General features: G+C 62.0%; 55 protein-coding genes (1 of these 55 only partly in view). 37 read left to right on the top strand and 18 right to left on the bottom strand.

The features are described from left to right. The 3 genes from NMA58_RS00275 to NMA58_RS00265 form a co-directional block, all read left to right on the top strand. A protein-coding gene (locus NMA58_RS00275) for a DNA recombination protein RmuC (RefSeq protein WP_434711937.1) crosses the window boundary here: on the top strand, nucleotides 1-69 show its end. The gene continues 1,155 nt to the left of window position 1, outside the view; the window shows 69 of its 1,224 coding nt (coding positions 1,156-1,224); the start codon falls outside the window, past its left edge; its stop codon occupies nucleotides 67-69. A 79-nt stretch (nucleotides 70-148) separates the two neighbouring features. Continuing rightward, entirely contained in the window at nucleotides 149-1,048 is a 900-nt protein-coding gene (locus NMA58_RS00270) for a ribokinase (protein ID WP_434711936.1), read from the top strand. Between the two features lie 240 nt (nucleotides 1,049-1,288). Continuing rightward, nucleotides 1,289-3,643, top strand: a complete 2,355-nt coding sequence (locus NMA58_RS00265) for a methyl-accepting chemotaxis protein (protein ID WP_434711935.1) — start codon at nucleotides 1,289-1,291, stop codon at nucleotides 3,641-3,643. 71 nt (nucleotides 3,644-3,714) lie between these two features. On the opposite strand, the gene ptsN is transcribed toward NMA58_RS00265, so the two are convergent. The 7 genes from ptsN to lptC form a co-directional block, all read right to left on the bottom strand. Beyond that, the gene (gene ptsN, locus NMA58_RS00260; RefSeq protein WP_011423788.1) at nucleotides 3,715-4,179 is read right to left on the bottom strand and encodes a PTS IIA-like nitrogen regulatory protein PtsN; all 465 of its coding nucleotides are present in this window, start codon (nucleotides 4,177-4,179) and stop codon (nucleotides 3,715-3,717) included. Nucleotides 4,180-4,252: 73 nt separating this feature from the next. Continuing rightward, nucleotides 4,253-4,828: a ribosome hibernation-promoting factor, HPF/YfiA family gene (gene hpf / locus NMA58_RS00255; protein WP_085776747.1), complete on the bottom strand. Its 576-nt coding sequence runs from the start codon at nucleotides 4,826-4,828 to the stop codon at nucleotides 4,253-4,255. Between the two features lie 251 nt (nucleotides 4,829-5,079). After that, nucleotides 5,080-6,024, bottom strand: coding sequence for a DMT family transporter (locus NMA58_RS00250; RefSeq protein ID WP_434711934.1), 945 nt, complete (start codon nucleotides 6,022-6,024; stop codon nucleotides 5,080-5,082). Nucleotides 6,025-6,111: 87 nt separating this feature from the next. Beyond that, complete coding sequence (gene rpoN, locus NMA58_RS00245; protein ID WP_434711933.1) at nucleotides 6,112-7,671, bottom strand: RNA polymerase factor sigma-54; 1,560 nt, start codon at nucleotides 7,669-7,671, stop codon at nucleotides 6,112-6,114. A gap of 141 nt (nucleotides 7,672-7,812) precedes the next feature. After that, the gene (gene lptB, locus NMA58_RS00240; RefSeq protein WP_085776744.1) at nucleotides 7,813-8,589 is read right to left on the bottom strand and encodes an LPS export ABC transporter ATP-binding protein; all 777 of its coding nucleotides are present in this window, start codon (nucleotides 8,587-8,589) and stop codon (nucleotides 7,813-7,815) included. A 37-nt stretch (nucleotides 8,590-8,626) separates the two neighbouring features. Next, nucleotides 8,627-9,259, bottom strand: a complete 633-nt coding sequence (locus NMA58_RS00235) for an LptA/OstA family protein (RefSeq protein WP_085776743.1) — start codon at nucleotides 9,257-9,259, stop codon at nucleotides 8,627-8,629. Between the two features lie 15 nt (nucleotides 9,260-9,274). Beyond that, nucleotides 9,275-9,940, bottom strand: a complete 666-nt coding sequence (lptC, locus tag NMA58_RS00230; protein ID WP_434711932.1) for an LPS export ABC transporter periplasmic protein LptC — start codon at nucleotides 9,938-9,940, stop codon at nucleotides 9,275-9,277. Between the two features lie 223 nt (nucleotides 9,941-10,163). On the opposite strand from lptC, the gene sppA reads away from it, so the two are divergent. The 3 genes from sppA (at nucleotide 10,164) to NMA58_RS00215 (ending at nucleotide 11,905) form a co-directional block, all read left to right on the top strand. Further along, the gene (sppA, locus tag NMA58_RS00225; protein WP_097599437.1) at nucleotides 10,164-11,114 is read left to right on the top strand and encodes a signal peptide peptidase SppA; all 951 of its coding nucleotides are present in this window, start codon (nucleotides 10,164-10,166) and stop codon (nucleotides 11,112-11,114) included. A 29-nt stretch (nucleotides 11,115-11,143) separates the two neighbouring features. Next, entirely contained in the window at nucleotides 11,144-11,443 is a 300-nt protein-coding gene (locus tag NMA58_RS00220) for an integration host factor subunit beta (RefSeq protein WP_003544934.1), read from the top strand. A 129-nt stretch (nucleotides 11,444-11,572) separates the two neighbouring features. Further along, nucleotides 11,573-11,905: a LapA family protein gene (locus NMA58_RS00215; RefSeq protein WP_184458126.1), complete on the top strand. Its 333-nt coding sequence runs from the start codon at nucleotides 11,573-11,575 to the stop codon at nucleotides 11,903-11,905. 19 nt (nucleotides 11,906-11,924) lie between these two features. Here NMA58_RS00215 and NMA58_RS00210 read toward each other — a convergent pair whose 3' ends face one another. Both NMA58_RS00210 and NMA58_RS00205 read right to left on the bottom strand, forming a co-directional pair. Next, nucleotides 11,925-12,359: a GNAT family N-acetyltransferase gene (locus tag NMA58_RS00210; RefSeq protein WP_434713467.1), complete on the bottom strand. Its 435-nt coding sequence runs from the start codon at nucleotides 12,357-12,359 to the stop codon at nucleotides 11,925-11,927. 58 nt (nucleotides 12,360-12,417) lie between these two features. Beyond that, nucleotides 12,418-12,873 carry an SRPBCC family protein gene (locus NMA58_RS00205; RefSeq protein ID WP_434711931.1) on the bottom strand — a complete coding sequence of 152 codons (456 nt, stop codon included), beginning with the start codon at nucleotides 12,871-12,873 and terminating at the stop codon, nucleotides 12,418-12,420. A gap of 455 nt (nucleotides 12,874-13,328) precedes the next feature. On the opposite strand from NMA58_RS00205, the gene NMA58_RS00200 reads away from it, so the two are divergent. The 5 genes from NMA58_RS00200 to NMA58_RS00180 all read left to right on the top strand — a co-directional run bounded on the left by NMA58_RS00200 (nucleotide 13,329) and on the right by NMA58_RS00180 (nucleotide 19,104). Beyond that, entirely contained in the window at nucleotides 13,329-14,423 is a 1,095-nt protein-coding gene (locus tag NMA58_RS00200) for a class I SAM-dependent methyltransferase (protein ID WP_434711930.1), read from the top strand. After that, on the top strand, nucleotides 14,420-15,280 hold the full coding sequence (locus tag NMA58_RS00195; RefSeq protein ID WP_434711929.1) for a TrmH family RNA methyltransferase: 861 nt from the start codon (nucleotides 14,420-14,422) through the stop codon (nucleotides 15,278-15,280). Before NMA58_RS00200 ends, NMA58_RS00195 begins: the two co-directional genes overlap by 4 nt. Beyond that, on the top strand, nucleotides 15,277-15,780 hold the full coding sequence (gene lspA / locus NMA58_RS00190) for a signal peptidase II (RefSeq protein WP_064800454.1): 504 nt from the start codon (nucleotides 15,277-15,279) through the stop codon (nucleotides 15,778-15,780). The genes NMA58_RS00195 and lspA overlap by 4 nt, the downstream gene beginning before the upstream one ends. 55 nt (nucleotides 15,781-15,835) lie before the next feature. After that, nucleotides 15,836-18,118, top strand: coding sequence for an ATP-binding response regulator (locus NMA58_RS00185; protein ID WP_434711928.1), 2,283 nt, complete (start codon nucleotides 15,836-15,838; stop codon nucleotides 18,116-18,118). Between the two features lie 110 nt (nucleotides 18,119-18,228). Next, nucleotides 18,229-19,104 carry a GNAT family N-acetyltransferase gene (locus NMA58_RS00180; RefSeq protein WP_434711927.1) on the top strand — a complete coding sequence of 292 codons (876 nt, stop codon included), beginning with the start codon at nucleotides 18,229-18,231 and terminating at the stop codon, nucleotides 19,102-19,104. Nucleotides 19,105-19,327: 223 nt separating this feature from the next. Here NMA58_RS00180 and NMA58_RS00175 read toward each other — a convergent pair whose 3' ends face one another. Beyond that, a complete protein-coding gene (locus tag NMA58_RS00175; RefSeq protein ID WP_434711926.1) occupies nucleotides 19,328-21,610 on the bottom strand; it encodes an NADP-dependent malic enzyme in 2,283 nt (760 codons plus the stop codon). Nucleotides 21,611-21,722: 112 nt separating this feature from the next. Between NMA58_RS00175 and mutS the strand changes: the two genes are divergently transcribed. The 4 genes from mutS (at nucleotide 21,723) to murJ (ending at nucleotide 29,367) form a co-directional block, all read left to right on the top strand. Then, nucleotides 21,723-24,449, top strand: a complete 2,727-nt coding sequence (mutS, locus tag NMA58_RS00170) for a DNA mismatch repair protein MutS (RefSeq protein ID WP_434711925.1) — start codon at nucleotides 21,723-21,725, stop codon at nucleotides 24,447-24,449. Between the two features lie 11 nt (nucleotides 24,450-24,460). Then, on the top strand, nucleotides 24,461-24,736 hold the full coding sequence (locus NMA58_RS00165; RefSeq protein WP_064800449.1) for a hypothetical protein: 276 nt from the start codon (nucleotides 24,461-24,463) through the stop codon (nucleotides 24,734-24,736). Between the two features lie 130 nt (nucleotides 24,737-24,866). Next, the gene (locus NMA58_RS00160; RefSeq protein ID WP_434711924.1) at nucleotides 24,867-27,770 is read left to right on the top strand and encodes a [protein-PII] uridylyltransferase; all 2,904 of its coding nucleotides are present in this window, start codon (nucleotides 24,867-24,869) and stop codon (nucleotides 27,768-27,770) included. 10 nt (nucleotides 27,771-27,780) lie between these two features. Beyond that, nucleotides 27,781-29,367, top strand: a complete 1,587-nt coding sequence (gene murJ / locus NMA58_RS00155) for a murein biosynthesis integral membrane protein MurJ (RefSeq protein WP_434711923.1) — start codon at nucleotides 27,781-27,783, stop codon at nucleotides 29,365-29,367. A 213-nt stretch (nucleotides 29,368-29,580) separates the two neighbouring features. Here the strand turns inward: murJ and NMA58_RS00150 are convergent, their stop codons facing one another. Continuing rightward, nucleotides 29,581-30,009 carry a YcbK family protein gene (locus NMA58_RS00150; protein WP_085776727.1) on the bottom strand — a complete coding sequence of 143 codons (429 nt, stop codon included), beginning with the start codon at nucleotides 30,007-30,009 and terminating at the stop codon, nucleotides 29,581-29,583. Nucleotides 30,010-30,196: 187 nt separating this feature from the next. Here NMA58_RS00150 and NMA58_RS00145 point away from each other — a divergent pair, with 187 nt between their 5' ends. From NMA58_RS00145 to trmB, 16 genes are all read left to right on the top strand, one after another. Next, a complete protein-coding gene (locus tag NMA58_RS00145; protein WP_434711922.1) occupies nucleotides 30,197-30,604 on the top strand; it encodes a VOC family protein in 408 nt (135 codons plus the stop codon). Nucleotides 30,605-30,691: 87 nt separating this feature from the next. Beyond that, on the top strand, nucleotides 30,692-31,756 hold the full coding sequence (gene trpS, locus NMA58_RS00140) for a tryptophan--tRNA ligase (protein WP_097599448.1): 1,065 nt from the start codon (nucleotides 30,692-30,694) through the stop codon (nucleotides 31,754-31,756). 101 nt (nucleotides 31,757-31,857) lie between these two features. Further along, the gene (locus tag NMA58_RS00135) at nucleotides 31,858-32,349 is read left to right on the top strand and encodes a universal stress protein (RefSeq protein WP_011423764.1); all 492 of its coding nucleotides are present in this window, start codon (nucleotides 31,858-31,860) and stop codon (nucleotides 32,347-32,349) included. 109 nt (nucleotides 32,350-32,458) lie between these two features. Further along, the gene (locus NMA58_RS00130; protein WP_064693562.1) at nucleotides 32,459-33,025 is read left to right on the top strand and encodes a NifU family protein; all 567 of its coding nucleotides are present in this window, start codon (nucleotides 32,459-32,461) and stop codon (nucleotides 33,023-33,025) included. An 89-nt stretch (nucleotides 33,026-33,114) separates the two neighbouring features. Further along, nucleotides 33,115-33,777, top strand: coding sequence for a tRNA (adenosine(37)-N6)-threonylcarbamoyltransferase complex dimerization subunit type 1 TsaB (tsaB, locus tag NMA58_RS00125; protein WP_434711921.1), 663 nt, complete (start codon nucleotides 33,115-33,117; stop codon nucleotides 33,775-33,777). A 1-nt stretch (nucleotide 33,778) separates the two neighbouring features. Then, nucleotides 33,779-34,273, top strand: a complete 495-nt coding sequence (locus NMA58_RS00120; RefSeq protein ID WP_434711920.1) for a GNAT family N-acetyltransferase — start codon at nucleotides 33,779-33,781, stop codon at nucleotides 34,271-34,273. A gap of 82 nt (nucleotides 34,274-34,355) precedes the next feature. Then, the gene (locus NMA58_RS00115; protein ID WP_085776722.1) at nucleotides 34,356-34,784 is read left to right on the top strand and encodes a Fur family transcriptional regulator; all 429 of its coding nucleotides are present in this window, start codon (nucleotides 34,356-34,358) and stop codon (nucleotides 34,782-34,784) included. A gap of 27 nt (nucleotides 34,785-34,811) precedes the next feature. Continuing rightward, nucleotides 34,812-35,609, top strand: a complete 798-nt coding sequence (locus NMA58_RS00110) for a lysophospholipid acyltransferase family protein (protein ID WP_434711919.1) — start codon at nucleotides 34,812-34,814, stop codon at nucleotides 35,607-35,609. Nucleotides 35,610-35,657: 48 nt separating this feature from the next. Continuing rightward, nucleotides 35,658-37,067 carry a tRNA (N6-isopentenyl adenosine(37)-C2)-methylthiotransferase MiaB gene (gene miaB, locus NMA58_RS00105; RefSeq protein WP_183700525.1) on the top strand — a complete coding sequence of 470 codons (1,410 nt, stop codon included), beginning with the start codon at nucleotides 35,658-35,660 and terminating at the stop codon, nucleotides 37,065-37,067. A gap of 18 nt (nucleotides 37,068-37,085) precedes the next feature. Then, nucleotides 37,086-38,138: a PhoH family protein gene (locus tag NMA58_RS00100; protein WP_085776720.1), complete on the top strand. Its 1,053-nt coding sequence runs from the start codon at nucleotides 37,086-37,088 to the stop codon at nucleotides 38,136-38,138. Further along, nucleotides 38,138-38,653 (top strand): rRNA maturation RNase YbeY, encoded by a 516-nt coding sequence (ybeY, locus tag NMA58_RS00095; RefSeq protein ID WP_097599452.1) that lies wholly within the window; start codon nucleotides 38,138-38,140, stop codon nucleotides 38,651-38,653. Before NMA58_RS00100 ends, ybeY begins: the two co-directional genes overlap by 1 nt. Further along, nucleotides 38,650-39,795: a hemolysin family protein gene (locus NMA58_RS00090; RefSeq protein ID WP_085776718.1), complete on the top strand. Its 1,146-nt coding sequence runs from the start codon at nucleotides 38,650-38,652 to the stop codon at nucleotides 39,793-39,795. The genes ybeY and NMA58_RS00090 overlap by 4 nt, the downstream gene beginning before the upstream one ends. Nucleotides 39,796-39,906: 111 nt before the next feature. Next, entirely contained in the window at nucleotides 39,907-41,511 is a 1,605-nt protein-coding gene (lnt, locus tag NMA58_RS00085; protein ID WP_434711918.1) for an apolipoprotein N-acyltransferase, read from the top strand. 147 nt (nucleotides 41,512-41,658) lie between these two features. Next, the gene (locus tag NMA58_RS00080; RefSeq protein WP_064707753.1) at nucleotides 41,659-42,078 is read left to right on the top strand and encodes a helix-turn-helix domain-containing protein; all 420 of its coding nucleotides are present in this window, start codon (nucleotides 41,659-41,661) and stop codon (nucleotides 42,076-42,078) included. A 179-nt stretch (nucleotides 42,079-42,257) separates the two neighbouring features. Next, entirely contained in the window at nucleotides 42,258-43,511 is a 1,254-nt protein-coding gene (gene metK, locus NMA58_RS00075; protein ID WP_085776717.1) for a methionine adenosyltransferase, read from the top strand. Next, the gene (trmB, locus tag NMA58_RS00070; protein WP_183700531.1) at nucleotides 43,508-44,209 is read left to right on the top strand and encodes a tRNA (guanine(46)-N(7))-methyltransferase TrmB; all 702 of its coding nucleotides are present in this window, start codon (nucleotides 43,508-43,510) and stop codon (nucleotides 44,207-44,209) included. The genes metK and trmB overlap by 4 nt, the downstream gene beginning before the upstream one ends. Before the next feature lie 209 nt (nucleotides 44,210-44,418). Here trmB and NMA58_RS00065 read toward each other — a convergent pair whose 3' ends face one another. Then, entirely contained in the window at nucleotides 44,419-45,297 is an 879-nt protein-coding gene (locus NMA58_RS00065; protein ID WP_434711917.1) for an alpha/beta fold hydrolase, read from the bottom strand. Between the two features lie 213 nt (nucleotides 45,298-45,510). Here NMA58_RS00065 and NMA58_RS00060 point away from each other — a divergent pair, with 213 nt between their 5' ends. Beyond that, nucleotides 45,511-46,065 carry a methyltransferase family protein gene (locus NMA58_RS00060; RefSeq protein ID WP_434711916.1) on the top strand — a complete coding sequence of 185 codons (555 nt, stop codon included), beginning with the start codon at nucleotides 45,511-45,513 and terminating at the stop codon, nucleotides 46,063-46,065. An 87-nt stretch (nucleotides 46,066-46,152) separates the two neighbouring features. On the opposite strand, the gene NMA58_RS00055 is transcribed toward NMA58_RS00060, so the two are convergent. Further along, nucleotides 46,153-46,410, bottom strand: coding sequence for a DUF1150 family protein (locus NMA58_RS00055; RefSeq protein ID WP_008524631.1), 258 nt, complete (start codon nucleotides 46,408-46,410; stop codon nucleotides 46,153-46,155). Between the two features lie 47 nt (nucleotides 46,411-46,457). After that, nucleotides 46,458-46,883, bottom strand: coding sequence for an Hsp20 family protein (locus NMA58_RS00050; RefSeq protein WP_010032703.1), 426 nt, complete (start codon nucleotides 46,881-46,883; stop codon nucleotides 46,458-46,460). Nucleotides 46,884-47,165: 282 nt separating this feature from the next. Between NMA58_RS00050 and NMA58_RS00045 the strand changes: the two genes are divergently transcribed. Continuing rightward, nucleotides 47,166-48,110, top strand: a complete 945-nt coding sequence (locus NMA58_RS00045) for a nucleoside hydrolase (RefSeq protein WP_434711915.1) — start codon at nucleotides 47,166-47,168, stop codon at nucleotides 48,108-48,110. A 33-nt stretch (nucleotides 48,111-48,143) separates the two neighbouring features. Here the strand turns inward: NMA58_RS00045 and grpE are convergent, their stop codons facing one another. Both grpE and hrcA read right to left on the bottom strand, forming a co-directional pair. Continuing rightward, complete coding sequence (gene grpE, locus NMA58_RS00040) at nucleotides 48,144-48,779, bottom strand: nucleotide exchange factor GrpE (RefSeq protein WP_085776712.1); 636 nt, start codon at nucleotides 48,777-48,779, stop codon at nucleotides 48,144-48,146. A gap of 110 nt (nucleotides 48,780-48,889) precedes the next feature. After that, a complete protein-coding gene (gene hrcA / locus NMA58_RS00035; protein ID WP_434711914.1) occupies nucleotides 48,890-49,978 on the bottom strand; it encodes a heat-inducible transcriptional repressor HrcA in 1,089 nt (362 codons plus the stop codon). A 125-nt stretch (nucleotides 49,979-50,103) separates the two neighbouring features. Here hrcA and rph point away from each other — a divergent pair, with 125 nt between their 5' ends. The 4 genes from rph to hemW are packed head-to-tail and all read left to right on the top strand — an operon-like array spanning nucleotide 50,104 to nucleotide 53,102. After that, nucleotides 50,104-50,823, top strand: a complete 720-nt coding sequence (gene rph, locus NMA58_RS00030) for a ribonuclease PH (protein ID WP_085776710.1) — start codon at nucleotides 50,104-50,106, stop codon at nucleotides 50,821-50,823. After that, the gene (locus NMA58_RS00025; RefSeq protein WP_085776709.1) at nucleotides 50,820-51,245 is read left to right on the top strand and encodes a VOC family protein; all 426 of its coding nucleotides are present in this window, start codon (nucleotides 50,820-50,822) and stop codon (nucleotides 51,243-51,245) included. Before rph ends, NMA58_RS00025 begins: the two co-directional genes overlap by 4 nt. After that, on the top strand, nucleotides 51,246-51,890 hold the full coding sequence (rdgB, locus tag NMA58_RS00020; RefSeq protein ID WP_085776708.1) for an RdgB/HAM1 family non-canonical purine NTP pyrophosphatase: 645 nt from the start codon (nucleotides 51,246-51,248) through the stop codon (nucleotides 51,888-51,890). Between the two features lie 9 nt (nucleotides 51,891-51,899). Then, nucleotides 51,900-53,102: a radical SAM family heme chaperone HemW gene (gene hemW, locus NMA58_RS00015; RefSeq protein ID WP_430958221.1), complete on the top strand. Its 1,203-nt coding sequence runs from the start codon at nucleotides 51,900-51,902 to the stop codon at nucleotides 53,100-53,102. 56 nt (nucleotides 53,103-53,158) lie between these two features. On the opposite strand, the gene NMA58_RS00010 is transcribed toward hemW, so the two are convergent. Further along, nucleotides 53,159-54,241, bottom strand: a complete 1,083-nt coding sequence (locus NMA58_RS00010; RefSeq protein WP_430958220.1) for a saccharopine dehydrogenase C-terminal domain-containing protein — start codon at nucleotides 54,239-54,241, stop codon at nucleotides 53,159-53,161. A 122-nt stretch (nucleotides 54,242-54,363) separates the two neighbouring features. After that, on the bottom strand, nucleotides 54,364-55,914 hold the full coding sequence (dnaA, locus tag NMA58_RS00005; protein ID WP_085779934.1) for a chromosomal replication initiator protein DnaA: 1,551 nt from the start codon (nucleotides 55,912-55,914) through the stop codon (nucleotides 54,364-54,366). Between the last annotated feature and the right edge of the window lie 21 nt (nucleotides 55,915-55,935).

The raw sequence follows: 55,935 nt of genomic DNA, 5'->3' as shown, positions 1-55,935 counted from the left end.
GAGGTCCCGGCCAAATCCGTGGAAAGCCGTACCGGCCTTCTCAAGCTTCGGGTGGTTGACGAGGAGTGATCGCTTCGGGCAGTGTCTCGCCCCATGAAATAGCAGGAGCATGATGTCATTGGCATGCTCCAAAAGACGGGACAGCCTGATGATCACAGTTTTCGGATCCATCAACATGGATCTCATCGCCACGACCGAGCGCCTGCCGAAGCCCGGCGAAACAGTGGCCGGCAACGGTTTTGCCACGGCCGCCGGCGGCAAGGGCGCCAACCAGGCGCTGGCAGCCCGCCGCGCCGGTCGCTATGTGCATATGGCCGGCGCTGTCGGCAAGGATGCTTTTGCTGTCGATGCTCTTTCTCTGCTCGATGAGGCAGGAACCGATCTCTCCCTCGTCAAGCATATCGACGGTCCCACAGGAACGGCGCTGATCCTGGTCGGCGGCGACGGCGAGAACATGATTGCCGTGGTGCCGGGCGCCAACGGCCTGGTCGCGCCCGCCGATGCGGAAACCGCGATCGGCCGCATGCACGAAGGCGACATACTGATGTTGCAGCTTGAGGTGCCGGTCGCGGCCGTCGAACGCGCGCTCTCGGCCGCACGCGCCAAGGGCATCACCAGCATCCTCAACCTCGCCCCATTGATTCCCGATGCGCCGCGTCTCGGACGCCTCGCCGATATCGTCATTGCCAATGAGACTGAGTTCGAGCGGCTTGCCGGACAGGACGGCATGGACGCAGGAGCGCGCGAGGCAGCGCTTGTCCGCCTGCATCACGAAACCGGCCAGACGCTGATCGTGACGCTCGGCGGCGATGGCGTCATCGCCATTCGTGACGGGGTCCTCTCAAGAGCGCAGGGGCTGGCGATCGATCCTGTCGATACGGTCGGAGCGGGAGACACCTTCTGCGGCTATTTCGCCGCCAGCCTCGATGACGGGCTTGATTTTCCGACAGCGTTGCGCCGCGCGGCAGTCGCCGGTTCGCTCGCATGTCTCAAATCAGGAGCGCAACCGTCGATTCCTTTTAGTGGGGAAGTCGCAGACAGAATATAGCCTGGCCTGCCTGCGAAACGCCGGCAGATGTCCTTCAATTTTAAAGGAGATTTCTGCGGTTTTGCTCATATAACCACTTAAGTTTCATTTAAATTTAACAGGTCTCCGGCGATCTTCCCAGCGATCGCCGGATCGTCGCACATGCGGATCCGCGGCTGATGCGGCTGCTCCATGACGGAGCCATGCCTTCGCTCCTGCGCCGAAGAATGCCCGTTCGGCGCATCCTTGCCTGAGGAACCCATGTTCATTTTTCGCATGAAATCGCTTGCGGCGAAACTTATCGCCATCACCGGCATCGCCATAGCACTTGTTCTCATCGCTTCGAACTTTTTCCTCATCGGCCAGACCCGGGATCGCGTTCAGACGCTGACGATGGATCAAGCCAATCTCGAGGCAAAGTCGATCGCCAATGAGATCGCCGCCAATGTCGGCGAACTCGCCAGCGCTGCCCGCAGCATGTCAGGCGTTATCGGCCGAGCCCACGATGGAAAGTCGCTCGATCGCAAGGGCATGATCAACGTGCTGAAAGCCAACCTGGAACAGAATGCCTTCGCCTTCGGCAGCTGGTTCTGCGAGCAGCTTGGTGCGCTGGACGGAAAGACGACCGAGATCGCCAACAACAATGACGAAGGCACCAACAAGAACGGCGCCTTCACGCCCTATTGGTCGAAAACCAAGGATGGAGGCGTCCAGTATTCGACCTTCGACAATGATTATACAGCTGAGTGGTGGAAGCTTGCTGCCGACAGCGGCAAGGGCGCGATCACCACGCCCTACATGGCCGAGGGAACCGACGTACCGACGCTGCTGACTTCCATTGCCTATCCCGTCATGTCGGGCGGCAAGATGATCGGCGTCGGCGGCGTCGACATCTCGCTGAAGTCGCTGACCGATAAGCTGCAGGCTCTGCACCCCTTCGGCTCCGGCCGCGTGACGCTGCTGTCGCAGGCAGGCAACTGGATCGTCGCGCCGGTCCCCGATCTGATGACCAAGCAATATGACGGCGAAGGCGCCGACGTCGTCAAGGCGGCGCTGTCGAACAAGCAGCCCGGCCTCGTCCGAAACCTCACCTATGACGGCCTCGATCCTTTCGACCGCGTCGTCTATCCATTCGAAGTCCCCGGCGTCAACGCCACCTGGGTCGTGCTTGTCGACGTCCCGCACACCGCGATCACCGCGCCGGTGCAGGATCAGACCTACATGATGGTCGCCACCGGCCTGATCGTGCTCGGCGCGGTGATGCTGGCGCTCTATTTCGCCGTCCGCTCGCTCGTGCAGAGGCCGCTCGGCAGCCTTGTCGCCAGCGTCAAAACGCTCAGCGACGGCGAATATGCCGAACCCGTCGCGGCCCAGGACCGTACCGACGAAGTCGGTTCGGTCGCAAAGGCCCTCGAAGGCTTCCGCTTCAAGCTCGCCGACTCCAGGCGCCTCGAAGACGAGGCCACCCACCAGCGACAGGCCGCAGAGGCCGAGCGCGGCCGTTCGGAATCGGAACGGCAGCAATCGGTGTCGCTGCAGCGTCGCATCGTCTCGGTCGTCGGCGCCGGCCTCTCGGAATTGTCTCAGGGCAATCTGGGTTACCGCATCACCGAAGATTTCCCCGGCGAATACGGCAAACTGAAGCAGGATTTCAATGCCGCGCTTGCAAGCCTCGAAGAGACCATCAACACGATGAATCTCAGCGTCGTCAATATCGGCGCCGGCACCGGCGAGATCAGCAACAGCGCTTCCGATCTCGCCAAACGTACCGAGCAGCAGGCAGCAAGCCTGGAAGAGACGGCGGCAGCCCTCAATGAGCTCACCGCCCAGGTCGATTCCAGTGCCGAGAATGCCCGCACGGCTGCCGACAACGTCAATCTCGCCTGCCAGGATGCCGAGAAATCAGGCGAAGTGGTGCAGAAGGCCATCGCCTCCATGCAAGGGATCGAGCAGTCTTCGACGGAGGTATCGCGGATCATCGGCGTCATCGATGAGATCGCCTTCCAGACGAACCTGCTGGCGCTGAACGCCGGCGTCGAAGCGGCCCGCGCCGGCGAAGCCGGCAAGGGTTTTGCCGTCGTCGCCCAGGAAGTGCGTGAACTCGCGCAGCGTTCGGCCACTGCCGCCAAGGAGATCAAGACGCTGATCAACACCTCGGCCGTCCAGGTCAAGGAAGGCGTCGATCTCGTCGGGCGCGCCGGCGGGACGCTGCACAAGATCGCCGAACAGGTGATGGGCATCAACAGCCTGATCCGGCAGATCTCAGCATCGGCCAGCGAACAGGCGGTGGGGCTGAAGGAAATCAACCAGGCCATGAACCAGATGGATCAGGTGACGCAGCAAAATGCGGCGATGGTGGAGGAAGCGACCGCCGCCAGCGTGGCGCTCAACGACGAGGCGCAGACGCTGAAGACGCTCGCCACGCGCTTCAGGGTGTCCGGCTCCGCCAACGCGACCGCGCTCGCCTCCGTGGCGAGGCAGATGCGTGCGCCGGCTGCGGCCCCCTCGCACTTGGCAACCGCTCCTATGGTCCGCCACGCGCCGGCGACCCGCCGCACCACACCTCAATCGCATGGCTCGGCCGCCGTGGCTGGGGATAACTGGGAAGAGTTCTGACCGTTCAGCCCTGGGTAAATAAAAAATGCGCCTGCGAAATCAGGCGCCTTTTCATTTAGGGATTATGTAGCTCAAGCAGCGTTCGACGTCTGCTCTTCGTTGAGGAAGGCGTAGATCGCCGAGGCGGAATCGGTGGCCCGCAGCTTTGCAACCAGGTCTTGATCGCGGAGGACGCGGGCGATGCGCGACAGGGCTTTGAGATGGTCGGCGCCGGCGCCCTCCGGCGCAAGCAGCAGGAAAACGAGGTCGACGGGCTGGTCGTCCAGCGCTTCAAAATCGACAGGCTGCTCCAGCCGGGCAAAGATGCCGACGATGGAATGAATGTTCACCAGCTTGCCGTGGGGAATGGCGATACCGTTGCCGACGCCGGTCGAACCCAGGCGTTCGCGCTGCAGGATGACGTCGAAGATCTCCCGTTCGGAGAGCCCGGTGATCCTCGCGGCTCTTGCCGCCAATTCCTGAAGCAACTGTTTCTTGGAATTTACTCTGAGGGCGGGAATGATCGCATCCTGATGGAGCAAATCTGCCAATGCCATTTCTTTTTCCTTCTGTCGCCGGGATCAGTTGATGCGAGGAGCGGCGGCGATACCGCCGCTCACCACTCTGATCTCAGCCTTTGATATTGGCCGAATCGATCCAGCCAATATTTCCGTCGTGCCGACGATAAACGATGTTCAGATGTTCCTTGCCGGGACTGCGGAACAGGAGAAGCGGCTCGTCGGTCATGTCGAGCGCCATCACGGCGGTGGCGACGGACATGGTCTTCAACTGCTTCGTGCTTTCAGCGACGATTGCCGGGGCGAAATCGTCGGGAATTTCATCCTCGTGATCAGGAACGGAGTCCATGACCGTATAGGAGACTTCTGCAAAGCCATTCAGGTGGTTTCCGGCATGGTGATCCTTCAGCTTGCGCTTGTAGCGACGCAGGCGTTTCTCGATGCGTTCGGAAGCGGCGTCGAAAGCAAGCTGCGGATCCGTCGCTTCGCCGGCGGCATGAAGCACCACCCCGCTGTCGAGATGAAGCTTGCAGTCTGCCGAGAAACGAGAACTCGCCTTTTCGACGGTCACCTGGCCGGAATACCCCCCATCGAAGTATTTCGTGATGGCCGTTCCAATTTGGTCCTCGATCTTTTGGCGGAAGGATTCACCAATTTCCATATGTTTCCCGGATACACGCACACTCATGGAGTTTCCCTTCTTATGGTCGTTTGCGGGTATCAGTTTACGCCAAGCCTCGGGTTCATCCAAGCACTTCGCGCAATCTCAAGCAAGATCGGCGTAGGCCTGCTGTCCTCGGTGCCCTTGGGATGATGGGGATAACTTCAAAACGCCGTTCACGGCGACGATTGCGGCGGGCTTCTAGCCAGAGGTTGCCGGAAAGTCAATAGGGCGCCGAATCAGCTCCGGGCGCGCTCGCAGAAGGTGTAGCAAATCTCCTACGGAAGGAGCCTTCCGGCGACTTTCCCTTCATCAGCTCCCGCGCTTCGTGCCTGCGTTGCGCGCGGCATCGTCATGGCGATGACACCGAGAATGACGCAGACCAGTCCGATCCACGCCGTCGGGCTCAGCCTCTCGCCGAGAAAGACGATACCGATCGCCACACCGATCGGCACACGGAGATAGGCTTGCGACGTGGTTCCGACCGAACCCAGCGTCTGAACGAGGCGGAAATAGATCGTAAAGGCAAGCGCCGTCGAAAAGGCGGAAAGGGCAAGCAGCGCCAGCACCGATGCGGCCGAGGGATCGAGCCCCCAGGACCGGTCGACGAGCAGGCTCACAGGCATCAGAATGACCGCGCCCGAGATCAGCGAACCGGCCGCCGGCACGGCAGGATCGAGGCCTCTAAAGTTCTTGCTGAAAATCGCTGCCCCTGCGTAACAGATGGTTGCCAGGATGATGGCGAGCTGCGCCATCAGGCTTTCGCCAAGACCGCCGAGCGCTTCGACGCCGATGACGAGGCAGATGCCGGCAAGCCCGGAGACGACGCCGAAAAGCTTTCGCGCCGTCGCCGGCTCATGGCGGGTTATCGACACGGTCAGCAGGAAGGTGAAAATCGGCGTCGCCGAATTCAGGATCACCGCCAGTCCGGCATCGACGGACTGCTCCGCCCAGGCGATCAGCGTAAAAGGAAAGACGCTGTTCAGGCAGGCCTGAACGACGAACAGGCGCCATGTCGCGCGATCGCGCGGCAGGCGGACATGCCGATGGCGAAGCACGGCCAGCAGAATGGCGCCGGCGATCAGTGTGCGCACCGCGATCAAGGTCACCGGCGGGATCGTTTCGACCCCGATCTTGATAAAGGTGTAGGAAGAACCCCAGAGGGTCGCAAGCACCAGAAGCAGGACAAGTTCTCTGGTAAGGTTCGGCTTTTGCGGCGTCATAGGCACATCGATCTTCGTTCGGGACACCGGAGAAATAGGCCAATTGCGAAGTAGATGCTTCGATAAAGGTCGAAGCATCCTGCTGCCTCAGAAGCCCGCCACCTTGGCGAGCGCCCGCTTCTCGCGGCGGCGCTGGACCGAGGAAGCGATGTTCATCGCTTCCCGGTATTTCGCGACCGTGCGGCGGGCGAGATCGACGCCGCCCTTCTTCAGCATGTCGACGATATCGTCATCGGAGAGCACCGCGTCGGGACTCTCCTGCATGATCAGCGCGCGGATTTTGTGGCGCACGGCCTCGGCCGAATGGCTGTCGCCGCCCTCGACCGCGCCGATCGATACGGTGAAGAAATATTTGAGTTCGAAGAGGCCGCGCGGCGTCAGCATATATTTGTTCGAGGTGACGCGGCTGACGGTAGACTCATGCATCTTGATCGCCTCGGCCACCGTCTTCAGGTTCAGCGGCCGCAAGTGGTCGACACCGTGCAGCAGGAAGGCGTCCTGCTGGCGGACGATCTCGCTTGCCACCTTCATGATGGTTTTTGCCCGCTGGTCGAGGCTGCGGGTCAGCCAGTTGGCGCTCTGCAGGCACTCGGAAAGGAAGGCATGATCTTCGCCGTTCCGGGTCACGCGGGAAAAATAGGACTGATTGACGAGCACGCGCGGCAGCGTATCCGGGTTGAGCTCGACCAGCCATCCACCCTCAGCGGAGGGCCTGACGACGACATCGGGCATGATCGCTTCGGAAACGCCCGTCTCGAAACCGCTGCCGGGCTTCGGATTGAGCTGGCGAATCTCGCCGAGCATGTCGAGAAGATCTTCCTCATCGACGCCGCAGAGCCGCTTCAGCGTGGCGAAGTCGCGCCGCGCCAGGAGTTCGAGATTTTCGACCAGCGCCTGCATGGCTGGGTCGTAACGGTCTTTATGCCGGAGCTGGATCGCCAGGCATTCGGCGAGGCTGCGGGCGAAAACACCCGGAGGATCGAGCGTCTGCAGGGCGGCGAGCACGTGTTCGACCTGGGTGAGGTTCGTGCCGAGCCGCTCGCCGGTTTCGACGAGATCGACCTGGATGTAACCGGCATCGTCGAGTTGATCGATGAAATTCTGCGCGATCAGCCGGTCGCTCATATCGGGCAGGACGAAGGGGATCTGCTGCGCGAGATGATCGCGCAGGGACACCTGACCGGCGACAAAATCGTCGAGATCGTAATCGGCGCCGTCGGCGCTGCCCGGCATCGACTTCCACTGACCGACGAGTTCCGGTGCGTCGAGGCGCTGGGGACCACCATCATCGGGAAAGACATTGGTGTAATTGGCGTCGAGCTCGTCGTTCAGCCGGCTGCTGCTTTCGCTGCCGCCATTGTCGTACCAGTCGCTCGACAGCGCCTCGGCGCGATTGTCGGCGCCATCGTCCGCGCCGGCGTCCTCCGGCGAATGAGCGAACTGCTCGTCCTCGCCTGCCGCCCGTTCGTCGCCCGCCTCGCCGTCATTCGACGGAAATTCGAGCAGCGGGTTCTTCTCCACTTCCTGAGCGATGAACTGGGTGAGCTCAAAATGGGTCATCTGCAGCAACTGGATGGATTGCATCAGTTGCGGCGTCATGACCAGGGACTGGCTCTGGCGCAGAAATAGATTGGCGGACAGTGCCATGACGGACGCGAAACTCCCTCGACTCCAGGAAACCGCGCCCGATCCACGCTTCAGGCCACGGAAATCCGAGTTGGCCCAAAAATTGCTTTTTTATCTCATTTGGTCAAGCGGAACTACGCGGCAAGGTGAATCAGCGCGTGATCAGAGGCTGAAATTGTCGCCGAGATAGAGCCGGCGCACTTCCGGATTGTTGACGATGTCGTTCGCCCGGCCGTGGGTCAGCACCTCACCGGCATGGATGATATAGGCGCGGTCGATGAGGCCGAGCGTCTCACGCACATTGTGGTCGGTAATGAGAACGCCGATGCCGCGGGCCGTCAGATGGTGGACGAGGTTCTGGATGTCGGCGACCGAGATCGGGTCGACACCGGCGAAGGGCTCGTCGAGCAGCATGAAGGTCGGGTCGGTTGCAAGCGCTCGGGCGATTTCGAGACGGCGGCGTTCGCCGCCGGAAAGGGCGACGGCGGCACTCTTACGCAGCTTCTGGATATGAAATTCCTCCAGCAGCTCGTTCAGCTTCTGCTCGCGCTCGGCCTTGTCCTTCACATGCACTTCGAGGACGGCACGGATATTTTCTTCCACCGTCAGTCCGCGAAAGATCGAGGCTTCCTGCGGCAGGTAACCGACGCCGAGGCGCGAGCGGCGGTACATCGGCATGGTCGTGACATCGTTTCCATCGATCTCGATCGTGCCTTCATCGACCGGCACCAGACCGGTGATCATGTAAAAGCAGGTCGTCTTGCCGGCGCCGTTCGGACCGAGCAAGCCGACGGCTTCGCCGCGACGCACCACAAGGGAGACGCCGTTGACGACACGCCGCGTCGCATAGGTCTTCGTCAGACCACGGGCGATCAGCGTTCCCTGATAGCGGCTCTTGTCGGCGGCACCTGCAGCTTGCGGCTCAGGCCGGCCGAACATGGTGGATAACGATGATAATTTCACGGGGGAGGCCGGTTCAGTTCTGCTTCTGCGCGTTCGGCTGCGATTTCGGATCGAGCTGAATCTGGACACGACCGCCGCAGCTTTCAAGCTCCGCCTGGCCGGTTTGCATGTGAACGGTCAGCTTGCAGCCGGTAAAGACGTTCGGACCGTCCGATAGAATGACCTTGTTTCCCTGATCCGCGGTCAGGATGAATGTCTGCGATGCCATGTCGAAATTGCCGTCGTCGGCTGTCGCCGTCTGCGTGCCCGACACCAGGTAGACCTTGTCCGTCACCAGGATCTTGTCGATATCCGCACTTCCCGATGCCAGCGAGGCCGACTGCTCGGGCTTCGCCTCCGGTTGAGCCGGCGCGCCGGCGCCCGGCTTTGCCGCCTTGTCCTTGTAATAGACGGTCATCTTGCCGGACTGCATCGTCGTCGTGCCCTGGACGACCTTGACGTTGCCGGTGAAGAGCGCCGTGTGCTCCTGATCATGGATCTCCAGCTTGTCGCTTTCGATTTGGATCGGCTGATCGTTGGAAAGCTTCATGCCCGACATGGTGGTCGACTGCGCCCCCGCGCCCGAGACCGTCAGAATAAGGGCAAATGCGCCGGCAACGAATGCGATGCCCGTCTTGCAAGCTGAAATGCGACAATCTTTTGTCATGGTTGACCCGGCTGGTTAAGTGCCCTGTTTATGAATGGTGGATGGATCGACATTCATGCGAACATTCCCCTCGAATGTGATCACGCGCCCCTTATCGGTTATCTCCAGCGTCTTCGCAACAATGGAAGCATTGTCCTTTGTGATGGTGACGGGATCGTCGCTGCGCATGTTGCCGCCCTTGATGTCGAGCCGGGCGGACTGGAATTGCGCGTTGAGGCCGCTGCTCAGCACCAGGGTGAAGGGAGCCGTCATATGCAGGTTGTCGGTGGCGCGATTATAATCCGCAGTCGAAGCGATGACGCGGGCAATCAGCCCGTCATTCATCGGCACGGCGGCCTTGATGGTCTCGAGGGTGATGAGATCAGGATTGCGGATATCCTGCAGCGCCCTTTCCGCAAGCATGGAATAATTGACACCGTCGGAGTTGCGTCCGGCAATTGCCGGCTTTTCCATCACGACCTTGCCGTTCTCGATCTTGGCGCCTTCCATCTTGATATTCTCGGGCAGATATATCTTGACCAGTGCAACCGCCGTGAGGCCGGCCGCGATGACGATGGCGGCCAACGGCAGCAGGATCTTCAGCCGCCGCACGCGGGCGGAATGGAACAACGCATCGCCATAGGGGCTCCGACCGGAGCCCGCATAAGCGGCATTTCCGTTGTTCTTCAGGGTATCGAGCATAGGTCTCGTTCCATGTGCGATGATTGCCCCGCCTGCGTAACAAAGCGGCCGGCAATCACAGTTCGTTTCGCATTATTACATTGGCTTGCCAATATGGAATTTTTTCTGCAACAAGCAACAAAACGGAAAAACATACAAAAGTGGCATTCGTACGCGCCGCTGCGATCAATTTCACCGGACCCATCGGCGCCATGCCGACCCCGGGCCAGCGCTGGAGGTTTCTATGGACAGTTCGATCATCGCGGATCGCCGGCGGCTGCGCCGCAAACTCGGCTTCTGGCGCATCGTCGCGGTCGCCCTCATCGTGGCGCTTGGTTTTGCCTTTTACCGCTTCGCCCTCGGCGGAGCCGGCACGGCAAGCCCGCATATCGCCCATGTGACGATATCGGGGCTGATCGTCGATGACGACGAGTTGCTTGAGCGGCTGAAGAAGGTCGAGACCAGCGATCAGGTGAAGGCCGCGGTGATTTCGATCTCCTCGCCCGGCGGCACGACCTATGGCGGCGAGAAAATCTTCAATGCGATCCGGGCGATATCAGCCAAGAAGCCTGTTGTCTCGGACGTGCGCACGCTGGCCGCCTCCGCCGGCTATATGATCGCCACCGCGGGCGACACGATCATTGCCGGCGACAGCTCGATCACCGGCTCGATCGGCGTCATCTTCCAGTATCCGCAGATCCAGCCGCTGCTCGACAAGATCGGCGTATCGCTGCAGGAGATCAAATCCTCGCCCCTGAAGGCCGAGCCCTCGCCCTTCCACGAGGCGAGCGAGGAAGCCAAGGCGATGATCCGCAACATGGTGGTCGACAGCTATAACTGGTTCGTCGACCTGGTCGCCGACCGGCGCAAGCTGCCGCGCGACGAGGTGCTGAAACTCGCCGACGGCACGATCTATACCGGCCGGCAGGCGCTGAAGGCGAAGCTCGTCGATACGATCGGCGGCGAGGCGGAAATCCGCGCCTATCTCAAGTCGCGCGGCGTCGACACCGATCTGCCGATGGTCGATTGGGACAAGAAGAGCAACACGCCTTTTCTGCTCGCAGGAGCTGTTTCGCGGCTAGTTACTATCTTGGGTTATGATGATCTGGTCAAAGGCCAGGATATTAATGGAATCCTGCCCCCAAAGTTGCTTCTTGACGGGCTGCTTTCAGTTTGGCAGGTTGGCCGGGATTGATAAGAAATCAATAATTTAAGGGGGCGACTGTGATCAAGTCCGAATTGGTGCAGATTGTTGCGGCACGCAACCCGCATCTCTATCATCGCGACGTCGAAAATATCGTCAACGCGGTTCTCGACGAGATCACCGATGCACTGGCTGCGGGCAACCGTGTCGAATTGCGCGGCTTCGGCGCGTTTTCGGTCAAGAACCGCCCTTCCCGCTCCGGCCGTAACCCGCGCACCGGCGATACCGTCTTCGTCGAGGAGAAGTGGGTTCCCTTCTTCAAGACGGGCAAGGAACTGCGCGAGCGGCTCAATCCCGGCCAGGCCGACGAAGAGGATTGAGCGGCGCGAGCCGCCTGCGGCGAAACCGCACTTGAACTTGAACACCGTTTTCCTATTCTGCTAGCGCATCGGCCCGAAAGTCGGAATCGATTTTCGGGCCGATGTATATGAGACGCATGGAGAGCTTAAATGGCCAAGAAGATCGTCAACCTGTTGATTCTGCTGCCGCTCGGAGTCATCCTCATCGTCTTCTGCGTCGCCAACCGGCAGAGCGTCACGCTCGCCTTCAATCCCTTCAAGCCCGAAGACCAGGTGCTTGCGGTTTCCGCACCCTTCTTCGTCTTCCTGTTCATCGCATTGATAGCAGGCATGCTGATCGGATCGGCCGCCACCTGGTTCAGCCAGGGCAAACACCGCAAGCGCGCCCGCACCGAGGCCAAGGAAGCCATTCGCTGGCAGGGCGAGGCCGATCGTCACAGGTCCCGCGCGGAGGAGATCGCCGGCCAGCTGCCGTCGCGATAAGATCGGCTCTCGCCCCGAGTCAAACCGGAGAAAAGCTCAGCTCCTCATAATCGCCTTCCGGCGACGCGCCATTGCCGGTCACCGCGAAACCGTGGGAAAGGTAGAAGGCCTTCGCCCGCCGGTTGTTCACCAGGCATTTCAGCCGGTACTTATGTCGCGGCCATGCCGGCAGCGCCCTGAGCAGCGCCGTGCCGGCGCCGAGCCCCTGGAACTCGGGCCTTATATAAAGCATGTGAATGAAATCGTCCTCTGGCCAGAGCGACAGAAAGCCGGCGACGCTCCGATCGGCATGCTCGCAGACGAAGATCGTCTCGCCATTGGTGTGGGCAGAGAAATCCTCACGGTGAAACTTGCCGGGATCGACCCAGACGAATGTCTGGCGGCGCACGGAAAGATAGATGTCCGCGAGCATTTCCTGGTCTTCCGCCCGTGGCGGCCTGATGGTCCATGTCATCATGTCGGAATAGCTCAGGCGCAGGTCCGCGCCAAGCCGCAGCGAAAGCCTTCGGCGCTCAATCCGCAGCCATTTTTGCAACGATCGCAGCATTGAAATCCGAGAAGAAACCTTCGGCCAGCCGCTGCGAGGTCGAATCGAGCAGACGTGCGCCGAGCTGGGCGAGCCTGCCGCCGAGTTCGGCTCTTGCCCGGTAGTGCAGGATCGTCTCCTCGCCCCTCGCCTCGAGCACGACATCGGCGCTGCCCCTGGCGAAGCCGGCAAGGCCGCCCTTGCCTTCGGCCGACAACGTATAGCTTCTCGGCGCATCGATATTGGAAAGCGTCAGCAACCCGTGGAAGGTGGCGGAGAACAGGCTGAACTTCACCTTGATCGTCGCCTCGAAAGCGCTTGGCGACAGCCGCTCGATGTTCTGACACCCCGGAATGCAGCCGCGCATGATCTCCGGATCGTTGAGCGCTGCCCAGACCATGTCCCGCGGCGCGGCGATGCGTTCTTCGCCGGTGAAATCCATTCGACAGCCCCATCTCCGATTCGCCTGATTTATCCCAGCGGGAAGGCCTTTTGCCAAGGTGCGGAGGAATGTTATCTGGCGGGCTTTCGATCCGAGCGAGCGAGGAATTGACCGTGCGGCAGTCTCCAACGGCCCTCATCCTGCGCAGCCCATAGGGCGAAGCCTCGAACGTCACGCCGCAGCGCTGCGCCTTGCATTCATCCGGCGTCTGCGCGCCCGCCTCGCCCTTCGAGGCCCCTTGGGGGCACCTCATGAGGCTCTCTTGAGCCGCGGTCCGTATTCGCTGCGCTTCCATACCTCGCCGTCAGTCACAGTTATGTGGTGATAATCGGCTGCATGCGCAGGCGTCCGAGAAGTTGAAATAACGCCCGCGCCGGCGCGCAGTTGATCCGGGCTGGTTTTCTGGGCTACTGCATAATTCAAACATATCCACGACAGAGACGCGGAAGAGCACGTTGAAACAAAGAGAGCGCCGGCCGGGCCAGAAGAAAACATCAGGTCCCGCCGGTGAAAGCCGCAGAGACAATCGGGCCGGCCGAGCACCGAAGCCCGTGGCACGTCCCGCGGCCACACGCGATACGGTTCGCGACACTGCGCCGGCCGCGGTTTCGCGCCCGCTTATGACGCGCAGCGGCGATCGGCCGGCGGAGCGCGTGCCGGTCATTCTCGAATCGCTCGGCGCCGGCGATTTCCACCTGATCGACAGCGGCGACGGCCAGAAGCTGGAGCAATATGGCCCCTACCGCATCATCCGCCCGGAAGCTCAGGCGCTGTGGCGGCCTTCGCTGGCGCCGCAGATCTGGGAGAAGGTGGATGCCGTGTTCACCGGCGATACCGACGAGGAAGGCACCGGCCGCTGGCGCTTCCCGAGGGAGGCGCTCGGCGAAACCTGGCCGCTCAACCTGCTCGGCGTCGATTTCCTCGGCCGCTTCACCTCGTTCCGTCACGTCGGTGTCTTTCCCGAGCAGATCGTCCATTGGAGCTGGATGAAGGAGGCTGTCGAAAAGGCCGGCCGACCGCTGAAAGTGCTGAACCTCTTCGGTTATACCGGTGTCGCGTCGCTGGTCGCCGCCGCTGCCGGCGCCGAGGTCACCCATGTCGACGCGTCGAAGAAGGCGATCGGCTGGGCGCGCGAGAACCAGGCGCTCGGGCGCATGGAGAAGCTGCCGATCCGCTGGATCTGCGAGGATGCGATGAAATTCATCCTGCGCGAGGAACGCCGCGGCAGCCAATACGACATCATCCTGACGGACCCGCCGAAATTCGGCCGCGGCCCCAACGGCGAAGTCTGGCATCTCTTCGAGCATCTGCCGCTGATGCTCGATGTCTGCCGCGAAATCCTCTCCCCGAGGGCAGTCGGCCTGGTGCTGACGGCCTATTCGATCCGCGCCAGCTTCTATTCGATCCACGAACTGATGCGCGAAACGATGCGCGGCGCCGGCGGCGCGGTCGAATCCGGCGAGCTGGTAATCCGCGAGGCAGGTCTCGACGGCAAAACGCCAGGCCGCGCGCTTTCCACATCCCTCTTTTCCCGCTGGGTGCCGCAATGAGCAAGGACTTCCACGATCAGGGGCCGCGCAGGGTCGGGCAGGTGAAGGAAGTCACCTCGCTGGCCAATCCGATCATCAAGGATATCAAGGCGCTGACGAACAAGAAGTCGCGGGAGGAAAGCGGGACTTTCCTCGCCGAAGGGCTGAAGCTCGTTATCGATGCGATCGAGCTCGGCTGGACGATCCGCACGCTGGTCTATGCGAAGGCCGCCAAGGGTAAGCCGCTGGTCGAGCAGATGGCGGCAAGGACCGTCGCCTCGGGCGGGCTGGTGCTCGAAGTCAGCGAAAAGGTCATTGCCTCGATCACCCGGCGCGACAACCCGCAAATGGTCGTCGGCATCTTCGAGCAGCGCTGGACGCCGCTCAAGGGCATCCGGCCGCAGGAGGGTGAGACGTGGGTGGCGCTGGACCGCGTGCGCGATCCGGGCAATCTCGGCACCATCATCCGCACCGCCGATGCCGCGGGCGCGGCCGGCATCATTCTCATCGGCGAGACGACCGATCCCTTCTCGCTGGAGACCGTGCGGGCAACCATGGGCTCGGTCTTCGCCGTTCCGGTCGCGCGAACGACGCCGGAGGAGTTCCTGGCCTGGCGGAAGTCGGCCGGCGTTTCCATCGTCGCCACCCATCTGGCCGGCGCGGTCGATTATCGCACGATCGACTACCGGAAAAAGCCCACGGTCCTCCTGATGGGCAACGAACAATCCGGCCTGCCGGACCAGCTCGCCCGGGAAGCCGATGCGCTTGTCCGCATTCCGCAGCAGGGCCGCGCCGACTCTCTCAACCTCGCCGTTGCCACCGCCGTCATGCTTTTCGAGGCGCGCCGCCATCTCCTCTCACTTACCGAGGGCAAATGACCGAACCGACGCATGCACGCCCCGCGCTGTTTTCGCGGCCGGCGCCGATCCTCTTCTTCATCCTCTTCGCCGTTCTGATCGACCAAGTCGTCAAGGTCGCCGTCGATCATTACCTGCCGCTGCAGGAAGCCGTGCCCGTCATTCCGATGCTGGCGCTCTACCGCACCTATAATCTCGGCGTCGCCTTTTCGATGCTGGAGGGTATGGACGGCTGGTTCATCGTCGGCATGCGGCTCGTTATCGTCGCCTTCGTGATCTGGCTGTGGTACCGCACGGCAAAAGACCGCTGGCTCGCGCATCTCGGCTACGCGCTGATCATTGCAGGCGCGATCGGCAATCTTGTGGATCGCTTCGCCTACGGACATGTGATCGACTACATCCTCTTCTACACCGAAAGCTGGTCTTTCGCCGTGTTCAATCTCGCCGACAGTTTCATCACCATCGGCGCCGGATGCGTGATCCTCGAGGAACTGCTGCTGCCGAAAAAGGCCGGCCGCTAAAATCTTATCGAATTCCTGAAGGCATTCGGAACAAGCCTCATGTTATCCAGATACCATGCAGAGCCTGGGACAGTTGCAGGAAAGATTGTCCGCCGCCTTCGGCGGAACCGCCGTCAAGCCGCATCAGGAGCGGACGGAGGAACCCTCTCCGCGTGCCGGCGCATCGACAGCGCGCACGGGGGCTGCTCCCCTATCAGGGCCTGCGGCGACGCGGCGCCTGCTGTTTTACTGGCTGAGCGGCGCCGGCTTTCTGGCCGCCATGATCCTGACGCTGCTCGCCCATGCCGGCGAGCCGCTGCTCCTTTCGGGCGGTCTCGTTGCTCTCGGCCTTGCCGTCATCGCCTGTTACGCCGTGCTGATGGTACGCCGGCAGAGAAGCAGGCAGCCCGCCGGTCGATCCGCTCCGAACGGCGATGATGGCGCGAAGCTCTTCGCCGAGGTGCATGACGTGCTCGGCGACATCACCCTCACCCGCGCCATGGATCGTCGCATCATCTCGGCCAACGACACCTTTCGCCGTCTGACCGGCCGGCTGCACCCGGAAGGGCGGACCTGCGAAGAGATCGGGATTGCCTTCCGCCCCGGCCCGATCCCGCACTGCTACGACGTCGAGATATCGACGCCGGAAGGCCAGCGTATTTTCCTGTGGCGCGACGTGGTCACCCGCGATCCGGGCAGCGGCCACCTGCTGCTGCAGAGTGTTGCCCGTGATGTGACGGAGGAGCGGCTCGTCGCGCAGAGCCGCGAGTCGGCCCGCCAGAAAGCCGAGTATAACAGCGCCGCGAAATCCCGATTGCTTGCAACCGTAAGCCACGAGGTGCGCACGCCGCTTTCCGGCATTCTCGGCATGACGCACCTGCTTGCGGAAACGCGGCTGACGCAGGAACAGCAGAATTATCTCGCCAACATCCGCCAATCCGGCCACGCCTTGACGCAGCTTGTCGAGGATCTGCTCGATTTTTCCACCATCGAAGTCGGCCGTTTCGAGCTTCACCCGCGCTCGGAATCGCTGCGGAAGCTTCTGGAAAGCGTCGTCGAAATGCTCGCCCACCGGGCGCATGAAAAGGGGATCGAGATCGGCGCCACCGTGTCGTCAGACGTTCCGGAGAAAATGAGCTTCGATGCGGCGCGGCTGCGCCAGGTTCTGTTCAACGTAATCGGCAATGCTGTCAAATTCACGCAGGCCGGCGGCGTTTTCATCCGCGTATCGCTCGATGCCGGCAACCTGCTGATTACCGTCACCGACACGGGTCCGGGCATGACGGCGGAGGAGCTGGCGCGCGTCTTCGGCGAGTTCGAACAAGGTGGAAACGTTGCCGACAAGAGCGGCGGCACCGGGCTCGGCCTTGCCATCTCCGCCCGCATCATGCGCGAATTCGACGGCGCCTTGACGGTCACCAGCGAAAAGGGCAAAGGCAGCACATTCACCATACGCTTCCCGATTGAACTCGACAGCGAGCGCTCCGAACGGCGAAACACGCTGCTTGCCGGCAACAGCGTCGTGCTGCTGGCGCCGGCAGGGGCGGCCCGCTCCGCCATTGCCGAAACGATCACCGTGCTCGGCGGCACCTGCCATCTTGTCGACAGCGGCGAGGCTGCGCGCGCGAAGCTGCTCGGAATGGCAAGCGGCAGCCGCCGGCCGACCGATATTATCGTCGATCATCGCATGTCGGCGGAATTTTCAGCGCATCTCGCCGATCGCGCCGAAATCGCTGCCCTTGGCCTGCGCAAGGTCCTGCTCGTCAATCCCGAAGAGCGCAGCGCCCATCCGCTTGACCTGTTCGATGCCTGGCTCATCCGGCCGCTGCGCGAACAGTCGCTGATCGATGTGCTGCGCGGGCGCATGCGCGGCATGGAGAAGCGCGACGCGCTGAACGACAACCAACCGGGTTTCGGCCTGCCGATGACCGAGACCGTGGTTGCCGCACACGGGCTGCGCATCCTGCTCGGAGAGGACGATCCGATCAATGCGATGCTGGTGCGCGTCATGCTCGAAAAGGGCGGACACAAGGTGCACCATGTCCAGGATTTCGAGACACTCCTCGATTGCGCCCTCGGCGAGGCGAACGCCCGGCCCGAGATCATCATCAGCGATCTGTCGATGCCCGGCGGCAACGGCATCGACATGCTGGGGCGGCTGCGCGGCCACGAAAGGCGGCTCGATCTTGACCCGGTGCCGGTGATCGTGCTCACCGCCGACAAGAGCGACGAGTCGCGCCGCCAAGTCTTGCTCAATGGCGCCAACCGCGTCATGGTAAAGCCGGTCGACCCGGTGCGGCTGCTGACGGAAGTTCAGGCGGTCGCCGCGCTTTCCGCCCGCCGGGCAGAGGCGCGGTAGGTCGCTGGATTGACTGCGCAGGCTGCTTGCGCCGGGAAATTCAATATGTCACTTTCCTGTCGCACAGAAGTGTTTTATGGCGTCGATAAGCCGGCAACGGGAGAATCGCCATGTCCTCCATCGACATCCTGAATCGTGACGTCACCGCGGAGGCTGCACGGCCGTCGACGGCTGCGCAGCAAGACGGCGACATCCTCGGCCGGATCGGTAATCTCGAAACCCGCCTTGCCCGCACGGCACGCGAGATCGATGCGGCCCAGGCCGTGCGCTACCGCGTCTTCGTCGAAGAAATGAAGGCGCAACTGCCGCCGGAAGCCATGCGGCGCGAACGCGATTTCGATGCCTATGACGCTTTCTGCGACCATCTTCTCGTTCTCGACCGCTCGCTCGAGGGTGATGCGGAAGACCAGATAGTCGGCACCTACCGGCTGCTGCGCCAGGATGTCGCGATCGCCAATGGCGGTTTTTACTCGGCTTCCGAATTCGAAATCGAGAGCCTCCTCGCCAGGCATCCGGACAAGCGTTTCATGGAACTCGGACGCTCCTGTGTGCTGCCGGAATACCGAACCAAACGCACCGTCGAGCTTCTGTGGCAGGGCAATTGGGCTTATGCATTGAAGCACGGCATGAGCGCCATGTTCGGCTGCGCCTCGTTCCCCGGCGTCTATCTCGAAAGCCACGCACTGGCGCTGTCCTTCCTCTACCACAATGTGCTGGCGAAGGACGAATGGGCCATCGGCGCACTGCCGCACCTCGCCCGCAACATGGATCTGATGCCGGCCGAGGCCGTCAACCCGAAGCGGGCGCTGATGGCCTTGCCGCCGCTGATCAAGGGCTACCTCAGACTCGGCGCGATGGTCGGCTCCAGCGCCGTCATCGATCATGCCTTCAACACGACCGACGTGCTGATCGTGCTGCCGATCTCCAGCATTTCCGACCGCTACCTGAACTACTACGGCGCCGACGCCGGTCGCTTCGCAAGCTGATTGCAGTCAGGCGAAGCAGAGATTGCCAGTGCTGCCCCTCACCCTAACCCTCTCCCCGTTCTGACGGGGAGAGGGGACTTGCCGCACGAGCCGTGGATGAGGCGGAGAGGTCGCGGCATATCCCTTCGCCCCGCAAGCGGGGAGAAGGAGCCGGCAGGCGGATGAGGGGCTGACTCGCCGATCTCCCTGATCACTGAATATCTCGCTGTGCAGGCAGATGGCCTTATGACCCGCCATAGGCGGCGATCGCCGCCATGTTGACGATGTCGCTGTCCTTGGCGCCCATCGAGGTGATCTGCACCGGCTTGTCGAGGCCGACGAGGATCGGGCCGATGACCGTGGAGCCACCGAGTTCCTGCAGCATCTTGGTCGAGATCGAGGCCGAGTGGAAGGCCGGCATGACGAGGACGTTGGCGGGACCGGAGAGCCGGCAGAAGGGATATTGCTCCATCACCTTGCGGTTCAGCGCCACATCGGCCGCCATCTCGCCGTCATATTCGAAATCGACACGGCGCCGGTCGAGGATCTTGACCGCTTCGCGCACCCGCTCGGAGCGCTCACCGGAGGGATGGCCGAAGGTGGAATAGGCCAGCATGGCGACGCGCGGCTGATACCCCATGCGCCGTGCGAGACCGGCAGCTTCTTCGGCGATATCGGCAAGTTCTTCGGCCGTCGGCATGTCATGCACCGCCGTATCGGCGACGAAGACCGTGCGGCCGCGGCAGAGCGCCAGCGACACGCCGATGACGCGGTGGCCGGGCTTCTCGTCGATGCAGCGGCGCACATCTTCGAGCGCGGTGGAATAGTTGCGGGTGATGCCCGTCACCATGCCGTCGGCGTCGCCGAGCGCCACCATGGTGGCAGCGAAGTGGTTACGGTCGTTGTGGATCAGGCGCTGGGCATCGCGGTGGAGGTAACCGCTCCGCTGCAGCCGGGCATAGAGGTAATCGATATAGGCTTCGACCCGGGTGGAGATGCGGGCATTGACGATTTCGAAGCCGGGCCGGTTGAGGTCGATGCCGGCGCGCTCCGCCGTCGCCCGGATCAGATCCTCGCGGCCGAGCAGGATGGCGGTGCCGAGCTGCTGGTTGGCGTAGGACATGGCGGCGCGCAGCACCTGTTCTTCCTCGGCCTCGGCAAAGACGATCCGCTTCGGGCGGCGGCGGACACGTTCGTAGAGGCTGGCAAGCGTCGAGGCGATCGGATCGCGGCGCGCCGAAAGCTCCCGAGCGTAACCCGCCATGTCGGTGATGATTTTGCGGGCGACGCCGCTTTCGATCGCGGCCTCCGCGACCGCCACCGGAATTGCCGAGATCAGGCGCGGGTCGAAGGGAACGGGAATAATATATTGGGGCCCGAAACGCGGCCGGTTGCCCTGGTAGGCGGCGACCACGTCATCCGGCACGTCCTCACGGGCAAGGTTTGCCAGCGCCTTGACGGCGGCGATCTTCATCGCGTCGTTGATCGTGGAGGCGCGCACATCGAGGGCGCCGCGGAAGATATAGGGAAAGCCGAGAACGTTGTTGACCTGGTTGGGGTAGTCCGAGCGGCCCGTTGCCATGATGGCGTCGTCGCGGATGCGGGCGACCTCCTCGGGGGTTATCTCGGGATCGGGATTGGCCATGGCGAAGATGATCGGCCGGTCGGCCATCGAACGGATCATCGCGGCCGAGAAGGCGCCTTTCTGCGACAGGCCGAAAATCACATCGGCGCCGTTCATCGCCTCTTCGAGCGTGCGCGCGTCGGTTTTTGCCGCATGCGCGGATTTCCACTGATTCATGCCCTCGGTGCGGCCCTGGTAGATGACGCCCTTGGTATCGCAGAGGATGATATTTTCGGGCGCAAAGCCCATCGCCTTGATGAGTTCGACGCAGGCGATCGCCGCAGCGCCGGCGCCATTGCAGACGAGCTTCGTCGTCTTCAGGTCGCGGCCGGTCAGTTCCAGCGCGTTGATCAGGCCGGCGGCGGCGATGATCGCCGTGCCGTGCTGGTCGTCATGGAAGACCGGAATGTCCATCAGCTCGCGCAGCCGGCTCTCGATCACAAAGCAGTCCGGCGCCTTGATATCCTCAAGATTGATGCCGCCGAAGGAGGGGCCCAGGAAGCGGACGCAGTTGATGAACTCGTCGACATTTTCCGTGTCGATTTCGAGGTCGATGGAATCGACGTCGGCGAAGCGCTTGAAGAGCACCGACTTGCCCTCCATGACCGGCTTGGAGGCAAGCGCACCGAGATTGCCAAGACCGAGAATGGCAGTGCCGTTTGATATGACGGCGACCATGTTGCCGCGCGCCGTATAGTCATAGGCGGTCTGCGGATCGGCGGCGATCGCCTTGACCGGAACGGCGACACCCGGGGAATAGGCAAGCGAGAGGTCGCGCTGCGTCGCCATCGGCTTGGTCGGGTTGATCTCCAGCTTGCCGGGGCGGCCCATGGCGTGAAAATCGAGCGCCTCCTGATCGGTCACCGAGGTCACCGGCCGGTCCTTCTTATCAATATCGGGCATAAATCCTCCAACGTCCTGTGGGCGACGCTTCGCTCTTCCTCAAATGCAGTTGTCATCTATAGCGGCGCGCGGATAGGGTTGGCACCTGTTTTTTGGGAAAAACTGCGCCTCCGTGAACGCACGAATAGACATTGGGAATGAAGCCTTTTCGGCTGCCGAGCTCGCCACGGCGGAAAGCCGCGCCTCCGCGACGCCGATGATGGAGCAATATATCGAGATCAAGGCGAACAATCCGGGTTCGCTGCTGTTCTATCGCATGGGCGACTTCTACGAGCTCTTCTTCGAGGATGCGCTGGAAGCCTCCCGCGCGCTCGGCATCACGCTGACGAAGCGCGGCCAGCACATGGGCCAGGATATCCCGATGTGCGGCGTGCCCGTGCATGCGGCCGACGACTATCTGCAGAAGCTGATTTCGCTCGGCTTCCGGGTGGCCGTCTGCGAACAGATCGAGGATCCGGCCGAAGCGAAAAAACGCGGTGGCAAATCGGTCGTCAAGCGTGACGTGATCCGCCTCGTCACGCCCGGCACGATCACCGAGGAGAAGCTGCTTTCACCCTCGGAATCCAACTATCTGATGGCGCTTGCCCGCATCCGCGGCGGCGCCGAGCCGCAGCTGGCGCTCGCCTGGATCGATATTTCCACAGGCGTCTTCCGGCTTGCCGAGACGGAAGCCTCGCGGCTGCTTGCCGATATACTGCGCATCGATCCGCGCGAATTGATTCTGCCCGACACGATCTTCCACGATGCCGAGCTCAAGCCGGTCTTCGACGTGCTTGGCCGCACGGCGGTGCCACAGCCTTCCGTGCTCTTCGACAGCGCCAGCGCCGAAGGCCGGATCGCACGCTATTTCGGCGTCTCGACGCTTGACGGCTTCGGCAGCTTCTCGCGCGCCGAGCTGGCGGCGGCCGCAGCCGCCGTCGCATATGTCGAGAAGACGCAGATCGCCGAGCGGCCGCCGCTTGGCCAGCCGGAGCGGGAAAGTGCGGCATCGACGCTCTTCATCGATCCTGCCACGCGCGCCAATCTGGAACTCGCCCGCACGCTGTCGGGCGACCGCAACGGCTCGCTCCTGAAGGCGATCGACCGCACCGTCACCGGCGGCGGCGCGCGGCTCCTCGCCGAACGGCTGATGTCGCCGCTCACCGATCCTGCCCGCATCAATGCGCGGCTCGATTCGATCGGCTTTCTGATCGACGAGCCTTCGCTCTGCGGCCATTTGCGCGACACGCTGAAACATGTGCCCGATATGCCCCGCGCGCTCTCGCGCCTGGCGCTCGACCGCGGCGGGCCGCGCGATCTCTCGGCGATCCGCCAGGGGCTTCAAGCAGCAACCGAACTTGCCGGGATGCTGGCAAAGGCGATGCTGCCCGAAGAACTCGGCGAGGCGCTGGCCGGCCTGAAAGCCCTACCCGCCAACCTCGAAAGACTGCTTGCCGAGACGCTCGCCGATGAATTGCCGCTGTTGAAGCGCGACGGCGGCTTCCTGCGCGATGGCGCGAGCGCCGAGCTCGACGAGGTCCGGGCGCTGCGCGACCAGTCGCGCCGCGTCATCGCCGGGCTGCAGCTGCAATATGCCGAGGAGACCGGCATCCGGTCGCTGAAAATCAAGCACAACAATATCCTCGGCTATTTCATCGAGGTGACCGCCGGCAATGCCGCCCCGATGACGGACACGGCCGAAGCGAAGGCTCGCTTCATCCACCGCCAGACGATGGCGAGCGCCATGCGCTTCACCACGACCGAACTTGCCGATCTCGAAAGCCGCATCGCCAATGCCGCCGATCGGGCGCTGACGATCGAACTCGAGGCCTTCGACAGAATGACGGCGGCCGTCGTTGCTGAAGCCGAGAAGATCAAGGCGGGCGCCAGGGCGCTTGCGGTGATCGACGTCGCCGCAGGACTGGCGCTGCTTGCCGAAGAGCAGGCCTATTGCCGGCCGCAGGTCGACGGCTCGAAGATGTTTGCAATCGAAGGCGGGCGCCATCCGGTCGTCGAGCAGGCGCTGCGCCGGCAGGCGGGCGGCCCCTTCGTCGCCAACAATTGCGATCTGTCGCCGAAGACCGGCGACAAGGATGGGGCGATCTGGCTGCTGACCGGCCCGAACATGGGCGGCAAATCGACCTTCCTGCGCCAGAACGCCTTGATCGCGATCCTGGCGCAGATGGGCTCCTTCGTGCCGGCGACATCGGCCCATATCGGCGTCGTCGACCGTCTGTTCTCGCGCGTCGGCGCCTCCGACGATCTGGCGCGCGGACGCTCCACCTTCATGGTCGAGATGGTGGAAACGGCTGCCATTCTCAACCAGGCGAGCGACCGCTCCCTCGTCATCCTCGACGAAATCGGCCGCGGCACCGCCACCTTCGACGGTCTGTCGATCGCCTGGGCGGCCGTCGAGCACCTGCATGAGGCCAATCGCTGCCGCGGCCTCTTCGCCACGCATTTCCACGAGCTGACCGTGCTGTCGGAAAAGCTTGGCCGGCTATCGAACGCCACGATGCGCGTCAAGGAATGGGACGGCGATGTCATCTTTCTCCACGAGGTCGGGCCGGGTGCGGCCGACCGTTCCTACGGCATCCAGGTCGCCCGCCTCGCCGGGCTTCCGGCCTCGGTCGTGGCGCGGGCCCGCGACGTGCTCACCCGTCTCGAAGATGCCGACCGCAAGAACCCGGCGAGCCAGCTGATCGACGATCTGCCGCTCTTCCAGGTGGCGGTGCGCCGTGAGGACACGGCCCGCGGCCCCTCCAAGGTCGAAGAGGCGCTGAAGGCGATGATCCTCGACGACATGACGCCGCGCGAGGCGCTGGATGCGCTTTACGATCTCAAGAAAAAGTTGAAATAGGAGCGCAGTCCATGTTCATGGAGAAGCTGGTTCGCGAAACCGAGCGCCTCTCGCTCATCTGCTCCATGCTCGACACGATGCGGCGCGCCGACAAAGACCGCAACGCGCGCGGCTGGACATCGCCGATCGGCCTGCTGAAAATCACGCGCTCCTGCGCTATGATATCCGAACTCGGAACGTCGATCGCCAAGGCGGGCTACCGCGAGTGCGACAGGGCGACGCTCGAGGAGATCCAGCGCGAGACCCGGCAGGTGCTGTATTCGCTGCATGCGCAGGTCGCAGACTAAGGCTTTACGGAAAGCCGCCGCTTGCGGCAAAGCGTCCCGCATCGCAGCATGGCAACACCATTTCGCCAAATTTAAAGGTTCTTGCAGTATGAAGGCCCGTGTCAATCGCCGGGCAAAGAGGTTATAGCGCATGCAGACGAAACGTGAGGCAAGTCCCGATCAGGCAGCCCGGCATGAACAGGAAACGACCCCTGTAAGCGCAACGCGCAACCTCGATTTCTCGGAGATCCTCGACGCCGAACTCCTGCAGAAGCAGTGCGACGCCGTTGCCGAAGCCAATCGGAACCGACCCGACATCATGCGCGCCGATCTTCTCGCGGCGCTGAAAAAGGCGAGCACGGACGGCCGGCAGAAGGCGCGCGCAGCCCTTGCCGCCGACGGCAGCGGTCTCAATTGCGCCTATCGGATCTCCTGGCTGCAGGACCAGATCATCACCGTCCTCTATAATTTCGCCACCACCCATATCTTTCCGCTGCAGAAGGGCAAATTCGCGGTCACCGCCGTCGGCGGCTATGGCCGCGACACGCTGGCGCCGGGCTCCGATATCGACCTGCTCTTCCTCTTCCCGCCCCGGCCGGCGGAGGAGACGCACAAGGCGGTCGAATTCATGCTCTACGTGCTCTGGGACATGGGCTTCAAGGTCGGCCACGCCACCCGCACGGTGGAGGAATGCATCGCGCTTTCCAAGTCGGACATGACGATCCGTACCGCGATCCTCGAGATGCGTTATATTTGCGGCCTGCAGCGGCTGGAAACCGATCTCGAAGCCCGTTTCGACAAGGAGATCGTCACCGGGACCGGGCCTGAATTCATCGCCGCCAAACTAGCAGAACGCGACGAGCGCCACCGCAAGGCGGGCGACACGCGTTACCTCGTCGAGCCGAACGTCAAGGAAGGCAAGGGCGGGCTTCGCGACCTGCACACGCTGTTCTGGATCTCGAAATATTACTACCACGTGCGCGACCAGGCGGAGCTGATCAAGCTCGGCGTCTTGTCGAAACACGAATATCGCCTGCTTGAGAAAGCCGACGATTTTCTCTGGGCGGTGCGCTGCCATATGCACTTCCTGACGGGCAAGGCCGAGGAACGTCTGTCCTTCGACATTCAGCGCGAGATCGCCGAGGCATTCGGCTATCACACCCGCCCTGGCCTTTCGGCGGTCGAGCGCTTCATGAAACACTATTTCCTCGTGGCCAAGGATGTCGGCGATCTCACGCGCATTCTGTGCGCCGCACTCGAAGACCAGCAGGCGAAGTCGATCCCGGGTCTCACCGGCGTCATCAGTCGCTTTACCCATCGCACCCGCAAGATTGCCGGCAGCGTAGAATTCGTCGAAGACCGCGGCCGCATCGCTCTTGCCGACGCCGATGTCTTCAAGCGCGATCCGGTCAGCATCCTCAGGCTCTTCCACGTCGCCGACATCACCGGGCTGGAATTCCATCCGGATGCGCTGAAACGCGTCACCCGCTCACTCGCCCTGATCGACAACAGCTTAAGGGAAAACGACGAGGCGAACCGTCTCTTCATGTCGATCCTGACGTCGAAACGTGACCCTGCGCTGATCCTGCGCCGGATGAACGAGGCCGGCGTGCTTGGCCGTTTCATCCCCGATTTCGGCAAGATCGTCGCGATGATGCAGTTCAATATGTATCATCATTATACGGTCGATGAGCATCTGATCCGCACCGTCGAAGTTCTCTCGGAGATCGACAATTCACGAGCGGAGGACCTGCATCCGCTCGCCAACAAGCTGATCTCGGGAATCGAGGACCGCGAGGCGCTCTATCTCGCCGTTCTCCTCCATGACATCGCTAAGGGCCGCCAGGAGGATCATTCGATTGCCGGCGCCCGCGTCGCCCGCAAGCTCTGCGCCCGCTTCGGCCTCTCGCAGAAGCAGACGGAACTCGTGGTCTGGCTGATCGAGGAACATCTGACGATGTCGATGGTGGCGCAGACCCGCGACCTCACCGATCGCAAGACCATTATCGATTTTGCCGACCGCGTACAGTCGCTCGACCGGCTGAAGATGCTTCTGATCCTGACGATCTGCGACATTCGCGCCGTGGGCCCGGGCGTCTGGAACGGCTGGAAGGGCCAGCTTCTGCGCACGCTCTATTACGAGACCGAGCTGCTGCTGGCCGGCGGCTTTTCGGAGGTGTCCCGCAAGGAGCGGGCCCACGCCGCCGCCGAGGCGTTGCGCGGCGCCCTATCCGACTGGAGCCAGAAGGACCGCAACACCTATACCAAGCTGCATTACCAGCCATACCTGCTCTCGGTGCCGTTGGAAGACCAGCTCCGCCACGCCGATTTCATCCGCCAGGCCGACAAGGCGGGCCAAGCGCTAGCCACGATGGTGCGCACCGACAGTTTCCACGCCATCACTGAGATCACCGTGCTGTCGCCCGACCACCCCCGGCTGCTCGCCGTCATTGCCGGCGCCTGTGCTGCGGCCGGCGCCAACATCGTCGACGCGCAGATCTTCACGACCTCGGACGGACGGGCGCTCGATACGATCCATGTCAGCCGCGAATTTGCCGATGATGCCGACGAACTGCGCCGCGCCGGCACGATCGGGCGGATGATCGAGAACGTGCTGTCCGGCCGCAAGCGCCTGCCCGAGGTTATCGCCACGCGCACGCGTAACCGCAAGAAAAGCAAGGCTTTCGACATTCCGCCTTCGGTCAACATTACCAACAGCCTGTCGAACAAGTTCACGGTCATCGAGGTCGAATGCCTCGACCGGCCGGGCCTGCTGTCGGAGATCACTGCCGTGCTCTCCGATCTGTCGCTCGATATCCAGTCGGCGCGCATCACCACCTTCGGCGAGAAGGTAATCGACACCTTCTACGTCACCGACCTCGTGGGTCAGAAGATATCGGGCGACAGCAAGCGCGCCAATATCACCGCCCGCATGAAGGCCGTGATGGCGGAGGAGCAGGACGAGCTGCGCGAGCGCATGCCCTCCGGCATCATCGCGCCCGCCGCCACCCGAACATCGCCTGCAGCCGAAAAGAAAGCCGATTCCCCCGCATGAGCCCCAAAGCATGAGCCTCGTCAAGAAATTCGCGACCGTCGGCGGCGCCACTCTCGGCAGCCGCATCTTCGGCTTCGCCCGTGAAACGCTGATGGCAGCGGCGCTCGGCACCGGGCCGATGGCCGACGTCTTCTACGCCGCCTTCCGTTTTCCGAACCTCTTCCGCCGGCTGTTTGCCGAAGGCGCCTTCAACGCCGCCTTCGTGCCGCTCTTTGCCAAGGAGATCGAGGCGAACGGCACGGATGGCGCCAAGCGCTTTTCGGAAGAAGTCTTCGGCGTGTTGTTTTCGGTGCTGCTCCTCATCACCATCGTGATGGAGCTTGCCATGCCGCTCTTGGTGCGCTTCATCATCGCGCCGGGCTTTGCCGACGATGCCGAGAAATTCTCGATCACGATCCGCATGGCGGCCGTGATGTTTCCCTATCTGATGTGCATGTCGCTGACGGCGATGATGAGCGGCATGCTGAATTCGCTGCATCATTTCTTCGCCGCCGCCGTCGCCCCCGTCTTCCTCAACATGGTGATGATCGGAGCGCTGTTTTATTCGCTCTATACCGGCGCCGATCCGCTCGCGACGGCCTGGTATCTCTCCTGGGGCGTTCTTGCCGCCGGCGTGCTGCAACTCGCCGTCGTCTATGTCGGCGTGCTGGCAGCCGGCATGAGCATCGGCCTGCGCTTCCCGAAGATGACTGCGAATGTCAAGCGGCTGCTGATCCTTGCGGTGCCCGCCGCCGTGACAGGCGGCATCACTCAGATCAACCAGTTGATCGGCCAGGCGATCGCCTCCTCCCGCGACGGCGCGATCGCCGCGCTGCAGTATGCCGACCGCATCTATCAGCTGCCGCTCGGCGTCGTCGGCGTCGCCGTCGGCGTGGTGCTGCTGCCGGAGCTTGCCCGGGCGCTGAAGGGCGGGGCGCTGCGCGAAGCGGCAAACCTGCAGAACCGCTCGATCGAATTCGTGCTGTTCCTGACCATCCCCGCCGCTTTCGCGCTCTGGATACTCTCCGACGAAATCATCCGGGTGCTCTACGAACGTGGCGCCTTTCATCAGGAAAACACCGCCGTCGTCGGCTCGATCCTGGCGATCTACGGCATCGGCCTGCCCGCGTTTGTGTTGATCAAGGCGCTGCAGCCGGGCTTTTATGCCCGCGAGGACACCAAGACGCCGATGCGCTTCTCGGCGATCGCAGTGGGGACCAACTGCGCGACGGCGCTGACCCTGTTCCCCTTTATGGGCGCGCCCGGCATCGCCGTCGCCGAAGCCACCGCCGGCTGGATCAGCACGCTTTTGCTGTTCACCACGCTTTTGCGCCGCGGCCATCTGACCTGGGAATGGGCGCTGGCAAAACGCGCCGCCCTGCTGATCGTCGCCTCGGCCGTCATGGGCGCGGCAATCGTCTTCCTCAAGCAATATTGGGCGCCGTGGCTCGCCTCCGGCGCGCCGCTTCTGACCAAGGTCGGTACGCTGGGGCTGCTGATCGCAATCGCAATGCTCATCTATTTCGCCGCCGCCTTCCTGATCGGCGGAGCCGACCTCGGCATGATTCGGCGCAACCTGAACCGCAAGCCGGTGCCGGCGAAGGATGCACAAAGCTAGTTGATTGCCGAGAAAGCCCCTCATCCGGCTGCCGCCACCTTCTCCCCGTTCTGACGGGGAGAAGGGACTTGCCGCGCCGCCGCGCCTCTCTCAGGCCTCTCGTAGGCACGTCCCCTCGCCCCGTTTACGGGGAGAGGGTTAGGGTGAGGGGCAAAAGTAGCCGGCGCAAACCTGACCGCCGTGGCACACCCCTCGCAAACCTTGCTCTCTCGCTTAGCAATCGACCCATCGCCGTTGCGGGCCGACATCGACATGAATGATGCCGTTGCAGTAGCTGCCGATGCCGCCGATGCCTGGAGCTGTCTTGGCGGCAGCAATGATGGTTCGTTCCGAGAGGCCCGGCACCCGGATATCGGCCGCCAGGCATTTTCCATGCAGGGAGCCATGACGGCGGGGATGTGGCCGGAGGCCGGAGGTAACGATCGGGCGGCGTCCGGTCTTTGCGGCGATATGCGAGAGGATCGCTCGCAGGCGCTCTGGAAAACAGCCGGCGCGCACGCTGACGGTCTGAACCGCATAGGCGAGTCGCGTCTCATGCTTGGGAAGATGAACGGCCGGTCTCTTGCTGTCTTGACCGACGGCGTCGGTTGCGGATTGTAGGGCGAAAAGGCCTGCCATGACGAGCAAACGGGTGTTCTGCATGGTCCCCTCCGGGCGGTTGGCCTGGCGACTGACGGGCCGCCAGTGTGCGGAGAGGATTTTCAGTTCAATAAAAGCTTTTCTGTGAAATTTTATACTCAATTTGAACTAAGGACGCTGATCAATTCGGCTTAAAAATGAGCATCCTTCGCGTTCTAGATGGAATAAACATCCAAACATGGGAGATCACATGACTGTCCAGTCTCTTTTTCTCGTCACGCTCGTCGTTGACGATTACGACCGCGCCAAAGGCTTCTATTGCGGCACCCTCGGTTTCGATTGCCTTCAGGACGAGCCCCAGCCGGAGGGCAAACGCTGGGTGGTCGTGAAGCCGAAAGGCGGGGATGGCGCAGCCTTTCTGCTGGCGCAGGCGGCAAACCAGACGCAGCGCGCGGCGATCGGCAACCAGACGGGTGGCCGCGTCGGCTTCTTCCTGAAGACCGACGATTTCGCCCGCGATTATGCCGCGATGCTCGGCGCCGGAGTGCGCTTTCTGGAGGAGCCCAGGCATGAGGTCTACGGCACGGTCGCCATCTTTACGGATCCTTACGGCAATACCTTCGACCTGATCCAGCATGCCGCAGCCCGAACCACTTGATTGCGACGGGTTGCCCGTGCATAAGCCGCGGCGTTAGCAACATGGGCGAACAGCCCTGGGGCCCTCCACCAGCCTATTGAGGACGACATGAGCGAATTCCAAAAACTCGTATTCTCCGGCGTGCAGCCGACCGGCAATCTGCATCTCGGCAACTATCTCGGTGCGATCCGCCGCTTCGTGGCGCTGCAGGAAGGCAATGACTGCATCTACTGCGTCGTCGACATGCATGCACTCACCGCCCAGCTGGTGCACGAGGACATGCCGAGCCAGACGCGCTCGATCGCCGCTGCCTTCATCGCCGCCGGCATCGATCCGGAAAAGCACATCGTCTTCAATCAGTCGGCCGTGCCGCAGCATGCGGAACTTGCCTGGATCTTCAACTGTGTCGCGCGCATCGGCTGGATGAACCGCATGACGCAGTTCAAGGACAAGGCCGGCAAGGACCGCGAGCAGGCTTCGCTCGGTCTCTACGCCTATCCGAGCCTGATGGCGGCCGACATCCTCGTCTACCGCGCCACCCATGTGCCCGTGGGCGAGGACCAGAAGCAGCATCTGGAGCTTGCCCGCGACATCGCCATGAAGTTCAACCTCGATTATGCCGAGCATATTCGCAAGAGCGGCTACGGCATCGACATCACCGTCGGCGACGAGCCGGTGCATGCCTATTTCCCGATGGTCGAACCGCTGATCGGCGGACCGGCGCCGCGCGTCATGTCGCTTCGCGACGGCACCAAGAAAATGTCGAAATCCGATCCCTCCGACCTCTCGCGCATCAATCTGATGGACGACGAAGAGGCGATCTCCAAGAAGATCCGCAAGGCCAAGACCGATCCGGACGGTTTGCCGAGCGAGGTCGACGGGCTGCAGGGCCGTCCGGAAGCCGACAATCTGGTGGCGATCTATGCCGCGCTGGCCGACAAATCGAAGGCCGAGGTGCTTACCGAATTCGGCGGCCAGCAATTCTCGGTCTTCAAGCCGGCGCTGGTCGATCTCGCCATCCATGTGCTGGCGCCGATCACCGGCGAGATGCGCCGGCTGATGGACGATACCAGCCATATCGACGCGATCCTGCGCAAGGGCGGCGAACGCGCCAGGGAGCGCGCCGAAGTGACGATGAAGCAGGTGCGCGACGTCATCGGCTTCCTGTACTGAGACAACGCCCCTGTCCTTCGGGGAACAAGGGAATCCCCAGAGGCAGAGGCGCCAAAAACTGCGCTTGCAATTTTTCCGCTTCGGGTGTCAGAGTCCGCCCCATGGTATCGAAGCGACTCTCACGGCTCGAAGGTCACCGCCGCAAATTCATGGCAGTGATCGACGGGACACCCGAATGCCAGCGCGCCGTTCATTATGCCGGCCGGCGCGCGAAGAATTCCAATGGCGGCCTGGTGCTGCTCTATGTGATCCCCAACGGCGATTTCCAGCAATGGCTCGGCGTCGAGGAGATCATGCGGGCCGAGGCGCGCGAGGAAGCCGAGGCAACGGTTGCCAAGATCGCCCAGATCGTGCGCGAGACGATCGGCATCGAGCCTGAGGTCGTCATCCGGGAAGGCAGTGCCGCCGAGCAGATCAACGCCGTGATCGAAGAAGACCGCGATGTGGCGATCCTCGTTCTTGCCGCCGGCTCGGCAAAGGAAGGTCCCGGACCACTGGTTTCGTCGGTCGCCGGACGCGCGGCGGCGTTTCCGATCCCGGTCACTGTCCTGCCGGATACGCTGACCAACGAGGAAATCGACGCCCTCTGCTGAGCCTATTTCTTGAGTACAAGTCTCTTGATTAGGTCAGGCAATGGGCTTATCTTCTTTGGAAGAATTCTAAAGACGGCCGAGGTCTCGAGCCTGTCACATGGAGAGCCAGATGTTCATTCAGACCGAAGCCACGCCGAACCCCGCCACACAGAAGTTCCTGCCGGGCAAGGTTGTCATGGAAAACGGCACCGCCGAATTCCGCAGCGCCGAAGAGGCTGAAGCCTCGCCGCTCGCCGCCCGCCTGTTCGAAATTCCTGGCGTCACGGGAGTCTATTTCGGCTATGATTTCATTTCCGTCTCCAAGGACAACGCCGAATGGCAGCATCTTAAGCCGGCTATCCTTGGCTCGATCATGGAGCATTTCATGTCCGGCAAGCCGGTCATGGGTGATGCTTCCATCCTTTCCGAAGATGCCGATGCCGGCGACGAGTTCTTTGATGAAGGCGACGAGTCGATCGTGCTGACCATCAAGGAGCTTCTGGAGACCCGCGTGCGTCCGGCTGTCGCCCAGGACGGCGGCGACATCACCTTCCGCGGCTTCAAGGACGGCAAGGTCTATCTGAACATGAAAGGCTCCTGCTCCGGCTGCCCGTCTTCGACGGCGACGCTGAAGCACGGCGTCCAGAACCTGCTGCGCCATTTCGTTCCCGAAGTGCAGGAAGTGATTGCCGCTTAAGAATTTCGAATTCGCTCCGGCCGTTCATCTCAGGTTCGGCCGGAGGGTCTATGGTTAGGCGACAAACAGTTTATTCGGAAATTGATGGCATGATCGTTCTGGCGCTCGACACGGCAGGTGTGGATTGCGCTGCCGCCGTTTATGACAGCGGCAGGAATACGGTGCTGGGGGAGGCATCGGACATGATCGGCAAGGGGCATGCTGAACATCTGATCGGGATCGTCGATCGCGCGCTGGATCAGGCGGGTGTCACACTTTCTGACGTCGACCGCCTTGCCGTCACCATCGGCCCCGGCTCGTTTACCGGCATCCGCGTCGGCGTTGCCGCAGCCCGGGGTTTTGCGCTTTCCCTCAATGTGCCCGTCGTCGGCGTCACCACGCTCGAGGTGATGGCATCAGCCCAGCGTGCGAGGACGCCCGGCCGTGCCGTGCTGGCGGCGATGGACGCCAAGCGGGACGAAATCTATCTCCAGTCCTTCGCCGCCGATGGTTCCCCGCTGGATCAGCCGCGGGCGGCAAGCGTTGCCGAGGCCCAGACTTTCGCCGCCGGCTTCGATGGTGAAATCACCGGTTCGGCAACGCCGCTCCTGAAGGCCGGCGCCGGTGGCGACCACCCCAACGTCTTTCCGATTTCGATTGTCGCGCGTCTGGGGGCTGCGGCCCCTGCCGACGCCGGAAAGCCCAAGCCCCTTTATCTGCGCGGACCGGATGCCAAGCCGCAGGCCGGATATGCGATTGCGCGACGAGTGTGACATGCTGGAAGCCTATCTGACGCTGAAGCCGGAATTCGAAATCATCGCCATGGAGCGCGAGGATTGCCGCGACGTCGCCGTCCTGCATGGCGAGCGTTTCGCCCAGCCCTGGGGCGACGGCGAATTCCACAGCCTGCTGTCGCAGGAGACTGTTTTCGGCTTCGTCGCGCGCCAGACCAACGCCATCCTGAAAAAGCCGCTTCCCGGCTTTATCCTTGCCCGCCAAGTCGCCGGCGAAGCCGAGATCCTGACGATTGCCGTGCAGGCGAAAGCCGCCCGTGCCGGACTGGGCTGGCGGCTGATGCAGGCGGCGATGCGCGAGGCGCGGGCGCGTGGCGGCGAGAGCATCTTTCTTGAGGTCGACAGCGGCAATACGGCAGCACTCGGCCTCTACCGCAAGCTCGGTTTTGAAAAGGTCGGCGAGCGCCAGGGCTACTACAAGCAGGAAAACGGCGCCCCTTCCACGGCGCTTGTCATGAAGCGCGTTCTTCGATAGTTCCCTGGCAGAGCAGGACATGCGGACCGGCGCAAACGCCGTGCAGGCATTGTGGAAACGCGATTACTTTTGAAGGCGGGCCATGACCGACGTAGCCAAGACCCTCGAGGAGCTTTGCGCCGAACGCGGCATGCGCATGACCGAGCAGCGCCGCGTGATCGCGCGCATCCTCGAAGAATCCGAAGACCATCCCGACGTCGAAGAGCTTTACCGCCGTTCTGTGAAGGTCGACGCGAAAATTTCGATCTCCACGGTCTATCGCACCGTCAAGCTGTTCGAGGATGCCGGCATCATCGCCCGCCACGATTTCCGCGACGGGCGCTCGCGCTACGAAACGGTGCCGGAAGAGCATCATGACCATCTCATCGACCTGAAGACCGGCACGGTCATCGAATTCCGTTCACCTGAGATCGAGGCGCTGCAGGAGCGCATCGCCCGCGAGCACGGCTTCCAGCTGGTCGACCACCGCCTGGAGCTCTACGGCATTCCGTTGAAGAAGGAAGATCTCTGAAGCGATGGCCGCCCGGGAGTACCGCATTTGATCGCCTGGCTGCGCATTGCCTTCGCTGCGGTCGTCATCCTTGCCGTCAGCATCGTGCTCATGCCGCTGCAGCTGTTGGCCCTGCGTTTCGACTGGCGGCTGCGCCGCAGACTTCCGCGCGTCTGGCACCGTATCATCTGTTATTGTCTCGGCATCCGCGTCCGGGTGACGGGCAGGCTGGAAGACCGCCGACCGCTGATGCTCTGCTCCAACCATTCGTCCTGGCTTGACATCATGGTCATGTCGGCCGTCGCCGACGTCGCTTTCATTGCCAAGATCGAGGTCAGAGACTGGCCGATCTTCGGCACGCTCGCCAAGCTGCAGAAGAGCGTGTTCGTCGTGCGCGAGGAAAGGCGCAAGACCGGCCATCAGGCAAATGAGATCGCCGGGCGCATGGCCGACGGGGAAATCGTCGTGCTTTTTCCGGAGGGCACGACCTCGGACGGCAACCGGTTGCTTGAGGTCAAGTCGTCGCTGTTTGGCGCTGCCGCGATGGCGGTGCCTTATTCGCCGACGGGAACCGTCGTGGTGCAGCCGGTGGCCGTCGCCTATACCAGAGTGCATGGCATTCCGATGGGGCGCTACCACCGGCCGCTCGCTGCCTGGCCGGGGGATATCGAGCTCCTGCCGCATCTGATCGACATCCTCAGATGCGGCGCCATCGACGCGGAAGTTTCCTTCGGCGAGGCGGTGGAATACCGCGCCGACAGCAATCGCAAAGAGGTGAGCGCGACGATCGCCTCGCGCATCCGCAGCCTTCTCAACACAAGCCTGCGCGGGCGCAATGTCGGGTGAGCCGAGAGTCTCTTTTCTCGGACGGCAAAAACCACTAAATAGCGCGCCATGACACAGGATAACGCCCTTCTTCAGGCCCCGGAGGTTTCTCTCCGTGACGGCAGCAACAGCCGCAAGGTCTTCATCAAGACCTATGGCTGCCAGATGAACGTCTATGATTCCATGCGCATGAGCGATGCGCTTGCCCGCGACGGCTACGAACCGACCGAAGACATGGAACAGGCGGATCTCGTTCTGCTCAACACCTGTCATATCAGGGAGAAGGCGGCCGAGAAGGTCTATTCGGCGCTCGGACGGCTGCGCGAGATGAAAAAGAAGAAGGCAGCCGACGGCCGGGAGATGATGATCGGCGTAACCGGCTGCGTCGCCCAGGCCGAAGGTGAGGAGATCCTGCGCCGGGCGCCGGCTGTCGACGTCGTCATCGGGCCGCAGACTTATCACCGCCTGCCGGAGGCGCTGCGCCGGGCCAAAGAGGGCCAGCGCGTCGTCGATACGGAATATGCGATCGAGGACAAGTTCGAGCATCTGCCGATTGCCGAGAGCCGCAAGATCCGCGCCCGCGGCGTCACCGCCTTCCTGACGGTGCAGGAGGGCTGCGACAAGTTCTGCACATTCTGCGTCGTGCCTTATACGCGCGGCTCGGAAGTATCGCGGCCGGTCTCGCAGATCGTCGAGGAGGCCGAAAAGCTCGTCGAAGCCGGAGTGCGCGAAATCACCCTGCTCGGCCAGAACGTCAATGCCTGGCATGGCGCCGGACCGCGTGGCGAGGCATGGAGCCTCGGCGACCTGCTCTACCGGCTTGCCGAGATCCCCGGCCTGGCGCGGCTGCGTTATACCACAAGCCATCCCCGCGACATGGACGACCGGCTGATCGAGGCGCATCGCGACCTCCGGGCGCTGATGCCCTACCTGCACCTGCCGGTGCAATCGGGCTCCGACCGAATCCTGAAGGCGATGAACCGCCGTCATACGGCGGCCGAATATCTCAGTCTGATCGAGCGCATCCGCGCCGTGCGTCAGGACATCGCGCTATCGGGCGATTTCATCACCGGTTTTCCGGGGGAGACAGACAAGGATTTTGAGGATACACTCAGACTTGTGGAGGAAGTGCGCTATGCGCAGGCCTTCTCGTTCAAATACTCGACTCGGCCGGGCACGCCCGGCGCGGAACTGAAGGACCAGGTGCCGGAAGAGATCAAGGCAGAACGGCTGGAACGCCTGCAAGTGCTTCTTTTGAAGCAGCAGCAGGAATTTGCCGAATCCTGCATCGGCAAGGAGATCGATCTACTGCTCGAAAAGCCCGGCCGCATGCCGGGTCAGCTGATCGGACGTTCTCCCTGGCTTCAATCCGTGAATGTTGATGCAAAAGCATCGCAAATCGGTGACATTATCAAAGTGCGAATCACCGGAACCGGAACGAACAGCCTGTTTGCCGAACGCGCAGAGGCTACGGTCTAACCCAAGGAGCCCGACCGCTTGAACGGACAAGAATTGGTTTCTTCTTCACCGCGCCACCCCCGCACGCCGAGCGACACCAATCACTTCGTCCTGACGTTCGAGAATAATCGGTTCGCCAGCGAACTCTTCGGGCAGTTCGACCAGCATCTAAAGCTGCTCGAGGAGCGGCTGAATATCGATGCGCGGGCACGCGGCAATTCCGTCGTCATATCGGGCGATGTCGTGACCACCAATCAGGCGCGGCGCACGCTCGATTATCTCTATGAAAAGCTTCAGAAAGGCGGCAGCGTGGAACGATCCGACGTCGAGGGCGCAATCCGCATGGCGGTCGCCGCCGACGATCAGCTCAGCCTTCCCACCATGGAGCGCAAGGCCAAGCTGACAATGGCGCAGATTTCGACGCGCAAGAAGACGATCATCGCCCGCACGCCGACGCAGGACGCCTATATCAGGGCGCTGGAGCGCGCCGAGCTCGTCTTCGGCGTCGGCCCGGCCGGCACCGGCAAGACCTATCTCGCCGTCGCCCATGCCGCCCAGATGCTGGAGCGCGGCGCGGTCGAAAAGATCATCCTGTCGCGCCCGGCCGTCGAGGCCGGCGAGCGCCTCGGCTTCCTGCCCGGCGACATGAAGGAAAAGGTCGACCCCTATCTTCGCCCGCTCTATGACGCGCTCTACGATATGATCCCGGCCGACAAGGTCGATCGGGCCATCACCGCCGGCGTCATTGAAATTGCGCCGCTCGCCTTCATGCGCGGCCGCACGCTCGCCAACGCCGCCATCATCCTCGACGAAGCGCAGAATACGACGTCGATGCAGATGAAGATGTTCCTGACGCGTCTCGGCGAAAATGCCCGCATGATCGTCACCGGCGACCCTAGCCAGATCGACCTGCCGCGGGGCGTCAAATCCGGTCTCGTCGAGGCCCTGGAGCTGCTGAACGGCGTTGAGGGCATCTCGATCGTGCGCTTCAAGGACACCGACGTCGTGCGCCATCCGCTGGTCGGGCGCATCGTCAGAGCCTATGACGCCACCTATCTTGTCGAAGCCGAAGACGTCGGTCGGCAGGACTGATGGCTGAACTCGATATCCAGATCAGCATCGAGAATATCGGCTGGCCCGGCGAGGAAACGCTGCTGGTTTTTTGCGAGCGTGTGCTCGGGGCCGCCGCGGTCTATCTTCGCGACAATGAGAAGCAGCCCTTCCCGAAGATGCCGCCTGAAGTTTCACTGGTCTTTACCGACGATGCCTCAATCCAGGACATCAATGCCGAATGGCGCGGCAAGGACAAGCCGACCAATGTCCTTTCCTTCCCGGCCTTTCCGGTTGAGCGCGGCAAGCTGCCCGGGCCGATGCTCGGCGACATCATCATCGCCCGGGAGACGGTGGAGCGGGAAGCCCAGGAACTCGAGAAGAGTTTTGACGACCACCTGACCCATCTTCTGGTGCACGGTTTCTTGCATCTTCTCGGCTACGACCATATGAATAATGCCGAAGCCGAAATTATGGAGGGGCTGGAGACTCGCATTTTGGCGCAGCTCGGCCTATCTGATCCCTACGAGGGTCAAGACCTTAAAATGGAACCATGAGCGACTTTACGACGAAGCCGGCGGCAGACGCCAAGGACTCCGAGCCATCCTCTTCTTCGGATGAGGTGGGCAGTAGTAGTCGGCCATCCGGCCGATCCCAATCCTTCTGGTCGCGCGCCGCCCGCATTCTCCGCCCGCAGCAGGGCTCGCGACTGCGCGAGGATCTTGCAGATGCGCTGATGACCGATGCGGCCGGCGACGACGCTTTTTCGCCCGATGAACGGGCGATGCTGCACAATATCCTGCGCTTTCGCGAGGTGCGCGTCGCCGACGTGATGGTGCCGCGCGCCGATATCGAGGCGGTGGACCAAAATATCACCATCGGCGAGCTGATGATCCTTTTCGAGGAATCCGGCCGCTCGCGCATGCCTGTTTATGCCGATACGCTCGATGACCCACGCGGCATGGTGCATATCCGCGACCTGCTCTCCTACGTCGCCAAGCAGGCGCGCAACAAGCGCCGTGGCCCGGCAAAGCCGGCCGCTGCAGCCCCGGCGATCGAAGTCGCGCCGGAGAACATCCAGAAGCCGCCGCGCTCGAGCAAGCCGAATTTCGATCTTGCCCGGGTCGACCTGCAGAAGACGCTCGCCGAGGCCGGCATCATCCGCAAGATCCTGTTCGTGCCGCCGTCGATGCTGGCCTCCGACCTCTTGCGCAGAATGCAGGTGAACCGTACGCAGATGGCGCTCGTCATCGACGAGTATGGCGGCACCGACGGTCTCGCCTCGCACGAGGACATCGTCGAAATGGTGGTCGGCGACATCGACGACGAACATGACGACGAAGAGGTGATGTTCAAGCGCGTCGCCGAAGACGTCTTCGTCGCCGACGCCCGTGTCGAGCTGGAAGAGATCGCTGAAGCGATCGGACCGGATTTCGACATCAGCGAACAGGTCGACGAGGTTGACACGCTGGGCGGGCTGATCTTCTCCGCGCTCGGCCGCATCCCCGTTCGCGGCGAAGTCGTCCAGGCCCTGCCGAACTTCGAATTCCATATTCTTGACGCAGATCCGCGCCGCATCAAGCGGCTGCGCATCACCCGCAAGCGCCACGCGATCCGCCGCCGCGCCAAGGAGGCTGGCGACATCACGCCCGGATCCGAGACCGGCGACGACCGGCCGGCCGAATCGACCACGAACTAGGCATCAGTACGAAAATCGGGTCGCCTTTCAGGGCCGTTGCGGAAACAGGACAAAGAGCCGCTTTTTTGAAAGACTGCGCATGGGTTGATTCGCGGTTTGATGGGAGTGCGCATGGAGCGGCTTGCGGACAGGGTTATCCTCGTCTGGGGGTTAAAACGGTCGTTGCTGGCCGTCGCCGCTGGAGCATTCGCCGCTCTGGCGCTGCCGCCTTTCGGTTTTTTCGCTGCGATGTTTCTCTCCTTCACGCTGCTCGTCTGGCTGCTCGACGGGGCGGCGGCTTCTCCTGAAAGCGGCATGATCGGCAGGTTATGGCCGGCCTTTGCCGTCGGCTGGCTGTTCGGCTTCGGCTATTTCGTCGCCGGCCTCTGGTGGATCGGCCATGCCTTGCTGGTCGATTCGGAGGAATTTGCCTGGGCACTGCCCCTGGCAGTCCTCGGACTGCCGGCCGGCCTTGCGGTCTTCTACGGGCTGGCGACTGCACTTGCCCGGATCGTCTGGTCGGACGGCCTGGGACGGATCGCCGCACTTGCGGCCGGTTTCGGCCTGATGGAATGGCTTCGAAGCGTGATTCTCACCGGCTTTCCCTGGAATGCCATCGGTTACGGCCTGATGCCCGTTCCGCTGATGATGCAGTCGGCGCATGTGATCGGCGTGACGGGGGTGACGACACTTGCCGTCTTCGTCTTTTCCGCCCCGGCGCTGATCGGGACGCGACAGGGCGCGAAGCCTGGAATTGCGCTCGCCGCCCTGCTGTTTGCCGCCCATCTCGGTTACGGCGCCTATGCCCTCCATCTGGCGCCGCGGCCGCAGCCCTTGCCCGAGGACAAGCGACCTGTGGTGCGGCTGGTGCAGCCGGCTATCGATCAGGCGGCGAAGATGGACAACGACGCCGACCGCAATGCGATCTTCGAGACCCATCTGAAGCTTTCGGCCGAAGCGCCGAGGAATGGCGGACGCAAACCCAACATCATCGTCTGGCCGGAAACCTCGATCCCCTTCATCCTCACCGACAACCAGGATGCGCTGACGCGGATCGCCGATACGCTCGACGACGACCAGATCCTGATCGCCGGCGCAGTGCGCGCCGAGGAGCTGGGGCCCGGCACACCGGTGCGCTATTACAATTCCATCTATGTGATCGACGGCCGCGGCCAGATCATCGCCGCCTCCGACAAGGTGCATCTCGTGCCTTTCGGCGAATATCTGCCCTTCGAGGACATCCTCACCGAACTCGGCATCCAGAACGTCGTCGAGATACCGGGCGGCTTTTCGGCCGCCGCAACCCGGCACCTGCTGGCGCTGCCCGGCGGCCTCAATCTCTACCCGCTGATCTGCTATGAGATCATCTTTCCGGGCGAAATGACCGGCGACATCGTGGATGCCAACGCGCTTCTCAACCTCACCAACGATGCCTGGTTCGGCATCACGCCCGGACCCTACCAGCATTTTCAGCAGGCGCGGGTGCGGGCAATCGAGACCGGCCTGCCGCTGATTCGCGACGCCAACAACGGCATATCGGCACTCGTGAACGCGCATGGGGAAATCATCGCAGGCCTCGGTCTTGGTGAGACCGGCTTTATTGATGCAACTGTTGATGGGTTCGGCAATGGGTTCGGAACCACATACCCCCTTCAGACATACTTCTGGTTGACCGAAGCACTGCTGATATTGATTGCGCTAATTTCACGCGGAGGTTTTATTTTAGGGTTGAATTGACCAAAAACCCCTAAAATTGCATAGTGGTGTCAATCGGCGTTCTTAACGTATGTTTATCGGCGGGTTCCCGCCGCTTACAACGTGGCGTTTTGGGATGGATCAGGGGCATGCCGGTTGGAAACAGAAATTCGTAGCTAGGGCACGACCATGATTGAAAATAAGAAGAAGCCGAATCCGATCGACATCCATGTTGGCAGCCGCATTCGCCTTCGCCGGACGATGTTGGGCATGAGCCAGGAAAAGCTTGGCGAAAGCCTCGGCATCACCTTCCAGCAGATCCAGAAATATGAGAAGGGCACCAACCGTGTCGGCGCAAGCCGTCTGCAGAACATCTCGAGCATCCTCAATGTTCCGGTCTCCTTCTTCTTCGAAGATGCGCCCGGCGAACATGCCGGCGCCGTCGGCGGCATGGCCGAAGCCTCCAGCTCGAATTACGTCGTCGATTTCCTCTCCTCCTCGGAGGGTCTGCAGCTCAACCGTGCCTTCGTCAAGATTTCCGATCCCAAGGTACGCCGCAAGGTCGTGGAACTGGTCAAGGCGCTCGCTGCCGAAGCCGACGCTGACTGATCCAGCTCTCATCGCAAAATAGGAAAGGCGGTCGAAAGGCCGCTTTTTTTGCGTTTTTCGGGCAAAATTTGTCACATCGCCGCAGATATAAAGATATATTTATGTCCTTGTGCGCTTGTCATCAGCGCTCGAACTGAGTACCTACTAGCTTGCTTTTATTCTTTGAGGGGAATCCCGGAATGCGCGCGAATTATCTCTTTACCAGCGAATCTGTTGCCGAAGGTCATCCGGACAAAGTGTGTGACCGCATCTCCGACGAGATCGTCGATCTGGTCTACCGCGAAGCGGCCAAGACCGGCGTCAATCCGTGGGGCGTGCGCATTGCCTGCGAAACGCTGGCAACGACCAATCGCGTCGTCATCGCCGGCGAGGTCCGCCTGCCGCCGAGCCTGATGAAGAAGGACAAGGACGGCAAGGACGTCATCAATCCCTCGAAGTTCAAGGCCGCTGCTCGCCGCGCCATCAAGGATATCGGCTACGAACAGGACGGCTTCCACTGGAAGAAGGCAAAGATCGACGTGCTGCTGCACTCGCAGTCGGCCGATATCGCCCAGGGCGTCGACAGCGCCGCCGACCAGCAGGGCGACGAGGGCGCCGGCGACCAGGGCATCATGTTTGGTTACGCCTGCAAGGAAACGCCGGACCTGATGCCGGCTCCGATCTATTATTCCCACAGGATTCTGCAGCTGCTTGCTGCGGCCCGCAAGAAGGGCGACGGTGAAGTCGCCAAGCTCGGCCCCGACGCCAAGAGCCAGGTGACCGTGCGTTACGTCGACGGCAAGCCGTCGGAAGTGACCTCGATCGTGCTTTCGACCCAGCATCTCGACGAGAGCTGGGATTCCAAGAAGGTCCGCGCCGTCGTCGAGCCCTATATTCGCGAGGCGCTCGGTGAACTGAAGATCGCCGAGGATTGCAAGTGGTACATCAATCCGACCGGCAAGTTCGTCATCGGCGGACCGGACGGCGATGCGGGCCTGACCGGCCGCAAGATCATCGTCGACACCTATGGCGGTGCGGCTCCACATGGCGGCGGCGCATTTTCCGGCAAGGACACGACCAAGGTCGACCGTTCGGCTGCCTATGCCGCACGCTACCTCGCCAAGAACGTCGTCGCCGCCGGCCTCGCCGACCGCTGCACGATCCAGCTCTCCTACGCCATCGGCGTCGCTCAGCCGCTGTCGATCTATGTCGACCTGCACGGCACCGGCAAGGGTGTGTCGGAAGACCAGGTTGAAGCGGCGATCCGCCAGAATATGGACCTGTCGCCGTCGGGCATCCGCCGTCACCTCGACCTCAACAAGCCGATCTACGCCAAGACCTCGGCCTATGGTCATTTCGGCCGCAAGGCTGGCCGCGACGGCTCGTTCTCCTGGGAGCGCACCGACCTCGTCAAGGCGCTCAAGGAAGCCGTCAAGACCAAGGTCGCTGCATGACGGATATGGAGCGCCGGGGACGGGCGACCGAAGCCTTTTTCGGTCGCCGCAAGGGAAAGGCCCTGCGCGAACAGCAGGCGGAAACGCTGAATAGCCTGCTCCCGGCATTCCTCATCGATCTCTCGGCGGCTCCCCCGGAGCCGCTGACCTCCCTCTTCCCGGTTCCGGTCAAGACATTGCGGCTGGAAATCGGTTTCGGCGGCGGCGAGCATCTGATGCATCGCGCGCTGGCGACCCCGTCCACCGGCTTCATCGGCGCCGAACCCTTCGTCAATTCGATGCAGAAGCTTTTGTCACGCGTCGGCCAGACGGGCGCGCAGAACATTCGCGTCTATAATGACGATGCGACGCAACTGCTCGACTGGCTGCCGGACGCTTCGCTCGACCACATCGATCTGCTCTATCCCGATCCCTGGCCGAAGCGGAAGCACTGGAAACGCCGCTTCGTCTCGAAGACCAATCTCGACCGCTTCCACCGGGTGCTGAAGCCCGGCGGCCTGTTCTGCTTCGCCTCCGACATCGACACCTATGTGAACTGGACGCTGATCAAATGCCGCGACCATGGCGGCTTCGACTGGCTGGCCGACAATGCGGCGGATTGGCTGACCCCCTATGAGGGCTGGCCGAGCACGCGCTACGAGGCCAAGGCACGCCGCGAGGGCCGCTCTTCGGCCTATCTGACCTTCAGGAAGATCTGAGGCTGTCGGCAATTTCCGGCATCCTGCTCCAAAACCGACGACGAAAACAAACCGAACTGAACGCGCTACGCTCTCACTTGTGGCGCGTAGAGTTCCGCCGTGGAACGGTTGCAATTGCCGCTGACGCGACTATTTCCGTGCTGGCCACCCTCCGCTCAAATGGAAGGGAGAAAATGACCGGGAGCATCTCATGTGCCGAAATGATGATCCTATATCTGGCTTCCACTGCGGCGACAGTGTTGATTTTTCAGGTCGGTATTGGCTTCATGAGCGGCGACTGTGTTCAGGAACCGGTCGAGTATCGAGTTGAAGCTCTCCGGCTTTTCCCAGAAGGGCGCGTGTCCAGCCCCTTCTATTACATGCGCTTTGCCTTCGAAGAGCAACTGGATGTTCAGGCCCGAAAAATAGCTGAGTTTGACAAAGGGGTCATAAGATCCATTCACAAAAGCAATGGGTATATCAGCCTGTTCGACGGTGCGGCGCTGATCCACCCCCTGCCCCCGCAACATTGCGCGAGAAAAAACGCTCCTTAGTCTCCCGTCCGCGCGCGCTATGGCATCGCGAAAGGAGGGGTTGCTCGTGTCTCCAAAGCAAAGAGACTGAAACCGCTCCACATCACGCGATGTAAAGTTCTCTTTTGATGCCAGAAGAATATCAAATGATGGATGGAATCCCCGCAGCATTCCGAGGAGACCGCTGTGGATCGGTGGCGTGCCGCACAACATCAGGCCCGAAATGCCGTTGCTGCTGCCCGCCATCTCAATCGCGACGTGACCGCCAAGCGACCATCCCAGCACGGGAAAGCGACGGAGCCCCAGGCGGGCTGCCACCTCTCCTATGCAGTCGGCAAGACCGGTGACGGTGTAAGTTGACTGCGGATCTCGAGCGTCGCTCGATTCGCCATGTCCCGGAAGATCGAGCGCAATCAGACGCCAATTCCGGGACAAATGGCTGTGTAATTGCTGTGAAAAGACCGTCCGTGAGCTGCCCGAACCGTGTATCATAACCAGTGGTGCAGCGCCATCAATAGTGTCACTGATGCGCACAGCGCCGTGGCTGGTGTCGATTGTACAGTGAAACATGTCCATAAACTGCGACCCCTAACGCGCAGCCAAAGTCTTGCACGAAAATATCTATGGCAGGTGCATGATCATCGTAAACCAGATCTGAACCAGGTCGTGCAATCACGACACGTTTCGGGGCGGTTACGCATTAATACACAATCATTTGCCTTGGCGTTGTATACGGGTTAGGTCTGTCGCAGCAGCAATTGCAACCAACCTTTCACGGTGAGCATCACGATGCAATTTATTCTGGACATTGTTATTTCGATCACCAGCCTGAGTGTCGTCGGGTTCTACGCGTGGTCGTTGCGAGGCCACTTCAACTCGCCGAAGATGGAAGCCGGAGCAAAGCTGATCACCGTCGTCGTCATCGCGACGACGGCGTTTTTCCTGTACCTGGTTTGGTCCGAGACGCAGATGCTATGGGTACAGGTCGTCGGACTGGGATTTGAAATCGGGTCGGCGGTCTTGTTCTGGTGGGCGGTGTCGGCGTCGCGAGAGGCCAGGTTGCGCTTTGTGTTCACCCTCGATCACCCAGATAGTCTTGTCACCGACGGTCCCTATCGCTACCTGCGGCACCCTTTTTACACGTCCTACCTGCTCTTCTGGTCGGGGTGGGCGCTGGCATCTTGGTCGATATGGTCGATCCTGCCGGTCTTATTTTTTACGGTTGTCTACGTGATTGCAGCCCGCAACGAGGAGAGGAAATTCGCCCTATCACCGCTGGCATCCGAATATGAAGCCTATCGGCGCAAGACGGGCTTGCTGACGCCGTGGTTCGATTGGCGATAATGTCGTGACATCCGTCCGGACGGCAGCGAAATCCAATAGAGCGACCGTGCACCGCAAGCAGTGAAACGTAGCAGACGGTCTTGACGGTCAGTGCAGGCTGACCGTCTTCAATTCGTCCTCGGCCGCTTTGAAGAAGGTGCTGGAACGGTTGTCCGTCAGCAGAATCGGCGTGCCGTCGGCGCCGAAGAGCGCCCAGAGATCGACATTCGGATCGATATCCGGCGCCTCTGGAAAGCACTTGGCGACCTCTTCGGTGCGCATCTTTCTGATGTAGGCGACCTCGCCGTTGCCGATGTGGGCAAGCTCGGATTTGGTCAAGTGAGACGTGGCTTCTTTCATCAACATTCCTGTTCCTCCGGAAGAAGGGACCAACGGTTCGACAAACCGTTGTTCTACTGTGAAACCGAAATGTTAATTTTCTTGACCATGCGGGCGGGTTCGGGTCGAATTAGATCGACGGAGAGCAGACCGTTCTTTAGGCCGGCGCCCAATACCTGCATGCCGTCGGCCAGCACGAAGGTGCGCTGGAACTGGCGGGCGGCGATGCCGCGATAGAGATAATCCCGCTCGCCCTGCTCCACCTGACGGCCGCGGATGACAAGCTGGTTCTCCTCGGTGGAGACATCAAGCTCCTCCTCGCTGAAACCGGCAACGGCAAGGGTGATGCGCAGACGCTCGGGCGCGCCGCTGTCGGCGGCGATGCGTTCGATATTGTAAGGCGGGTATCCGTCGCTCGCCTTGGAAATGCGCTCCAGCGTCTTTTCCATGGCGTCAAAGCCCAGAAGCAGAGGGCTGGCGAAAGGGGTAATGCGGCTCATCTCTTTTCAAGTCCTTGATGCAAGCGACCATCCCGGACCTAAAAGTGCAGCATCCGGATGCCGCTAATATGGGGGCATGATCACGGCGCTGCAAGGCGCGCGCGCCCTCCCCGATTTAAACATCTGTCACTTTTCGAATGGCGGCGTCTGCCTCCTTGCTTGACAAAGGACCTGCTGCCTCGCATCAAAACATGCCCCGCGCGGAATGTGCCGATTTGTGACGGGAAATGAAGAAATGGTGCCCGCCGGGATAAGCGGCGTGGCGAGAACGGGACGATTGGAATGGCAAGCGCGAGAAAGATCATCATCGACACCGATCCCGGCCAGGACGACGCGGCCGCCATCATGCTGGCTTTCGGCAGCCCGGATGAGCTCGAGGTGCTGGGGATCACGACGGTCGCCGGCAACGTGCCGCTGTCTCTCACCAGCCGCAACGCGCGCATCGTCTGCGAACTCTGCGGCCGCACGGATGTGAAGGTTTTCGCTGGCGCCGACAAGCCGATCGCCCGCAAGCTGGTGACGGCAGAACATGTGCACGGCAAGACCGGCCTCGACGGCCCTGTTCTGCCCGAACCGACGATGGCGCTGCAACCCGGCCATTCCGTCGATTTCATCATCGAGACGCTGCGCCGCGAGCCTGAAGGCACGGTGACGCTCTGCACGCTCGGGCCGCTCACCAATATCGGCATGGCCTTCCAGAAGGCGCCCGACATCGTTGCCCGCATTCGCGAGCTGGTGATGATGGGCGGCGGCTTCTTCGAGGGCGGCAATATTACGCCGGCCGCCGAATTCAACATCTATGTCGATCCCGAGGCGGCCGATATCGTTTTCCGCTCGGGCGTTCCGATCGTGATGATGCCGCTCGACGTGACGCACCAGCTGCTGACCCGCAAGGACCGGGTCAAACGCATGGACGAGATCGGCACGGCTCCGGCAAAGGCGATGGTCGAAATGCTGGAATTCTTCGAACGCTTCGATATCGAGAAATACGGCTCAGACGGCGGGCCGTTGCACGACCCGACGGTCGTCGCCTATCTGCTGAAGCCGGAACTTTTCCAGGGCCGGGACTGCAATGTCGAGATCGAGGTCCGGTCCGAACTTACGGCCGGCATGACCGTCGTCGACTGGTGGCGTGTGACCGACCGCAAGCGCAACGCCAAGGTGATGCGTTACGTCGATGCGGACGGTTTCTTCGATCTCCTGATCGAGCGCTTCGCCCGCATCTGATTATTCTTTGCTTCTCCGAAGAGCGAAACGACCTCAGGCGTCCTTCTCGTCGAAGACGGAATTGGCTTCGGCCTCGACCGGTTTCGGGCCGCCCTTGGCGACGCCGACCATGGCCGGGCGCAGGACGCGCTCGCCGATGGTGAAGCCGGCCTGCACGACCTGGACGACGGTATTGTTCGGCACTTCGGAGTTCGGCACCTCGAACATTGCTTGATGGAAATTCGGATCGAATTTCTGGCCGACCGGCTCCAGCTTGCGAACGCCGTGTCGCTCCAACGCCGAGAGCATCGAGCGCTCGGTCATTTCCACACCTTCGATCAGCGTGGTGAGGCCGGCGTCGGCCGTGGCTTTGGCCTCGGGAGAGATGGCGTCCAGCGCCCGGCGCAAATTGTCCGAGACGGCGAGCATGTCGCGAGCGAAACCGGCGACGGAATAGGATTTTGCATCCTTCACCTCGCGCTCGGTGCGACGGCGCAGATTATCCATCTCGGCGGCAAGTCGCAGATAGCGGTCACGCAGCTCGGCATTCTCGGCCTTCAGAAGCTCGAGCGGATCCGGCTGCTTGGCCTCCTCCTGCTCGACAGTGGCAGTCTCGACGTTGACGGCAGCGTCGGCTGCGGCATCGGCCGCAGTTGCGTCAGGTCCGTTTTTCGTCGTTTCATCGGTCATGACGGTCTCCGGTTGGTATTTTCAGATGCGCCCGATATCGAGGTTTGGCCGGAAAAAATCAAGTCTGCGTGACGAAGAAGCGAAAATTCCGCGCTTCCTCAGTGATGATGTCAAAGCGGATTGCGCGACAGGCGGGAGACGAGCTGAGCGGTGTAATCCACCATCGGCACGATGCGGGAATAATTGAGCCGCGTCGGGCCGATGACGCCGACAGCGCCGACAATCCGGTCATCATCGTCGCGATAGGGCGCGACGATGAGCGACGAGCCGGACAGCGAGAAGAGCTTGTTTTCCGAACCGATGAAGATGCGCACGCCCGAACCGCTTTCGGCCAGGTTGAGAAGCTCGATCAGGCTGTCCTTTTTTTCGAGATCGTCGAACAGCATGCGAAGCCGGTCGAGATCTTCGGCGCCGGCAAGGCCCTCGAGCAGGTTGGCGCGGCCGCGGATGATCAGCTGGGCGGGCTTTCCCTCCTCCGGGCTGCCGGCCCAGACGGCGATGCCGCGCTCTACAAGATCGCGCGAGAGCGCATCGAGCTCGTGGCGGACATCATCCTTCAAACGGCTTAATTGTTTGCGCAGCTCCGGCAGCGTCTGGCCGGACATGTGCGCGTTGAGGAAATTCGCCGCCTCCGTCAACTGCGAGGAGGTGATGCCGGCAGGCAGTTCGATGATGCGGTTTTCCACCTGGTCGTGATCGCCGACGAGCACGGCGAGCGCCTTTGTCGGTTCAAGCCGGATGAACTCGACATGTTTCAGCACCGGATCGCTTTTCGAGGTGATGACGAGGCCGGCCCCGCGCGAGATGCCGGAAAGCATGCGGCTCGCCTCGTTCATCATCGATTCCACCGGATTGCCGCCGCTTTCGACCCGCACTTGGCGGTCGATACTGGCGCGGTCCTCGGCGGAGAGATCGCCGATCTGCATGAAGGCATCGACGAAGAAGCGCAGCCCGATCTGGGTCGGCAGCCGGCCGGCGCTGACATGGGGGGAATAGATGAGACCGAGTTCCTCGAGATCGCTCATGACATTTCGCACCGACGCCGGCGAGAGTGACATCGGCAACAGGCGCGACAGATTGCGCGAGCCGAGCGGCTCGCCGCTTTCGAGATAACCCTCGACGATGCGGCGAAAAATTTCTCTGGAGCGCTCGTCCAGCGCAGCAACGGCATCCGAAACCGACGTCGACCTGATGCCCATGAACCTCTTGAACCCACGCTGATGATGCTCCCGAAAATATAGTCAAACTCGCACGCGTGGCAAAAGGGAATTTGCAAATGAGCGCCGCCAATCGTAGAAGCGGTCAGCAACTCCAGGAGATAAGAATGCGGCCTTCAGGCAGAAAAACCGACCAGATGCGCAAGGTCTCGTTCGAGCGCAATTTTTCCAAGCATGCGGAAGGCTCCTGCCTGGTGAAATTCGGCGATACGCATGTGCTTTGCACCGCAAGCCTCGAGGAAAAGACGCCGCCATGGCTGCGCAACACCGGCAAGGGCTGGGTCACGGCCGAATACGGCATGCTGCCGCGGGCGACCGGCGAGCGCATGAAACGCGAGGCCGCCGCCGGCAAGCAGGGCGGCCGCACGCAGGAAATCCAACGGCTGATCGGCCGGTCGCTGCGCGCCGTCGTCGATCTGCAGGCGCTCGGCGAAAAGCAGATCACGCTCGATTGCGACGTCATCCAGGCCGATGGCGGCACACGGACCGCCTCGATCACCGGCGGCTGGATCGCGCTTTACGATTGCCTGAAATGGATGGAAAGCCGCAACATGATCAAGGTCGACCGGGTCCTGAAGGATCATGTCGCCGCCATCTCCTGCGGCGTTTTCGCCAACCAGCCGGTGATCGACCTCGATTATCTCGAGGATTCCTCTGCCGAGACCGATGCGAACTTCGTCATGACCGGCGCCGGCGGCATCGTCGAAATCCAGGGCACGGCCGAAGGCACGCCGTTCAGCGAAGAGGAATTCAGCTCTCTGATGCGGCTTGCCAAGAACGGCATCAGCGAACTCGTCACCCTGCAGAAAGAGGCGATTGCGGGATGAATGCCATGCTGGAAGGCATGTTGGAAACGGCGCTTTATGCGCGCGATCTCGATCAGGCCGAGACGTTCTACGAGGGCGTTCTCGGGCTTGAAAAGATCTCCCGCGCCGGCAACCGGCATGTCTTCTTCCGCTGTGGGCCAGGCGTTCTCCTCATCTTCAACCCCGAGGAAACGATAAAGCCGCCGGCAGCCGACGCGCTGCAGGTGCCGCCGCACGGGGCGACCGGCCAGGGCCATGCCTGTTTTCGTGTGTCCGGCCGCAATATCGATGCCATGGCCGAACGGCTGAAGGCGGCTGATGTCGCGATCGAATCCGAGGTGCACTGGCCAAATGGCGGCCGCTCGATCTATTTCCGCGACCCTGCCGGCAACAGCCTGGAATGCGCGGAGGCAAAAATCTGGGGCCTCGAACAGGATATCTGAATGCGCAAGCTCGAAACCAAAACAATCGTCGTCGCCAGCCACAATGCCGGCAAGATCCGCGAGATCCAGGAATTGATCGGGCCGCTTGGCTTCACCGCCAAATCCGCGGCCGAACTGAATTTCGTCGAACCTGACGAGACCGGCACGAGCTTCGAGGAGAATGCGACGATCAAGGCGGTGGCCTCGGCCAATGCCGCCGGCATGCCGGCGCTTTCGGACGATTCCGGGCTGGTGGTCGACGCGCTCGGTGGCGATCCCGGCGTCTACACCGCCAACTGGGCGGAGACCGCAGACGGCACGCGCGATTTCGACATGGCGATGGCCAAGGTGGAAAAGGCGCTGCAGGATGCCGGCGCAACGACGCCTGAACAGCGCGGGGCGCGTTTCGTCAGCGTGCTCTGCCTTGCCTGGCCGGACGGGCATACCGAGCTTTTCCGCGGCGAGGTCGAAGGCCATGTCGTCTGGCCGCCGCGCGGCACGCAAGGCTTCGGCTACGATCCGGTCTTTCAGCCCGAGGGTTATGACGTCACCTTCGGCGAAATGAGCGGCGAGGAGAAGCACGGCTGGAACCTCGGCAAGCCGCAGGCGCTGTCGCACCGGGCCCGTGCCTTCAAACTTTTCGTCGAAACCTGCCTGGAGGCATAAGGTCTGTTCGTGGGCAATTTCGATACGCCAAGCCTCTCGCGCGACGCCGCGCTGCTGCCCGATACCGGCGAGCCCGGCTTCGGCGTCTATGTGCATTGGCCCTTCTGCGCGGCGAAGTGTCCCTATTGCGACTTCAACAGCCATGTACGCCATCAGCCGGTGGACCAGGAGCGCTTTGCATCGGCCTTTCTGAAGGAGATGGCGGCAGTTCGGGCAATGAGCGGGCCGAAGACGGTGACCAGCATCTTCCTCGGCGGCGGCACGCCATCGCTGATGAAGCCGGAAACGGTCGATGCCATTCTCGACGGCATCGCGCGGCACTGGCATGTGCCCGCCGGCATCGAAATCACCATGGAAGCCAATCCGTCGAGCGTCGAGGCCGAACGGTTCCGCGGCTACCGCGCGGCCGGCGTCAACCGTGTCTCGCTCGGCGTACAGGCGCTGAACGACCGCGATCTGAAATTCCTCGGCCGGCTGCATGACGTCGCCGACGCGCTGAAGGCGATCCGGCTGGCGCGCGAGATCTTCCCGCGCATGTCCTTCGACCTCATCTATGCCCGGCCGGAGCAGACAGTCGAGGAATGGGAGAAGGAACTGAAGGAAGCAATCTCCTATGCGGTCGACCATCTGTCGCTCTATCAGCTGACCATCGAGGAAGGCACGCCCTTCTTCGGTCTGCATAAATCAGGCAAGCTGATCGTGCCGGACGGCGAGCAATCGGCCCTGCTCTACGAGGCGACGCAGGAGATCACGACGCGTGAGGGCATGCCCGCCTACGAGGTTTCCAATCATGCCCGGCCGGGTGCCGAAAGCCGCCATAACCTGACCTACTGGCGTTACGGCGACTATGCCGGCATCGGTCCGGGCGCGCACGGCCGCCTGACGCGTGGGCATGAGAAGCTCGCGACGGCGACCGAGCGCAAGCCGGAAGCCTGGCTCGAGATGGTCGAGCGCGACGGCCACGGCATTCTCGATGAGGAGCGGCTCGGTTTCGACGAACAGTCGGACGAACTGCTGTTGATGGGACTGCGGCTCAGGGAAGGCGTCGATCTCGCCCGCTGGCAGCAGCTTTCGGGCCGTGAGCTCGACCCGAAACGCGAGGAATTCCTGCTCGAACATAAATTCGTCGAGCGGATCGGCAATTCGCGGCTGCGCTGCACGCCATCGGGCATGCTGATCCTCGATTCCGTCGTCGCCGATCTCGCCTGCTGACACCCATAAGAGTTCCGGCGCGGTAATGATATTGCTGCCCGCGCCGAAAAACCTTCTCAGCCGTGGCTGGTGGCGCCCGCCTTGAAGAGGCTGCCGGTCGGCGTTTTCAGGAACATCTCCAGCGGAATGTGTTCCTGGTGCAGGAAGCCGGTCGCCGGCAGGAGACCATCGCGGACCATCTCGATGACGGCGACGACCGAGGCCGACGTCGTCCAGGCGATCGCTGTGCGGCGGGCGCCGGCGATCTCGATCGGGTAATAAGCGCGCACGAATTCCTTGCGACGCAGGCTGCCGTTCTCCGTGCCTTCCGCGGCCACGTGCACGTAGACGACATCGTCTTCGACAGGCGGCTTGGCATTGGTCAGGATCTCGCCGGCGAGCTTGCGCTTGTCGCGCATCAAGAGCTCATGGAAGAAGAAGTTCATCAGCTCCATATGGCCGGGATAACGCATGGTCTTGTAGTCGAGATTGTCAACCGTGCCGAGCATGGTGTCGCACATGGTGCCGAGGCCGCCCGATGTCGTGAAGGCTTCGAGCTTGACACCACCGACATAGATGGTCTCGTGCCACTCCATCGGCGAGACGAGCTTGCGCACGCCGCCCTCGATGACCTCGCAATCATTCAGATATTCGTTGACGACGCCTTCCGGCGACCAGTTGAAGGCATAGCCGAGAAGACCCGTCGGATGCTGCGGAAGGGCGCCGACGCGCATGCGGATCGATCGGCAGCGATCGAAGCCGTCGGCCAGGCTTGCGCCGACGATGCCGACGAAACCGGGCGCCAGGCCGCATTGCGGCGCCATCAGTCCGCGGGCGGTCTTCGACAGTTCGATGATGAAATTGGTGGTTGGGACGTCTTCCGTCAGATCGAAGTAATGAATGCCGGCAAGATGGGCAGCGCGAGCCAGCTCGATGTTCAGGTGATAGGGCAAGCAAGACAGCACCGCCTCAACGTTCGAGAGCAGTTCGCCGATCACCTGCGGATCGGATATGTCGCCTGCGCGGCATGTAAAGGGCAGCTCGCCCAGGGGCAGCTGCGCATCGACACCAATGACCTTGAAGCCGCCTTCATGCAAAAGCGTTGCCGCCAGCCGCCCGACCTTGCCGAGGCCGAGAACGGCGATCTTTTCGAAACTCATTCATTCCCTCCCATGCGCCGTTCGGCGCTCTTCTTGGACGTGGGGAGGTATAGAATAAAAGGCTTATAAAGGAAAACGGCTGGAATCGCTTCCAGCCGTCAAATTCCCGACAGGTCCGCCGATTACTCGTTGATCAGCCGCTTCAGCAGCTCGATTTCGTGCGAAAGCTTGGTGTCACCTGATATCAGCTCCTCGATCTTGCGCACGGCATGCAGCACGGTCGTGTGATCGCGCCCGCCGAAGCGGCGGCCGATTTCCGGAAAGGAGCGCGGCGTCAGCGTCTTCGACAGATACATGGCGATCTGGCGCGGCTTGACGATGACGCGGGTGCGCCGATTGGAGACCAGTTCCTGGCGCGAGACGTTGTAATGCCTGGCAACGATGCGCTGGATATCCTCGATGCGTACACGGCGCGGTTCGCCCGAACCGACGAGATGGGCGAGCAATTCGTCGACGCGCTCGATCGACAGGTTCGGCTCGAAGGAGCGGCGGAAGATCAGCTGGTTGAAGGCGCCTTCGAGTTCCCGGCCGCTGGCCGTGATATTGCGGGCGACATGCTGCAGGAGGTCTGCGGGAATTTCGAGAGAGGGGTCCTCGAGCCGGGCCGCGGCCAGGCGCCGCTTGAGGATTTCGAGGCGCATTTCATAATCCGGCGCGTCGAGTTCGATGGCAACGCCGCCCTGCAGGCGCGAGCGGACGCGCGGATCGAGCGACTCCAGCTCCCATGGAGCGCGGTCGGCGGCGACGACGACCTGCTTGGCGCTGTCGAGCAGCATATTCAGAAGATGGCAGAATTCATGCTGGATCATCTTGCCCTGCAGGAACTGCATGTCGTCGATGATCAAGAGGTCGATGTTGCGCAACGAGTCTTTCAGCGTCAGCGCGTCATTGTCGCGGATCGCCGTGGCGAAGCGCCACATGAAATATTCGGCCGTCAGATAGACGACACGCAGGGCCCGCGGGTTCTGGACCGCCGCATTGGCGATCGCCTGCAAGAGATGAGTCTTGCCGAGCCCGACCGTCGAATGGACAAATAGCGGATTGAACCGTACGGCGCCGGAGCCGACTTCCGCGATCGTCTTGGCAGCCGCAAGCGCGACGCGGTTCGAGCTGCCTTCCACGAAGGTATCGAAGGTGAAACGGCTGTCGAGCGGCGAGCCGAACAGCGGGGTACCGAGGCTTGCTGGCCTTGCGGCGGCGACGGCCGAAACTGCCTGCTGGACGGCCTGACCGGCCGGCTGGGCGCTCGGCGGACGGCGCATCTGCGCGGGAGCAGCCGGCTCGGGCTGGACCACCTCGTCGACGGCCTTCATGCCGCTGCGCGTTGCGGTGCGCACCAGGATTTCGACTTTCAGGATTTCCGGGTCTTCGGCCTGGAACAGACCCGTGATGAGATCGAGATAACGATTGTTGATCCACGACTTCAGGAAGGTCGTGGGAACCGAAAGGCGAACAACGCTCTTCGAGACCGAATGCAGCTTCAACCTGGCAAACCAGCTGGCATAGACGTCAGGACCGACCTGGGCCTTCAAGCGCGCGCTGACGCGCTCAAACAAAATGCTCTGCTTCATTTCCGCCTTAGCTTCCCCCACTTCCTGGCGCATGGAGCCGAACGCTTGCGGTGCCGCATCCCCATTGTCGAGCCCGCCTGCCATCATCGTATTCATCTGCATAATGCCGCCTTTCAATTCCAC

It is taken from the genome of Rhizobium sp. YTUHZ045 (genome assembly GCF_051124255.1).
In the GTDB taxonomy this organism is placed as follows: domain Bacteria; phylum Pseudomonadota; class Alphaproteobacteria; order Rhizobiales; family Rhizobiaceae; genus Rhizobium.
The sequence above is the reverse complement of the archived record's forward strand: the minus strand, read 5'-3'. Positions and strand labels throughout refer to the sequence as shown.

What these genes read in the sequence shown, in the direction of transcription:
- NMA58_RS00270 (WP_434711936.1), top strand. Translation starts at nt 149, where the DNA reads ATGATCACAGTTTTCGGATCCATCAACATGGATCTCATCGCCACGACC.
- NMA58_RS00265 (WP_434711935.1), top strand. Translation starts at nt 1,289, where the DNA reads ATGTTCATTTTTCGCATGAAATCGCTTGCGGCGAAACTTATCGCCATC.
- ptsN (WP_011423788.1), bottom strand. Translation starts at nt 4,179, where the DNA reads ATGGCATTGGCAGATTTGCTCCATCAGGATGCGATCATTCCCGCCCTC.
- hpf (WP_085776747.1), bottom strand. Translation starts at nt 4,828, where the DNA reads ATGAGTGTGCGTGTATCCGGGAAACATATGGAAATTGGTGAATCCTTC.
- NMA58_RS00250 (WP_434711934.1), bottom strand. Translation starts at nt 6,024, where the DNA reads ATGACGCCGCAAAAGCCGAACCTTACCAGAGAACTTGTCCTGCTTCTG.
- rpoN (WP_434711933.1), bottom strand. Translation starts at nt 7,671, where the DNA reads ATGGCACTGTCCGCCAATCTATTTCTGCGCCAGAGCCAGTCCCTGGTC.
- lptB (WP_085776744.1), bottom strand. Translation starts at nt 8,589, where the DNA reads ATGTTCGGCCGGCCTGAGCCGCAAGCTGCAGGTGCCGCCGACAAGAGC.
- NMA58_RS00235 (WP_085776743.1), bottom strand. Translation starts at nt 9,259, where the DNA reads ATGACAAAAGATTGTCGCATTTCAGCTTGCAAGACGGGCATCGCATTC.
- lptC (WP_434711932.1), bottom strand. Translation starts at nt 9,940, where the DNA reads ATGCTCGATACCCTGAAGAACAACGGAAATGCCGCTTATGCGGGCTCC.
- sppA (WP_097599437.1), top strand. Translation starts at nt 10,164, where the DNA reads ATGGACAGTTCGATCATCGCGGATCGCCGGCGGCTGCGCCGCAAACTC.
- NMA58_RS00215 (WP_184458126.1), top strand. Translation starts at nt 11,573, where the DNA reads ATGGCCAAGAAGATCGTCAACCTGTTGATTCTGCTGCCGCTCGGAGTC.
- NMA58_RS00210 (WP_434713467.1), bottom strand. Translation starts at nt 12,359, where the DNA reads ATGACATGGACCATCAGGCCGCCACGGGCGGAAGACCAGGAAATGCTC.
- NMA58_RS00205 (WP_434711931.1), bottom strand. Translation starts at nt 12,873, where the DNA reads ATGGATTTCACCGGCGAAGAACGCATCGCCGCGCCGCGGGACATGGTC.
- NMA58_RS00195 (WP_434711929.1), top strand. Translation starts at nt 14,420, where the DNA reads ATGAGCAAGGACTTCCACGATCAGGGGCCGCGCAGGGTCGGGCAGGTG.
- lspA (WP_064800454.1), top strand. Translation starts at nt 15,277, where the DNA reads ATGACCGAACCGACGCATGCACGCCCCGCGCTGTTTTCGCGGCCGGCG.
- NMA58_RS00185 (WP_434711928.1), top strand. Translation starts at nt 15,836, where the DNA reads ATGCAGAGCCTGGGACAGTTGCAGGAAAGATTGTCCGCCGCCTTCGGC.
- NMA58_RS00180 (WP_434711927.1), top strand. Translation starts at nt 18,229, where the DNA reads ATGTCCTCCATCGACATCCTGAATCGTGACGTCACCGCGGAGGCTGCA.
- NMA58_RS00175 (WP_434711926.1), bottom strand. Translation starts at nt 21,610, where the DNA reads ATGCCCGATATTGATAAGAAGGACCGGCCGGTGACCTCGGTGACCGAT.
- NMA58_RS00165 (WP_064800449.1), top strand. Translation starts at nt 24,461, where the DNA reads ATGTTCATGGAGAAGCTGGTTCGCGAAACCGAGCGCCTCTCGCTCATC.
- NMA58_RS00160 (WP_434711924.1), top strand. Translation starts at nt 24,867, where the DNA reads ATGCAGACGAAACGTGAGGCAAGTCCCGATCAGGCAGCCCGGCATGAA.
- murJ (WP_434711923.1), top strand. Translation starts at nt 27,781, where the DNA reads ATGAGCCTCGTCAAGAAATTCGCGACCGTCGGCGGCGCCACTCTCGGC.
- NMA58_RS00150 (WP_085776727.1), bottom strand. Translation starts at nt 30,009, where the DNA reads ATGCAGAACACCCGTTTGCTCGTCATGGCAGGCCTTTTCGCCCTACAA.
- NMA58_RS00145 (WP_434711922.1), top strand. Translation starts at nt 30,197, where the DNA reads ATGACTGTCCAGTCTCTTTTTCTCGTCACGCTCGTCGTTGACGATTAC.
- trpS (WP_097599448.1), top strand. Translation starts at nt 30,692, where the DNA reads ATGAGCGAATTCCAAAAACTCGTATTCTCCGGCGTGCAGCCGACCGGC.
- NMA58_RS00135 (WP_011423764.1), top strand. Translation starts at nt 31,858, where the DNA reads ATGGTATCGAAGCGACTCTCACGGCTCGAAGGTCACCGCCGCAAATTC.
- NMA58_RS00130 (WP_064693562.1), top strand. Translation starts at nt 32,459, where the DNA reads ATGTTCATTCAGACCGAAGCCACGCCGAACCCCGCCACACAGAAGTTC.
- tsaB (WP_434711921.1), top strand. Translation starts at nt 33,115, where the DNA reads ATGATCGTTCTGGCGCTCGACACGGCAGGTGTGGATTGCGCTGCCGCC.
- NMA58_RS00120 (WP_434711920.1), top strand. Translation starts at nt 33,779, where the DNA reads ATGCTGGAAGCCTATCTGACGCTGAAGCCGGAATTCGAAATCATCGCC.
- NMA58_RS00115 (WP_085776722.1), top strand. Translation starts at nt 34,356, where the DNA reads ATGACCGACGTAGCCAAGACCCTCGAGGAGCTTTGCGCCGAACGCGGC.
- miaB (WP_183700525.1), top strand. Translation starts at nt 35,658, where the DNA reads ATGACACAGGATAACGCCCTTCTTCAGGCCCCGGAGGTTTCTCTCCGT.
- ybeY (WP_097599452.1), top strand. Translation starts at nt 38,138, where the DNA reads ATGGCTGAACTCGATATCCAGATCAGCATCGAGAATATCGGCTGGCCC.
- NMA58_RS00090 (WP_085776718.1), top strand. Translation starts at nt 38,650, where the DNA reads ATGAGCGACTTTACGACGAAGCCGGCGGCAGACGCCAAGGACTCCGAG.
- lnt (WP_434711918.1), top strand. Translation starts at nt 39,907, where the DNA reads ATGGAGCGGCTTGCGGACAGGGTTATCCTCGTCTGGGGGTTAAAACGG.
- NMA58_RS00080 (WP_064707753.1), top strand. Translation starts at nt 41,659, where the DNA reads ATGATTGAAAATAAGAAGAAGCCGAATCCGATCGACATCCATGTTGGC.
- metK (WP_085776717.1), top strand. Translation starts at nt 42,258, where the DNA reads ATGCGCGCGAATTATCTCTTTACCAGCGAATCTGTTGCCGAAGGTCAT.
- trmB (WP_183700531.1), top strand. Translation starts at nt 43,508, where the DNA reads ATGACGGATATGGAGCGCCGGGGACGGGCGACCGAAGCCTTTTTCGGT.
- NMA58_RS00065 (WP_434711917.1), bottom strand. Translation starts at nt 45,297, where the DNA reads ATGGACATGTTTCACTGTACAATCGACACCAGCCACGGCGCTGTGCGC.
- NMA58_RS00060 (WP_434711916.1), top strand. Translation starts at nt 45,511, where the DNA reads ATGCAATTTATTCTGGACATTGTTATTTCGATCACCAGCCTGAGTGTC.
- NMA58_RS00055 (WP_008524631.1), bottom strand. Translation starts at nt 46,410, where the DNA reads ATGTTGATGAAAGAAGCCACGTCTCACTTGACCAAATCCGAGCTTGCC.
- NMA58_RS00050 (WP_010032703.1), bottom strand. Translation starts at nt 46,883, where the DNA reads ATGAGCCGCATTACCCCTTTCGCCAGCCCTCTGCTTCTGGGCTTTGAC.
- NMA58_RS00045 (WP_434711915.1), top strand. Translation starts at nt 47,166, where the DNA reads ATGGCAAGCGCGAGAAAGATCATCATCGACACCGATCCCGGCCAGGAC.
- grpE (WP_085776712.1), bottom strand. Translation starts at nt 48,779, where the DNA reads ATGACCGATGAAACGACGAAAAACGGACCTGACGCAACTGCGGCCGAT.
- hrcA (WP_434711914.1), bottom strand. Translation starts at nt 49,978, where the DNA reads ATGGGCATCAGGTCGACGTCGGTTTCGGATGCCGTTGCTGCGCTGGAC.
- rph (WP_085776710.1), top strand. Translation starts at nt 50,104, where the DNA reads ATGCGGCCTTCAGGCAGAAAAACCGACCAGATGCGCAAGGTCTCGTTC.
- NMA58_RS00025 (WP_085776709.1), top strand. Translation starts at nt 50,820, where the DNA reads ATGAATGCCATGCTGGAAGGCATGTTGGAAACGGCGCTTTATGCGCGC.
- rdgB (WP_085776708.1), top strand. Translation starts at nt 51,246, where the DNA reads ATGCGCAAGCTCGAAACCAAAACAATCGTCGTCGCCAGCCACAATGCC.
- NMA58_RS00010 (WP_430958220.1), bottom strand. Translation starts at nt 54,241, where the DNA reads ATGAGTTTCGAAAAGATCGCCGTTCTCGGCCTCGGCAAGGTCGGGCGG.
- dnaA (WP_085779934.1), bottom strand. Translation starts at nt 55,914, where the DNA reads ATGCAGATGAATACGATGATGGCAGGCGGGCTCGACAATGGGGATGCG.